This is a genomic window from Psychrobacter sp. NG27 (assembly GCF_016106655.1).
In the GTDB taxonomy this organism is placed as follows: domain Bacteria; phylum Pseudomonadota; class Gammaproteobacteria; order Pseudomonadales; family Moraxellaceae; genus Psychrobacter.
Map to the genome: position 1 here is coordinate 1 of NZ_JADGIN010000012.1, position 45,547 is coordinate 45,547.

35 protein-coding genes and 2 tRNA genes are annotated in these 45,547 nt (G+C 44.5%); 23 read left to right on the plus strand and 14 right to left on the minus strand.

What is annotated here, in order from left to right:
• Window positions 1-758: 758 nt before the first annotated feature.
• Window positions 759-1,784, minus strand: a complete 1,026-nt coding sequence (locus IP485_RS12875) for a purine-nucleoside phosphorylase (RefSeq protein ID WP_198327585.1) — start codon at window positions 1,782-1,784, stop codon at window positions 759-761.
• 434 nt (window positions 1,785-2,218) lie between these two features.
• On the opposite strand from IP485_RS12875, the gene IP485_RS12880 reads away from it, so the two are divergent.
• The 5 genes from IP485_RS12880 (at window position 2,219) to IP485_RS12900 (ending at window position 5,177) form a co-directional block, all read left to right on the plus strand.
• Window positions 2,219-2,623 carry a hypothetical protein gene (locus tag IP485_RS12880; protein WP_198327587.1) on the plus strand — a complete coding sequence of 135 codons (405 nt, stop codon included), beginning with the start codon at window positions 2,219-2,221 and terminating at the stop codon, window positions 2,621-2,623.
• Between the two features lie 252 nt (window positions 2,624-2,875).
• A complete protein-coding gene (locus IP485_RS12885) occupies window positions 2,876-3,412 on the plus strand; it encodes a hypothetical protein (protein WP_198327589.1) in 537 nt (178 codons plus the stop codon).
• A gap of 95 nt (window positions 3,413-3,507) precedes the next feature.
• Window positions 3,508-3,921 (plus strand): OsmC family protein, encoded by a 414-nt coding sequence (locus tag IP485_RS12890; RefSeq protein ID WP_198327591.1) that lies wholly within the window; start codon window positions 3,508-3,510, stop codon window positions 3,919-3,921.
• A gap of 1 nt (window position 3,922) precedes the next feature.
• Complete coding sequence (locus tag IP485_RS12895; RefSeq protein ID WP_198327592.1) at window positions 3,923-4,387, plus strand: flavodoxin family protein; 465 nt, start codon at window positions 3,923-3,925, stop codon at window positions 4,385-4,387.
• Between the two features lie 100 nt (window positions 4,388-4,487).
• Window positions 4,488-5,177, plus strand: coding sequence for a DUF938 domain-containing protein (locus IP485_RS12900; RefSeq protein WP_198327594.1), 690 nt, complete (start codon window positions 4,488-4,490; stop codon window positions 5,175-5,177).
• Between the two features lie 129 nt (window positions 5,178-5,306).
• Here IP485_RS12900 and IP485_RS12905 read toward each other — a convergent pair whose 3' ends face one another.
• Window positions 5,307-6,098 (minus strand): dienelactone hydrolase family protein, encoded by a 792-nt coding sequence (locus IP485_RS12905; protein ID WP_198327596.1) that lies wholly within the window; start codon window positions 6,096-6,098, stop codon window positions 5,307-5,309.
• A 560-nt stretch (window positions 6,099-6,658) separates the two neighbouring features.
• Between IP485_RS12905 and IP485_RS12910 the strand changes: the two genes are divergently transcribed.
• Together IP485_RS12910 and IP485_RS12915 are read left to right on the plus strand one after the other, a co-directional pair.
• Window positions 6,659-8,746 carry a catalase gene (locus tag IP485_RS12910; RefSeq protein ID WP_198327598.1) on the plus strand — a complete coding sequence of 696 codons (2,088 nt, stop codon included), beginning with the start codon at window positions 6,659-6,661 and terminating at the stop codon, window positions 8,744-8,746.
• 325 nt (window positions 8,747-9,071) lie between these two features.
• Entirely contained in the window at window positions 9,072-9,863 is a 792-nt protein-coding gene (locus tag IP485_RS12915) for an MBL fold metallo-hydrolase (protein WP_198327600.1), read from the plus strand.
• A gap of 86 nt (window positions 9,864-9,949) precedes the next feature.
• Here IP485_RS12915 and IP485_RS12920 read toward each other — a convergent pair.
• The 7 genes from IP485_RS12920 to leuS all read right to left on the minus strand — a co-directional run bounded on the left by IP485_RS12920 (window position 9,950) and on the right by leuS (window position 18,972).
• Window positions 9,950-10,025: transfer RNA gene (locus IP485_RS12920), tRNA-Lys, on the minus strand.
• 159 nt (window positions 10,026-10,184) lie between these two features.
• A tRNA-Lys gene (locus IP485_RS12925) sits at window positions 10,185-10,260 on the minus strand.
• A gap of 230 nt (window positions 10,261-10,490) precedes the next feature.
• The gene (locus tag IP485_RS12930; protein WP_198327634.1) at window positions 10,491-12,440 is read right to left on the minus strand and encodes a MacB family efflux pump subunit; all 1,950 of its coding nucleotides are present in this window, start codon (window positions 12,438-12,440) and stop codon (window positions 10,491-10,493) included.
• Between the two features lie 314 nt (window positions 12,441-12,754).
• The gene (locus tag IP485_RS12935) at window positions 12,755-14,080 is read right to left on the minus strand and encodes an efflux RND transporter periplasmic adaptor subunit (protein ID WP_198327602.1); all 1,326 of its coding nucleotides are present in this window, start codon (window positions 14,078-14,080) and stop codon (window positions 12,755-12,757) included.
• Window positions 14,081-14,378: 298 nt separating this feature from the next.
• Window positions 14,379-15,446 (minus strand): DNA polymerase III subunit delta, encoded by a 1,068-nt coding sequence (holA, locus tag IP485_RS12940; protein WP_198327604.1) that lies wholly within the window; start codon window positions 15,444-15,446, stop codon window positions 14,379-14,381.
• A 57-nt stretch (window positions 15,447-15,503) separates the two neighbouring features.
• Entirely contained in the window at window positions 15,504-16,223 is a 720-nt protein-coding gene (locus IP485_RS12945) for a hypothetical protein (RefSeq protein ID WP_227686547.1), read from the minus strand.
• Window positions 16,224-16,284: 61 nt separating this feature from the next.
• The gene (gene leuS / locus IP485_RS12950) at window positions 16,285-18,972 is read right to left on the minus strand and encodes a leucine--tRNA ligase (protein WP_198327606.1); all 2,688 of its coding nucleotides are present in this window, start codon (window positions 18,970-18,972) and stop codon (window positions 16,285-16,287) included.
• 207 nt (window positions 18,973-19,179) lie between these two features.
• Here leuS and IP485_RS12955 point away from each other — a divergent pair, with 207 nt between their 5' ends.
• Together IP485_RS12955 and IP485_RS12960 are read left to right on the plus strand one after the other, a co-directional pair.
• Entirely contained in the window at window positions 19,180-19,557 is a 378-nt protein-coding gene (locus IP485_RS12955) for an arsenate reductase (RefSeq protein WP_198327608.1), read from the plus strand.
• Between the two features lie 85 nt (window positions 19,558-19,642).
• Window positions 19,643-20,002 (plus strand): hypothetical protein, encoded by a 360-nt coding sequence (locus tag IP485_RS12960; RefSeq protein ID WP_198327609.1) that lies wholly within the window; start codon window positions 19,643-19,645, stop codon window positions 20,000-20,002.
• A gap of 104 nt (window positions 20,003-20,106) precedes the next feature.
• Here the strand turns inward: IP485_RS12960 and argB are convergent, their stop codons facing one another.
• The 5 genes from argB to IP485_RS12985 form a co-directional block, all read right to left on the minus strand.
• A complete protein-coding gene (gene argB / locus IP485_RS12965; RefSeq protein ID WP_198327612.1) occupies window positions 20,107-21,018 on the minus strand; it encodes an acetylglutamate kinase in 912 nt (303 codons plus the stop codon).
• Between the two features lie 134 nt (window positions 21,019-21,152).
• Window positions 21,153-22,994 (minus strand): phosphomannomutase, encoded by a 1,842-nt coding sequence (locus tag IP485_RS12970; protein WP_198327615.1) that lies wholly within the window; start codon window positions 22,992-22,994, stop codon window positions 21,153-21,155.
• 109 nt (window positions 22,995-23,103) lie between these two features.
• On the minus strand, window positions 23,104-23,568 hold the full coding sequence (gene dut, locus IP485_RS12975; RefSeq protein WP_198327617.1) for a dUTP diphosphatase: 465 nt from the start codon (window positions 23,566-23,568) through the stop codon (window positions 23,104-23,106).
• Window positions 23,569-23,635: 67 nt separating this feature from the next.
• Complete coding sequence (mgtE, locus tag IP485_RS12980; RefSeq protein ID WP_198327619.1) at window positions 23,636-25,039, minus strand: magnesium transporter; 1,404 nt, start codon at window positions 25,037-25,039, stop codon at window positions 23,636-23,638.
• Window positions 25,040-25,143: 104 nt separating this feature from the next.
• On the minus strand, window positions 25,144-27,177 hold the full coding sequence (locus IP485_RS12985; RefSeq protein ID WP_198327621.1) for a UvrD-helicase domain-containing protein: 2,034 nt from the start codon (window positions 27,175-27,177) through the stop codon (window positions 25,144-25,146).
• An 811-nt stretch (window positions 27,178-27,988) separates the two neighbouring features.
• On the opposite strand from IP485_RS12985, the gene ndhC reads away from it, so the two are divergent.
• The 14 genes from ndhC (at window position 27,989) to IP485_RS13055 (ending at window position 45,341) form a co-directional block, all read left to right on the plus strand.
• A complete protein-coding gene (gene ndhC, locus IP485_RS12990; RefSeq protein WP_194362791.1) occupies window positions 27,989-28,612 on the plus strand; it encodes an NADH-quinone oxidoreductase subunit A in 624 nt (207 codons plus the stop codon).
• 173 nt (window positions 28,613-28,785) lie between these two features.
• Window positions 28,786-29,454: a NuoB/complex I 20 kDa subunit family protein gene (locus IP485_RS12995; protein WP_021813431.1), complete on the plus strand. Its 669-nt coding sequence runs from the start codon at window positions 28,786-28,788 to the stop codon at window positions 29,452-29,454.
• Between the two features lie 134 nt (window positions 29,455-29,588).
• The gene (gene nuoC, locus IP485_RS13000) at window positions 29,589-31,364 is read left to right on the plus strand and encodes an NADH-quinone oxidoreductase subunit C/D (protein WP_198327623.1); all 1,776 of its coding nucleotides are present in this window, start codon (window positions 29,589-29,591) and stop codon (window positions 31,362-31,364) included.
• A 174-nt stretch (window positions 31,365-31,538) separates the two neighbouring features.
• Window positions 31,539-32,048 (plus strand): NADH-quinone oxidoreductase subunit NuoE, encoded by a 510-nt coding sequence (gene nuoE / locus IP485_RS13005; protein ID WP_045444735.1) that lies wholly within the window; start codon window positions 31,539-31,541, stop codon window positions 32,046-32,048.
• Window positions 32,045-33,469, plus strand: a complete 1,425-nt coding sequence (nuoF, locus tag IP485_RS13010) for an NADH-quinone oxidoreductase subunit NuoF (RefSeq protein ID WP_227686548.1) — start codon at window positions 32,045-32,047, stop codon at window positions 33,467-33,469. Before nuoE ends, nuoF begins: the two co-directional genes overlap by 4 nt.
• A 10-nt stretch (window positions 33,470-33,479) precedes the next feature.
• On the plus strand, window positions 33,480-36,557 hold the full coding sequence (nuoG, locus tag IP485_RS13015; protein ID WP_198327625.1) for an NADH-quinone oxidoreductase subunit NuoG: 3,078 nt from the start codon (window positions 33,480-33,482) through the stop codon (window positions 36,555-36,557).
• Window position 36,558: 1 nt separating this feature from the next.
• Window positions 36,559-37,602, plus strand: coding sequence for an NADH-quinone oxidoreductase subunit NuoH (gene nuoH / locus IP485_RS13020; protein WP_194362794.1), 1,044 nt, complete (start codon window positions 36,559-36,561; stop codon window positions 37,600-37,602).
• Between the two features lie 55 nt (window positions 37,603-37,657).
• Window positions 37,658-38,206, plus strand: a complete 549-nt coding sequence (gene nuoI / locus IP485_RS13025) for an NADH-quinone oxidoreductase subunit NuoI (RefSeq protein ID WP_010198902.1) — start codon at window positions 37,658-37,660, stop codon at window positions 38,204-38,206.
• On the plus strand, window positions 38,203-38,922 hold the full coding sequence (gene nuoJ, locus IP485_RS13030; protein ID WP_198327626.1) for an NADH-quinone oxidoreductase subunit J: 720 nt from the start codon (window positions 38,203-38,205) through the stop codon (window positions 38,920-38,922). Before nuoI ends, nuoJ begins: the two co-directional genes overlap by 4 nt.
• A 104-nt stretch (window positions 38,923-39,026) precedes the next feature.
• On the plus strand, window positions 39,027-39,329 hold the full coding sequence (nuoK, locus tag IP485_RS13035) for an NADH-quinone oxidoreductase subunit NuoK (RefSeq protein ID WP_198327640.1): 303 nt from the start codon (window positions 39,027-39,029) through the stop codon (window positions 39,327-39,329).
• Window positions 39,330-39,333: 4 nt separating this feature from the next.
• Window positions 39,334-41,208, plus strand: coding sequence for an NADH-quinone oxidoreductase subunit L (gene nuoL, locus IP485_RS13040; protein WP_198327628.1), 1,875 nt, complete (start codon window positions 39,334-39,336; stop codon window positions 41,206-41,208).
• Between the two features lie 3 nt (window positions 41,209-41,211).
• Window positions 41,212-42,837, plus strand: coding sequence for an NADH-quinone oxidoreductase subunit M (gene nuoM, locus IP485_RS13045; RefSeq protein WP_197175112.1), 1,626 nt, complete (start codon window positions 41,212-41,214; stop codon window positions 42,835-42,837).
• A 3-nt stretch (window positions 42,838-42,840) separates the two neighbouring features.
• The gene (locus tag IP485_RS13050) at window positions 42,841-44,319 is read left to right on the plus strand and encodes an NADH-quinone oxidoreductase subunit N (RefSeq protein ID WP_198327630.1); all 1,479 of its coding nucleotides are present in this window, start codon (window positions 42,841-42,843) and stop codon (window positions 44,317-44,319) included.
• Window positions 44,320-44,510: 191 nt separating this feature from the next.
• Window positions 44,511-45,341 (plus strand): ferredoxin--NADP reductase, encoded by an 831-nt coding sequence (locus tag IP485_RS13055; protein WP_413787034.1) that lies wholly within the window; start codon window positions 44,511-44,513, stop codon window positions 45,339-45,341.
• Window positions 45,342-45,547 lie beyond the last annotated feature (206 nt).

The window sequence follows — 45,547 nt, forward strand, 5'->3', positions numbered from 1 at the left end:
AGAAGTGAAACATCGTTGCGCCAATGGTAGTGTGGATTCGTCCATGTGAGAGTAGGTCATCGTCAGCTCTCTATTCTAAAGTAAAAGCCCCCTACGCTAACGCGTAGGGGGCTTTTCTTTGGCTATCATTAAAAATTATTTTGCCAATGCTTCAACGTATATTCGAACTTTACTACTTATAGAATCACAAATTCTTTCGTTGCGTATATACTATTTTAAAGCTAAATCCGTGCCCTAAGACAAAATAAATATCTATCATCAGGCAATACTATTCCGTTGAATCTAACCAAATGTATTAGATTATACCTAGTCAGTAGAGTTTATAAGCGATAAACGACGCCAGAATATCCGCTTCCACCCTTTTAGTATGATAAAGGAGACAGCCGTGAGGTATTAGGCATTGATATTGGAATAGGTATGTTCTTGCTAAGAGTGATAAGATATCTTTATTATTTAGCTGAGTGGCACTGTCATCTTTTGAGTAATTCAAATGGAGTGAGAAAACTCGCTAAAGATTGAATAGAGGTCTATATCAAGGATGAATCTTATAGCTTACTTAATCGTATGCTATCTAATGAACATAGGCGGATAGAGGGCTTAATCATTTTCTAATGAAGCTGTAATGGAAGAGCTATGTTTGTAGTGGAGCTTTTAGCTTTAGCAGTTCCTAGAATGAGCGTAAACCCACTCTAGAAACTATTTACTAATTGCTAACTATTAACTGTCTGTTGTACTACTTAGAATTCATCTTGAATTTTTTATTGTTCTTTGAATTTTGGCACACCTTTTTCCCAGATATCCCAGTTATCAACGATGTGATCGACAGTTTTTGATCCTACTAGTACTATGTTTTCTACTGTTTCTGCAAAGCCACCAGCTGTTTCTCCTGGAGCTGGATCTAGATGTTGAAGCGTGGTCTCATTTGGATTACCTTGGTCAAAATTCACTGCACCACGTAAGCTCATTATGCGTTCAATCCCTACCGTTCTGTTAAGTACTTGTGCTATTGCAGCGGCTTCCATTTCAGTGATAATGTAATCATCTGCATTATATAATTCAGCTATATATTGAGCTTGTTTTGACAACCCTGGACCATGAAAAAAGGTATCTCCTGTCATATGAGTGCCTACGGTTATAGCTGGGCTCCGTCGTGCTGCTGCATCAGGATATTTGATTCGATAGGCACTGGCTTCCTTTGAATCTTTTAAAGCAACTGACTGGCTGAGATGTAGATTCCATTTTAGTAGTTCAGAGTTAAGTCGATAGCGGCGAATATCTTCATAGCCTTTACGGGGTGTAAACGTAGGTGCACCTTTTTCACCTTCTTCAGCTTTCCAGCGGTGACCTAAGTCGTAATCTACGAGCCAAGACGCCCAGCTTACATCACCTATCGTGCCTTTACTCGGTGGTCTTCCTGCGACACCGCTTAGAACGAAGTAGCTTTTGCTAAAGTCAAATTTAGGAGAAAGTGTGATTGCTTGCATGGATGCTGAAGACCCTACTTTACCCATCCCTAATACCGAACCACAGACACCTTCTAAGTTACAATAAACTGGGTTATGGGCACCTTCTACTTTTATAGGCTTACCATCTGTAAAATATTGATTATACCAATGCTGAAATTCGCCTGCTTTATCTCCACTATTCTCACCAATTTCAAACATCGCTGCGATAAATACCTTTACTTGGATTTTATCTTGATGAGTTTCGGCTTGTGCATTACTGCAAAACATGAATAACATGGTAAAAATAGATAAATGAAAAAAATGTTTTTTTATAAACATATGGAACGCCTATTTAAAGTATTTGAGTCTGTATTTATAGTTTAATTAGCAATAACTAAAAAATTTGCTAAAACTAAATAAATGCTTATATATATCCAATATAGAATAGCATAATCTTTAGATAGGCTGGAGCGTTCGGCAAGTATGGAGGGTAGGTCAAAAGGTTTTAGTTGGAACAGAGTTTCCCTTTTTTACTGATTTTATTTAACTATTTACGCTGTGCAGTTAGTTTTTTGATAAAGCAACTCAGGTACAGATTTATTTAAAGTTTCATGAGTTGAAAAGATATGACAATATACATCACACGTTGCAGTCCATGATTCAGTCTAATTGAGGAAATAGTATAAAAAGAGAATAAAATGAACATCGATCAAGAATTTTCAGAGAAAGTTTAAAAACATCTACATAGACTCACTACGAGTATAAAACCAGTTTTGAAAGCGTTAATCGAATATAGCTATCCAAAAGGAGTGGTCAGTCTAGAGTTTGAAATATTTGCCGATGGATTCACACAAGAATTCCCAGTTAAAATTTTTTTTATGGATTCAAATAATTCTGAGCACTTTGTTTATGTCAATGATGAAGCTCAATATCCGTCGCCTGTTAAGCCAGAATTGTTAGAGATAGAGTATGTCTACCCTTACGAGCTTGAAGAGAAGTATATCAATAAGGATGAAGATTTTGACCCATGGAGTATCGCGATTGATGAGCTGATCCAGTGGTTTTCAGAGTGCTGGAAAGAGGTGGGTGGAGAGTCGCTTCAGTTAAATGCAAACATTGCTTCTCATGATAATGATAAGGCGTATAACCTTACAGAAAATAAGTGGGAAGAACGGTAGAAACACACGAGGGTAGCCTATCAGGAAGAAGGTCGCGACTGCTAATGTCGATGCTATAGTAAATGTAGCCAAACCCTAATTGATAGGCGGTGGCAGTGCTAATGAAGCTATACATAAAGCTGCCGGATCGAGTGTGCTCAGAGAATTTTCAGTTTCGACAGATATTTAAGGGCTAGCGAAGATTTATTTAAAAATTATATACTTGAAAATTTGTATATAAATTAATTATATAATTCTACCTTAAGAGTAATAATGTCCATATTAAAAGAATACAAAGAACCTAAGGATCTATTAGAGAAGTTGTTACGTGAAGGTAAAAGAACATGGACTTCCGAAGATATACAGGAAAAAGTAGATCACTTTTTTAATTTTTGTGTAACATCTTTATCCCTTCGAGATTGGTGTCTTGCATACTTGAATTTAGATAATGCTGAAAAGTCAGATTTTTATAATATTCACTTTCAAAATGAATGGCTGAATTATTGTGGTTCAATTGCAAACTTGTCAAAGCACTTTAAATTGCTTGAAGGACGTAAGTCATCTGTTTCCTCGGTCGATTCTAAAATCTCGGGGCACATGTTATTAGGTATAGGTGATGATGGAAAAATGACTGAAATTATGCAAGCTATGAGAGTGTCCTTTGACATTCAAAATTCAGATGGCAATGTAAAGGGACTGATGGAAGTACTGTTCGGATGTGTATCTCAATGGGAACAAGTATTTACCAATTATAATATACCTGCACCTGATTCAGACTTAAAATATCGTATGTTTATTGAGTATTTATAATTTTTGAATCACTGAGTATTTACTATCTAATTTGCAAAATAATTGAAAATTAAATCGTACTTTAACACCCAATATTACTTATAAAAGAGAATTCCATGACAACCTCAAAAGTAACCTACCAAGGCAATTTACGCACCCAAGCCATTCACCTACAGTCAAATAATAAAATCATCACTGATGCGCCAACGGACAATCATGGTAAGGGCGAAGCCTTTTCTCCTACTGATTTGCTAGCGACCAGTTTGGGCAGTTGTATCTTAACAATTATTGGTATCAAAGCCGAAGCGATGGATATCGATATCTCAGGTACGACCGCAGAGGTCACCAAAGTTATGGCTGCCAAACCAAGGCGTGTAAGTGAAATACATATTGTGGTTAATTTTTCAAAGGCATTGGACGAGAGTACCTTAAAGCGATTTTATAAAACCGCGTTGACTTGTCCAGTAGGCAATAGTTTGGATCCTGCCATTACTCAAAATCTAGTATTTAACAATGGCACAGAAGCCTAATATGTCTACTAAGACTTTACTCATTGTCGCTCATACGCCGTCGCCCAATACTCAGAAATTGGCGCAGGCGGCTTTCGAGGGTGCCAATCACCCTGATATAGATATCAACGTCATTTTGAAATCACCGCAGGATACGCAGCCTGAAGATGTGTTGGCTGCTGATACATTACTGCTAGGCACGACTGAGAATCTGGCGTATATGGCAGGGCTGACCAAGGATTTTTTTGATCGTTGCTATTATCCCGTGCTAGAAAAGAAGCAAGGCATGCCATTTGCGGTATATATACGCGCGGGGCATGATGGTACAGGCACCAAGCTTGCGCTCAAAACTATTACGACGGGGTTACGCTGGTCATGGATTCAAGAGGCGCTGATACTACAAGGTGATTGGCAAGATAGCTTTGCTGAGCAAGTAGAAGAGCTTGCTATGACGTTGGCTGCTGGGGTAGAGGCAGGTATTTACTAGTAGTCAGTTGTTTGGCGGGCATTAGGTCAGTCATAGACAGTGCTTGTTAATCTACTGCTATCAATATTGAGAGCATAATAGACGACCTGGGAGGATAGTGATGCATGACGATAATATGGATAGTGATAATCCAAATAATAAAGTAGATATTCCTGCATTGCCGTTTTCTCAAGCGTGTGAAAATAATAAGCAGCCTATTCTAGAAGTACTCCAAACAGAGCTACAAGGCTTTAATCATGTATTAGAGATTGGCTCTGGGACAGGTCAGCATAGTGTTTACTTTACACCCAATCTGCCTGAGCTACAGTGGCAAACCAGCGATGTCATTAGTAATCACCGTCATATAATTGCTTGGCACAATGCTTATCCTGCACCCAATCTATATTCGCCATTAGCGTTTGATTTGGGGCATGACTCAGTACCTGTTAGTAGTCATTTAGATAGTGGTCATTTAAATAGCAGTGATATAGCCAAACCTTATGATGTGATATTTACGGCCAATACCTTGCATATCATTAGTCGGGCTTTGGTGGAGCGGTTATTTACATTAGCTAGCGATGCGCTACCTGTTGACGGTAAGCTGATTGTATATGGCCCTTTTAATGAGCATGGTAACTATACCAGTGAGGGTAACCAGCGATTTGATGCGATGTTGAGGGCAGGTAATCCTGATAGCGGCATTCGCGATAAAGAAGATGTCGTTAGTTTAGCAAATGCTCACCATCTACAACTCTCTAAAACATATGCAATGCCTGCTAATAATCAACTATTGGTATTTCAGAAGCGCTAATTTTTTAAAGCGTCAGCAAAAACTAAATAAATAAAAAGACACCTTAATGGATCACTATTAGATCTTAATTGAGGTGTCTTTTTGTTTGGGTTTGCTTATATTATTACTTATTCAACTTGTGCTGCTAGGTTATTTATATTCTTCTGATAAAAAGTCCAAGTAGCGTTTCCAAGAGCGCTCATCGGCGCGAGCATCATATCTATCGCTGCCAAATACGCTAAAGGCATGTGGCGCGCCGCTATAGGTAACCATTTCGTGAGGTATCTTGGCTGCTTCTAATGTCTTGCCCAAAGTCGAAAAGCTCTCTAGCGAGACAGATTGGTCAGCAGAACCGTGGAATACTAGGATTTCTCCCGTAGTTTTGTCATAGCTTTGACCGGTTGGAATGTCGAATGCACCGTGGAAGGGTACAAAGGCTTTTTGCTCAAAGCCTGAACGTGCTAGCTCTAACGCGACCGTACCGCCGAAACAATATCCCATAGTCGTGCCTTTACGCACATCATTGCCTTGTAGTTGTCCTGCCGTTAATGCCCCTGCTAATATGCGACGCATTTTATTACGATCATCATATAGCTCCCCAGTTAGGCGTTTGTTTTCTTCCATAGAAGTGGGGCGAATGCCTTGTCCAAACATGTCTGCCGCCAATACGTTGTAGCCTTCAGCCGCTAACATGTCAGCACGTTTGCGCTCATAGTCAGTTAGACCATCCCAATCATGGATCAATAAGATAAAAGGTGCGTTTGGTTTATCTGCCTTGGCGTAATAGCCTTCATACGCTTTATCATCGACCGTATAGGTCACGTTTTTGGTCGTGATAGCAGCAGCCGTTTGACTGAACGTTAATGCCATTAGACCCATTGACGCGCCTACTAGCAATGAGTGATAAGGTTTTTTAGTCGGGGAGCTTAGAGTTGGTAACATGGTAGGTAGCCTTATAGTTATATAAAGAATAGTCGCATCGTCAAATCCATATAAATCTGCTACATTGTCATCCTCGCTAACCATACTAATGTATAACTTGCGCTCGGTTTTCTTGTATCAGAACTATTTGAATTCAATAATATAAAAAAGATAAATATAAGGCTAAAACCACGCCAATTTATTTATCAATAGTCTCTAGTACTTCATAAAAAGCATACCTTAAAGAATAACTACATTACAAGATTCTATTGTTAACGTTTATGCTCATTTAAGGCCATCTAAAGCAGCTAATTTATAGCGTCTATAAACCTTAACCAAACATCAACAAGGTTTACTATATACGCAACTATATCTGACTTATTTTTTGGGTAATATAAGTCTTAAGCCTATTATTCCTTTACGAATTTTAGTGCGGTATCAATTTAACGATCGGCAATGCTGAACACGCAGACACATAAATGACAGATGAAGTCACCACTATCTCAAAGGATATCAAACCTGTGTAGGCACTCTTTTAGTGATTTAAAAGAGCACTCTCAATCTATTAGCTAGGACTTTTTATGAATAATAATATCGATCATACGGACCCCGCCAAAAACATGAACACTGAACGTGGCAATGGTGGTGAAACCCATCAGCGCGCAGGCGACGACACCAAAGTATTAACCACGCAGCAAGGTGTGGCTATAGCTGATAACCAAAACTCGTTAAAAGCAGGCTCACGTGGGCCGACGCTGTTAGAGGATTTTGTATTACGTGAAAAAATCAATCATTTTGACCATGAGCGTATCCCTGAGCGTATCGTCCATGCTCGTGGTAGCGCAGCACACGGTTATTTTGAGCTGACAGAGTCACTAGAAAAATATACGACTGCCAAAGTATTGACCCAAACAGGCAAGCAAACGCCATTGTTTACGCGTTTCTCAACGGTAGCGGGTAACAAAGGCTCAAAAGATACGCCACGTGATGTGCGCGGTTTTGCTGTGAAAATATATACAGAAGAAGGCAATTGGGATATCGTTGGTAACAACATGCCAATCTTCTTTATTCAAGACGCGATGAAGTTTCCAGATTTGATTCATGCGGTAAAACCAGAACCAGATCGCGGTTTCCCACAAGCTGCCTCTGCTCATGATACCTTTTGGGATTTTGTGTCATTAAGTCCTGAAACTATGCATAACTTAATTTGGCTGATGAGTGATCGTGGTCTACCACGTAGCCTACGTATGATGGAAGGCTTTGGTATACATAGCTATCGCTTAATCAACAAAGAAGGGAAGAGCACCTTTGTACGTTTCCATTGGAAGCCAGTACTAGGCGTACAGTCAACCACATGGGATGAGGCAGTGAAAATCTCAGGCGCTGATCCTGATTATCATCGCCGCGACTTGTTTGAGTCAATCAACAACGGTGACTATCCTGAGTGGGAGTTTGGTGTACAGTTATTTACCGAAGAAGAAGCCAACGAATTCCCGTTTGACCATCTCGATGCGACCAAACTGATTCCAGAAGAATTGGTACCAGTAAAAGTCGTCGGTAAGATGGTATTGAACCGCTATCCAGATAATTTCTTTGCAGAGACGGAGCAGGTAGCATTCTGCCCATCGCATCTGCCGCCCGGTGTTGATTTTAGTAATGACCCATTATTACAAGGTCGTCTATTCAGTTACTTGGACACTCAGCTATCACGTTTAGGCTCGCCAAACTTTGCCCAGATTCCTATTAATGCACCGAAATGTCCGTTTGCTAACAATCAGCAAGATGGTCATATGCAAATGCAGGTACCTAAGACGCGTGTGCTTTATGAGCCACAAAGCTTAGATCCAACTCGTCCTCGTGAAAGCGCTAAACGTGGTTTCAACTCATTCCATGAGCAACTAGATGATGGCGTAAAAGGCCGCGTGCGTGACGAGAGCTTTGCAGATCATTATAGCCAGCCACGTATGTTCTATCGTAGCCAGACAGCAACCGAGCAAGCACATATTGCAACCGCTTATGCGTTTGAGCTAGGTAAAGTAGATACAGCTCATGTACGTACGCGTATGCTGAGCCATTTGATTCATATCGATGAAGACTTGGCCAACCGCGTAGCAACGGCACTGGGTATGGAGCTACCAGAGCCAGCGGATGCGGCTGCACCTGTCCAAGACTTGGGAACCTCTAAAGCGGTACAAACGATTGGTCTAACGCCTGATACACTAAAAGGCCGTATGATCGGTATATTAGTCGCGGAAGGTTCTAATAGCAGTGAAGTCAAGAAGTTCGAAGATGCTGCCAAAGCGCAGGGTGCTAGCGTCAAGATTGTAGCACCTAATAAAGAAGTGGTATTGGATGATGGTACCCGTATACAAGCCGATGAGCGTCTCGCTGGTGGTCCTTCAGTGATGTTTGATGCTGTCGTTAGTATCATCATGCCTGAGCAGGCCAAGAAGCTAGCAAAAGACAGCTCAGCACTAGATTGGTTTAATGATGCGTACAACCACTGCAAAGCCATCGCATATTGCGGCGCGACTGATGAATTTATCCTAAGTAAACTCCCAGTTGAAAAAGATGAATTTGTGACGCCATTGGCTGAGCTAGATGCCTTTATTAACAATGCTAAGTCTCGTCTATGGGAGCGTGAGCCAAAGGTTCGTGATCTTGCATAGTCGATAAGTAGATAATTTACGAATTATCCAAAATACTAAATAAGATACTAAATGTTTTCTTAAACCCAGCCTAAGCGCTGGGTTTTTGCTTTTTACTAATAAGGTGAGAATTATCATGGATAAAAGTCACGTATAAAGATGCTAATTGTTATTTATTAATCGTTATTAGCTGCATTGTCTCTGTATGCCGGATTACTTTCGTATATAGTCACAAGCGTTCACTCAAAATCATTTTATTTGTGGTGACGGGCGCTATACTAAAGATTGGCTATAAAACTGAACAAAAGCCTCACAATAATAACGACGAATGAGGTAGGGAACACCAATGAGTCTATGTGAAATTGTACGCTTAGAAGGATATATCCAAAGTAGTTATCTGGCAGTATATCCAGATAAAATAATGCTGTTAGATGGTTGCTGCCGTGCTGATGTACCGATGGTGCTTGACTATATTGAGACAACTTTGAAACGACCCATCACCGACCTAAAAGTAGTAGTAGTCACGCATATGCATCCGGATCATGCAGGCGGTGCGAATAAGTTTCGAGAAAAGACTGGCTGTCTGATTGTCTCAGCGGATAAAAAAAAGCAGTGGTATAGCGGTATTGGTGGGCACACGATGCACTTCGTAGATATACATCTAGGATATTATGTGGCCAGACGTCAAGGACGCCCATTCAAAAACCTATATTACTCGGCAAGCCTAAAATCAGATATCACTGTCACAGATGGCGAGCTTGTGCCACATTTTGATGAATGGCAAGTACTAGAGACGCCAGGTCATACGGATCGTGATTTGTCTTTGTTTCATCTGCCCAGTCGCGAAGTATATACCGCTGATTTAATCATTAAATTACGCCATAAATTTGTAGCACCATTTCCTGTCTATTATCCTAAAGACTATGTTCAATCGTTAAAAAAAATAAGAGCATTACAACCTTCAATGGTGATGATGGCACATGGACGAGAGCTGGCGATGAGTGAGGCAGAGTTTGATGGGTTCATTGCTCAAGCGCCTAAACACCCGCGTACCATCAAAGATACGATCAGACATAAACTGCTATGGCGCAAAAAAGATAACTTTCGACTGTTTAAACGTAGGCATAATAAAATATAAGTAAAAGCCAAAGTTAAAAAACACGTTCAAAAAGCCCAGACGAAAAAAAGCCCAGTTACTACCTTAGTAACTGGGCTTTTTAAATATGGTGGGCTGTCCGCGACTCGAACGCGGGACCAATTGATTAAAAGTCAACTGCTCTACCAACTGAGCTAACAGCCCTGAAGAGTATATAAAAAAGCAATGCTTTTTAACTCTGCAAGAAAAAATTCTAACTAAAGAACTTTCTAAAACTAAACATCTTAACGATGTCTTTTAAACTTATCTTTATTAGTCTACTACCGGATAGGGTAGAACGATTAATAAAGATTAAACTAAATATGGTGGGCTGTCCGCGACTCGAACGCGGGACCAATTGATTAAAAGTCAACTGCTCTACCAACTGAGCTAACAGCCCTAATGTTTGCAAACCATACTCAATAATCTAAGCATGACGCTTGCTTTCCCGTTTAGTTAATTTGTATCTCTAAACGTGAGAGCACATTATATATATAAATGAGCCAAATACAACCCCGAAGCGCCAAAAAAATGCAATTAATGCAAAAAAATGCCTTTTTTTATCTGATTTGGCTTATTGGTGGATGTTTGATGGCAATAAATACTGATTTAAAATGCCAGTCACAGCTTTTAGTCCCTAGACAATGCTTCAACAGGGTCTAATTTGGCGGCATTACGGGCAGGCAAGAATCCAAATACCACGCCAATAAGTGTCGAGCACACAAAAGCGGCAATAATGGAAGTCGACGAATAGATAACTTTGAAATTATCACCGCCCACACTATTGATTAATTCACCAATGGCAAAGGCCAGCCCAATGCCAATCAGTCCCCCTAAAATACAGACCAGAACGGCCTCAATGAGGAACTGCTGCATGATATCGCTCTGACGCGCACCCACTGCCATACGTACGCCAATCTCGTTGGTACGTTCGGTGACAGAGACCAGCATAATGTTCATCACCCCAATACCACCGACGATCAATGAAATAACCGCGACTGATGAGATAAGCAGGGTCATCGTGCCTGTCGTCGATTCGATCGTTTGACGGATAGAGTCTGAATTGCGCAGCTCAAAGTCATCTTTACCATGGCGACTCTCTATCAAGTCCGAGATGGCAGTCTCTGCGGCGCTAGAAGAGATACTGTCATCTAACAATGCTACAAAGCGGTCAATATTGGTACTACCAGTGACACGCGACATCACCGTTGTATAAGGCATATAAATGGTAGGCGTCGTCACACTGGGACCAAAGCCACCATCGCTCTCTTCGAGGACGCCAATCACGCGTCCAGGTACACTACCAACCAGTATCACTTCACCGACAGGATTATCAATATCTGAGAAAAAGGTCTGCTTAGCATTGTCATCGATGATGATATCTTGACTACGTAATGTGACGCTTTTTGCATCAAACCCTTGGCCCAATGCCAACGTCTCACCAGTAACGGTTAGATAGTCTTCGCCAACGCCGTTGACGGTAGCATCCTCTTGTATACTACGATAGCGCACGCTAGAGTTGGCATTTACTTGAGGGCTGACGCTGATAATATATGGCTGATTGCCGACCGCTTCTGCGTCTTCTGGCGTCAAGTTGTCATCATTATAGCGGCGTCTAGGGTCGCCTCTAGGGTAGCCATCATTGACGGTAATGGTATTGGTACCTAACGAGCTGATATTGGCAAGGATTTGCTGCTGAGAGCCTTGTCCAAGACCTACGATAGATACAACCGCAGCGATACCGATGATAATGCCGAGCATAGTCAGTAGGGTACGCATCTTATGCGCGCGCATGGCAAGCAAAGACATCTTAAACGCTTCAAGTAGTCGATCTATAAAGCTACCAAAGGCACTTTTACGATGTTCACCCAGGATAGACTCTGGTTTTTTGTCGGTGTGCTTATAATGCTCAGTTTGATAGTCAGCGATAACATAGCCATCTTTTAGCTCGATCACACGCTCTGCTTGTGCCGCCAGCTTTGGATCATGAGTGACCATGATAATGGTATGGCCTTGTGCGCTGAGGTCATGCAAAATTGCCATGACATCTTCGCCAGACTTACTATCTAGGGCACCAGTTGGTTCATCTGCTAAGATAACGTCACCGCCATTCATCAGTGCACGAGCAACAGAAACGCGCTGTTGCTGTCCACCTGAGAGCTGATTAGGGCGGTTATTTACCTTATTGCCAAGGCCCAAATCCGTTAATAGCTTCTCAGCACGATTGGTGCGTGCCTCGGTATCCATGCCCGCATACACGGCAGGGACAGCGACATTGTCTTTGGCACTAATATCCCCAAGCAAATGATAGCGCTGAAAAATAAAACCAAAGTGTTCACGGCGCAGTTCGGCCAGCTGATCGGCATCAAGCTTACGGGCGGATTGACCATAAATCTTATAATCACCAGCCGTGGCTTGATCTAGACAACCTAAGATATTCATCAAGGTGGACTTACCAGAGCCTGACTGACCAATGATGGCGACCATCTCACCTTGATTGATAGTTAGATTGATATCATGCAAAACGCGAATAGTTTGCTCACCAGCAGGGAACTCTCTGATAATGCCAGACAACTCCATAATGGGCTTGCCTGGTGCAGGGTGATTAACGGTATTGGTTTTTGCCGGATTACTTAAGTTATCTGAGCTGTCTAAGTTATTTAAGTTATCCAAATTGTCTAAATTATCTGAGCTGTTTGAAGGGTTAGCAGAAGTGTGTGACCCTAAGGTTTGAGCCGTGCTACTTTCAGAGCTATTTTCAGTCGACGGTTTAGGAGATTGAGATATAGTCATAGCAGTGTCTTTAATAAAGGCTAATAAGCGTTATAGTGTTGTTATGAAAGGGCTGCTATGTTTAACAAGCCCTTTTTTATTCAACATAGTCAAAGAACAAGTTACATTCGAGGTCCACCAGGGATACGGCCGCTACCTGATTTCTTACCGCTTTCTTCACTGATGATGACTTCTTCCCCTTCTTTCAAACCGCTTAAGATTTGCGCATTTACTCGGTTATCGATACCGACTTCTACAGTACGCTCTTCTACGGTTCCGTCCTCTTTTAATACACGTACAAACTTGCCAGTGGCTGCTTTGCCTTTTTCTTTACCTTTAGAGCGTTTTTCTTGTATCACTGTTGACGGTACTAACAGGGCGTTTTTGGCTTCGTTAACGATGATATAAATCTGCGCGGTCATATCAATTCGGAACAAGCGGTCAGGGTTTGGTACTTCTACGTAGCCGACATAATAGATAGCGGCGTCTGTTGAGCTGGTGCTACTGATTTGCTCTGGGGCAGGCTCGATAGCAGTCAACGTCGCATCATACTGCTGATCTGGATTACCAATAATATTGAAATAAGCAGGCATACCAGCATTGACGTTAATGACGTCAGCTTCGGAGATTTGCGCGTTGATACGTACGGTCGATAAATCCGCTAACGTCACTAGTGTTGGCGCTGTTTGGTTGGCGTTGACGGTGGTGCCTTGCTCAGTGGTAATAGAAACGACAGTACCTGATATCGGGGCGCGAATCGTGGTATAGCTCAAATCTTCTTCAGCAGTACTGACGTTGGTTCGTGATTTACGTAACGCCGCTTGTTGGCTGTTGATATTGGCTTCGGTGGTCGCAATCGCGGCTTTTGCTGTATCGATAGCTGCACGTGCATTGGCAACAGCTGCTTTTGCGGTCTCGACACTGGTCGCTTGGGTGTCGTATTCTTGCTGCGAGATAGCGTCGATAGCGACTAAGTCTTGCAAACGCGCAAAATCAGACTGGGCTTGCTTTAGCTCAGACTGACGGCTGGCAAGATCGGCATAGGCACTTTTTAGACTGGCTTGTTTGCTTAACGATTCTGCTTGGGCACTTTGTAGCGCGGCTTCGCTCTGTTCAAGACTGGCTTGTTCATTGCTCAGGCTGTTCTTCTGAGTCACTTGATCAATCTGTGCAATCAAATCGCCTTGTTTGACTTCGTCACCGACTTCAACGTACAGGCGTTTTACTTCACCAGATACCTGTGCCCCTACATCGACGGTATTCAACGCTTTTACTTTACCGGATGCCATGACATTGTTTTCAATATCACCAACTTCAACGGTTGCGGTTAAATAATTAGGTGTGGTTTCTTCTGGTTTTAAAAAAGTATAGGCTAAAGCCTCTAATGCTACGATAATTAAGGTGATGACACCCCATTTAATAGCAGACTTTTTGCTTATTTTGCGCATGACAACAATCCAATTACAATTAAATCAAGTGTAGATATAGTAGAGCCTTCATATACAAAAGGGAATGTTAATTAGTTTACGAAAGGTTAAGGTAGCCAAGAATAGAGATAGGTACAGAAAAGAAATGCTTACTAAAAATCAATAAAACGGAGATTATAGGAGAACAAAATAGGGTGGTAGGATCTGGATTTATAGCGTTTAAATGTATAAACCAGTAAGAAAAACGTATAGATCAACAAGAGAAGAGATGGATAACTTGTTAATAAGAGAAACAATAAAAGTTGGTGACAGGCGAGCCTTAGCGCATGGCAAATAAACGCTTACCTGCGAGCTCCAATGCTGCTTGTAGTAATAGCTCCCATGCTGGCTGGCGAATAAGTCCTTTGATAGCTTGGTCACAGCGGTAAAGCAGGGCAGGCCATTCGCTCGTTTGTTCTTTTGATTGACGGCGGCATGCTTGTTGATATAACCCTTGCTTACTACGCCAAATACCGAGTGCTTGCGGGTCTTGTCCATCCATCAATTGTATAATTTGACGCATGTCTTTGCTGATGGCCCATAGCACTAGAGTGGTGGGTTCGTCGGTCGACTTTAACTGAAACATGATTTTAGCGACTTGTGCACTATTGCCAGCGAGCATCGCATCAGACAAGTCAAACACGCTAAAGTGAGCATCACTGACCAGTGCTGCTTGCAGATCTGCGATATCTAGCGCCACGGTGCTTGTAGGCTGTGTATCATTGCTAGTAGGTTTGGTGTCGTCTGTAAATAACTGCGGTGCAAACAGATAGGACAGACGCCAAAGCGTTTGATAAGCACTTAATAAATGGTGCTCCGTATGTGACATCAGGAGCTGCCACGCTTCTTGAGACAGTCGTAACCCAAACTGCTGTGCCTGTATCTGTAATAACTGCTGTCGCTGCTGCTCATTGTAAAGATTGCAATCAATAACATTACCATATTGCGAAAAAGGGGCAAACCACTTACTGCTTTGGCTGCGTTTATCCTGCTTAGGCGTGAGCCACAATAGACTGTGACTATGCGTACCGGCTTGTGCCTCAATGGCAAAGCGCTCTAACTCCGCGGTAACCGCTTTGTCAGGTTTATGATTGCCCGTCACGATTAAAGCGCTGGCATCATCGAATAAAGACTGACTGCCAAGCTCTGATAATACTTCTTGCCAGCTCTTGACGGAAACCAGCTCTATGCGTTTGATGGCGTAATTTTGCGCGCGCCAGTGCGGTCGTAGCGCATCCATCAGCCATTGACTCAGCAGTGGCTCATCACCATGCGCCAGCCACAGCCCTGCTACGCCAACCGAGGGTTGGAGTAGTTTTGGATAGGCTTTTATAAAGGTATCTTGCATAAGGTGGTGGCGCACAGATTGATGATGATAAATAGTAAATGTCTAGAAGACAAAAGGTTAAGGTGTTGGTAACACCACCGCCGTTGATGCGGATCCTTTGCCTGTTTGCACAGGTATCTTGGCATTTTTTGAGGGGACTTTAGGCAGAGACAGAGCGACATATTGATCAGTGATACGGCGGGCTAGCGTGTCATATAGCCAGTCACGCGTTTGATCGCCTTGCTGATCATCGGTACTGACCGATGCTTCATTGTATTGGTAACTACGATCCACTTGGATGGGATTGGTCAGAGTCACCAGTTTGCCATTTTCCATGACTTGATAGCTGACATCGGCGGACAGTACCAGACGAATCTCTGTCAATACCCCAACCAGCTCATAACGTTTAAAACGCATATTGCTGATATCAATTGCTGCAATGGTGTCAGGGCCGATTTGCTGATTATTGCGGGTCACCTCATCTGAGCTCATATTGTCAATAACATCAACGCCCAAGGTTTCAAGACGCTTCGTCAAAGGCAGTTTCAGAGGAAATGAGGTGCGGTTGTCCTCGATAATTACAGCGGTTCTATTGACATCAAGTAACATAGGCGCGTCATAACCGCGTAGATGAAAGCCGCAACCGCTCAGCGTCGCTGCTGCACCTACTACCGCAAACATTGGCAATCCTGCTAGCAACACGGCCGCGATTTTTTTTGCACCAGACTTTCGCGCAGCCATACTTGGTGCGTTAGGGGTTGCTTGATCTGATGGCCCAGCTCGATGCTTGTACGACATAACGCTATCCTCATATGATAAAAAGGCTTAGTTGCCTAAGCCTAAAAGTCTTAGCTTAACCTTAGCCTGCAACCACGATATTGACGAGCTTGTTGGGCACAACGATTTCTTTTTTGATCTCGCCTGTGATGAATTTTGCCACGCTTTCCATCGTGCGAGCTTGTTCTTTTAACTGCTCAGGATCGCTGTTCGGTGCGACATCCATTTTACCACGCATTTTACCATTGACCTGCACCACCATCGTGATGGTGTCTTGTACGAGCGCACTGTCATCAACGGCTGGATAGTTTAGGGTTAAGGTATCAAGCCCTAGCTGCTCAAGTAGATGCTCGCCGACGTGCGGGGCATAGACCGATAGCATGATTAATAAGTTGGTGAGCGCTTCGTGTTTGATGTGTAGCTCTTGCTCACTACTGGCATTAAAGCCCGTCAGCTCGTTTGCAAGTTCCATCAAACTAGACACAGGCGTATTCAGTGCCAAACGGTCGCCTAAATCGCTGTCAATCTTGGCAATCGTTTCATGAGTCTTACGGCGCAAGTTTTTGGCAGCGGTACTCAATCCTTCTGTGTTTAAGGTTGCACTGTTGAGCGTATCACTGCTGATATTGGCGGCCGTTAATGCTTGCATATGGTCGTTTGCAATACGCCATACTTTTTTCACAAAGTTGTATGGGCCTTTTAGCGCATCATCTGACCACTCAAGCGTTTGATCGGCAGGCGCGGTAAATAGCGTATACAGACGAACGGTGTCCGCACCATACTTATCAATGGTAATTTGTGGATCGACGCCATTGTTTTTTGATTTAGACATTTTTTCGATTTTGCCAATCGTCACAGGCTGCCCATCAGATTTTAGGAGGGCTTTGATTGGTTGGCCACGCTCATCGAAATCAATATCGATATCTTCAGCAAAGTAGTAGGTCGTACTACCATCTGCGTTGACGCGATAAAAAGTACCTGCGAGTACCATGCCTTGGGTCATCAAGTTGGCAAACGGCTCATCCCCTGATACGAGTGATTCGTCACGCATCAGCTTATGGAAGAAGCGTGCATATAATAAGTGCATTACGGCGTGCTCTACACCGCCAACATATTGATCAACCGGCAGCCACTTATTGGCAGCAGACTTATTAACCATGTTTTGCGCATCATTTGGGCTAGCAAAGCGGGCGTAATACCAGCTTGACTCAACGAAAGTATCAAAGGTATCGGTCTCGCGCTCAGCAGGGTTGCCACATTTAGGGCAAGTGGTATTGACAAACTCAGGTATGTTTTTGAGTGGATTGCCACGACCATCTGGTACGACATCCGTTGGCAATATGACTGGCAGGTCTTGCTCCTCGACAGGTACTGTACCGCAATGCTCACAGTTGATCATTGGGATTGGGCAGCCCCAATAGCGCTGGCGAGAAACACCCCAGTCACGTAGGCGATATTGGATTTTTTTCTTGGCCAACTCTTTTGGCTCAAGCTTGGCTAGCATCGCCTCAAACGCTTGCTCAAAGTCTAGACCATCGAATTCACCTGAATTGACCAAGGTATTACGTTCGGTATAGGCAAGGTTGGCGACGGTATTGTTGGCCTTAGCATCTGCTTCTTCATTATCAAAATAACCTTCAGGCACAGTGATGACTTGCTTAATCGGTAGGTTGTATTTATTAGCAAACTCATAATCACGCTCATCATGTGCAGGCACTGCCATGACCGCACCTGAGCCGTAGCTCATGAGCACATAGTTGGCAACCCACACCGGCACTTCTTTGCCAGTCAGTGGATGCGTCACAGTCAGGCCAGTGTCCATACCGATTTTTTCGGCTTTGGCCATATCTGCTTCAGCCACTGAGCCTTTTTTGCAAAGGGCACAAAACTCAGCAATCGCTTCATCATTCTCTGAGGCATACTGTGCGAGTGGATGTTCTGCTGCAACCGCAACATAAGTCACGCCCATCAAGGTATCAGGACGGGTTGTGAACACATCTAATGTGTTGGTCTCGCCAGACAGCTCATAAGGGAAGTGTACTTCCATACCCGCGCTACGACCGATCCAGTTGCGCTGCATGGTCAATACTTCAGACGGCCAATGACCCTCTAACTGGTCCAAGTCATCAAGCAATTCGTCCGCATAATCAGTGATGTTGAAGTAGTACATCGGGATATCGCGCTTCTCAACTGCAGCGCCACTACGCCAGCCTTTGCCGTCGATGACTTGCTCGTTGGCTAGTACGGTGTTGTCAATCGGATCCCAGTTGACGGTAGAGAGTTTTTTGTAGACCAAACCTTTTTTGTACAGCTGTAAAAATAACCACTGCTCCCACTGATAATACTCAGGGCTACAAGTAGCAAACTCACGCGACCAGTCAATGGATAGGCCGAGCAGTTTGAGCTGCGCACGCATGTTGTCAATATTGGCAAACGTCCATGCCGCAGGCGGGGTTTGATTGGCAATCGCCGCGTTTTCTGCTGGCAAACCAAAACCATCCCAGCCCATTGGCTGCATAACCTCAAAACCTTTAAGGCGATAGTAACGGCTCAGTACATCAGAGATTGTATAGTTGCGCACGTGACCCATATGCAGCTTGCCGCTTGGGTACGGAAACATAGACAGCATGTAACGACTTGGTTTATCGCTTGGCTCATTGCCCACTTCAAAGCGCTTATCATCTGCCCATTTGGCTTGCTGCGCGGCTTCTATCGCTTGTGGGTTGTAATAGTTTTTTTCTGTTTGGTCTGCTGTCACGGCGTTGCTCATAGTCGGCTCAAAATTGGTTGATACTAATAAAAATAGGGGGAATTTGACAATGCCATAGCATAGCGTAATTTGGCAAAAATTGCGACGATATGATGTATTTGCTCATGAGGTTTATGGATTAAAAGTGACTTTAGAGGGATGGGTTGTCTACATCTCATCATCCTTGGGTATAATAAACAGATCAATGAACATTCATGAGGAGTTTCTATGACCATCACTATTTACGGTATCAAATCTTGTAGCACCATGAAAAAAGCATTTACTAAGCTTGACGCGCTAAACGTCAGCTACGAGTTTCATGATTATAAAAAACAAGGCATCGACAAAGAGAGTATCCAGCGCTGGGTGAATGAGCTAGGAATTGATAAAGTGCTCAACAAGCGTGGTACCACATGGCGTAAGCTAGACGATGATGAAAAGCAAGCGGCAGATGCCAATGTGGATGCTGCGATCGATTTACTCGTGGAAAATACTAGTATGATCAAACGTCCGATGGTTGAGGGTCAATCCGATGATAAAACCCAAGGTCAGCCAGTGCTACTTTGCGGTTTCAATGAAGCCGAATTTGATACAAATTTTTCATAAAAAAGCTATCACTTTGACACGTTATAAACTATGATTTCATGAATGGAATTAAGTTTGCTTGTTTATAATGGTTAGGGATAAGACTATGAAAAAGTTGTTATTAATGGCCACGCTTGCAACAGCATTTTTGATGGTGACAGGCGTCCAAGCCGCTGACTCATCTACTAAGATTACTTTTGCCAAAGACAGCTATTGCGGCAGTTTTACCGGTAACATCAAAGATGGTAAGTTGTTCCGCTTATGGTTGCTACCTGAGCAAAACTTAGTGATTCGTAATGTGGGCGATGACCAAATAAATGTCGCATACGTTTCAGGGCCTAAAGGGCGCTTAGATGCTGATCGCTATGATAATGAGACCTCTTATTTTACCGAAAATAAAGGCAATCATTACATGCAGGTATATGGCAACAGTAGCCATAGCTCTGTTGAGTTCTGTGCTTATTAAGCGCTTTGCTTACTAACGATTATTAAAGCATTCATGAATCATAAAAAAGCCCGAGCTTGGTATCCAAGTTCGGGCTTTTTTATGTCAGTTACGACCGTGTTCTACTAGCTCACTGACGAATCTATCTCACGACTGATGAGCGTACCAACCCCTTCATTGGTGAAAATTTCCAATAGCGTGGCATGAGGGACGCGACCATCTACAATGACAGCGCTTTTGACGCCGCTACGCACCGCATCGAGCGCGCATTGGATCTTGGGAATCATGCCGCCTGAGATTGTACCATCTTCGATTAGGCTATCGACTTTCTTTGGTGTGAGTCCAGTCACAACTTCGCCATCACGGCCCAATACCCCTTTTATATTGGTGAGCAGCATGAGCTTTTCTGCTTGCAAAAACTCAGCCACTTTACCTGCGACCAAATCGGCATTGATATTATAGGTATTGCCGTCGGCATCAACACCAAGTGGCGCGATGACTGGGATAAAATCAGAGGCAATCAACATGTTAATCACGTCTTTATTGACGCTTACCACATCGCCGACAAACCCTAAATCTATAGGAACAGCGATACCATCTTCACCGATTTTTTCCATCATTAACTTTTTAGCCAAGATCAAGTTGGCGTCTTTACCCGTGAGACCAATCGCACGACCACCATGCTTGTTGATCAAGCTGACAATAGATTTATTGACGCTGCCACCCAAAACCATTTCGACGATATCCATGGTGCTTTTGTCTGTGACACGCATCCCATCGATACGATTTGACTGACGGCCAAGCTCTTTTAAGAGGTTGTCCACTTGTGGACCGCCACCATGTACCACCACTGGGTGTATACCGACGGTTTTTAGCAACACAATATCGCGGGCAAACGAGCTTTCAAGCTCAGGGTCAGTCATCGCATTGCCACCATATTTTACGACGATCAATTTATCAACAAAGCGCTGAATATAGGGCAGTGCCGTGGTGAGTACTTCGGCGGTGTTTTTGGCATCATCTAAATTAAGCGTCATTACAAACTCCTAAAGGGCGGTTTTAAATGGGTTGTTTTTGGTCGGTAGTCAAACATTGATAAATAGGTACAGTGTTGCTAATCGCGCTTGGTATATCTTCATTTTTTTACAAGCATACTATCTATACGTGTCAACTACTCATCAACTATGGCAATAATCTGATCTGCCAGTATTGTGTTAAACGGACGGCATAAAGTGGCAAATATGGCTTGAATATCTTTTAGGTCGTCGATGCTATCGCCAGCGAAGCGAGCGGTTAGGCTATTACTGGTGTTTGATTGACGCAGCACGCCAAAACCATGGGCAAAATCCAAGCGAACCCCGTCGATACAGCTAAGAGTCGTTCCTTTAGGTAGTAGGTGCCGGGCTTGCGCCAGCGTGGTGCTAGATTTTACGGAGGCGCAAGTGCAGACTGACGATGGGCACTGCATGGTTGGCAGTTGAATGACGGTTGATGAGTGACTGGCACTATCAAGCGAATCGTGATGCGCCGGTACGGGTATTAATTGCTGCAAATAACGGCAAAACTTAGTCAATTGCTCCATGATAGCGCAGTCAGTAGTCGCGGATGGCGGCATTGGCAAATAATGGTCAGCGGTACTGACCATGGATGGCAAGCTTTGGATAATGTCTGACAGAGATTTCTTACTGTCAAGATTATCCATGTTACCAATGTTATCACCAGACAAAGCAAACCAATGCAATAATCGTAGTGCAGCATACATCGCATCATCATAAGGAATAAAGCGGTGGTCATTGAAGATAAAATGCCCTGATAACTCGCCAGCAAAGACAATCTGACTATCAGGATGCCGTATCTGTTGGCGCATAAAACTGCTACCCGTCTTACTAATGATAGGAATCGCACCAAGATTGGACAGGAGTCTGGGCAAATGATGGGCACATTTAATATCGAAAAGAACCTCAGACGCTAAAAATGAGTCGGTCAAAGACTCAGGGCGTTCAGTGATAGCGATGCGTGCCAATAGATAAAGCAGATGATCAGGCATGACAACTTTGCCATTATTATCAACAACCATCAAACGGTCACCATCACCATCGAAGGCGAGACCGATATCTGCATGATGAGCTATGACGGCTCGCTGTAACTCTTTTAGGCGATTCGGTTCGGTTGGGTCAGGACTGCCAAGAGGAAAACATCCATCTGGCGTGCTATTTAGCATGATGACATGCTTGCAGAAACGATCAAATAAACGCTGAGCAACACTGCCAGTCGCACCGTTCAGGCAGTCAATAACCACGATCAGATCAAGCTTGCGAGCGTTTTTTGGATGATAAATAGTGGTTGAGCAGTGGTCTTCAGAGAGCTGGTTAAAGACGCGTTCGATAGCGTCGATATAGACACTTTCGACTTGCTCGGTAGATAGTTCATCAAGCAGATAACTTGATGGTTTAGTGTCGTTATTATTCTCTAACATTTCTGAATCAAAAACTCGGTTTTCACCTTGGATTTTTTGATAAAAGTGATAATCATGGTTCACAGTCAATTGTTGATAGAGTGCCTGTATTGCAGCGCTGCTCGGTGATGTATTACTGACCAACCACTTAATACCCAGCGTGTCTTTGGCTGAGTGGCTGGCAGTGACCGTGATGCCATGACCATGATAGCGTGCTGCCCAAAATGCCACCATCGGTGTGGTAACTAACCCTAGCTGTATAACGCGGATATTATGCCCAACCAATATGGCAGACAGTGTCCGTGCAATCGCCTCACTACCACAGCGCGCATCATAACCGATGACGACGGTAACGACGTTTTGCAGGTTCTCTTTACCTATATTTGTATGGGTATTAATGGAAGTATTAAAAACTGACGCTTTTCCGTTGCTTTGGGAGTGATAAAGCCGACCAAAAGCATGGCCCAATGCTTGTACAAACTCGTCTGTAAAATGCTGATAATAGCCGCGAATATCATAAGCACGAAATAAGGATTGCTGCGTAGCAAAAGATGGCATCGTTTACACTCCTTATTATCGTGGTTACTATTATCACAGCTATTATTGTGATGGTTATTATCGTGAGAGTTAACAACCATGAAAACGGTCAATCAATATGGCTTACTTGTTACTGACGACCTGAATGTCCAAACCCGCCCGTACCGCGTACGCTTTCATCACTGAATTCTGTTACCACTGAAAACTCAGGACGGGCAACAGGTACGACGATATACTGTGCCATACGATCACTTGGATTAAGCACAAAGTCGTCCCCACTGCGATTCCAAATACTGACCATCAGCTCACCTTGATAATCTGCATCAATCAGCCCAACCAAGTTCCCTAAGACAATACCGTGCTTATGACCGAGACCTGAGCGCGGCAAAATCATACCTGCATAATTAGGGTCTTGGATATAAACGGCGAGACCTGTACCGATTAAGTGTGTTTCACCTGCCTTGATGGTTAAAGGCTCATCAATGCAAGCGCGCAAGTCGATACCCGCACTGCCATCGGTGGCACGAGTCGGTAAAGAAAACGCTTTATCTTCGATAATTTTTGGGTTGATAACTTTCACTTGTACAGCTTGCATAACACACTCACTTAACGATTTGTTTGATGGTTTTATAAACGAAAATATTCAAAAATTCAGTATTTTATTATAGTATTAATACGCTGGCTAAGCCCAAAAACGACATAAAGCCGACAATGTCCGTCACGGTCGTTAAGATAACCGAAGCAGATAGGGCAGGGTCGATATTCATGCGCTTTAGCATCAGCGGTATGCTGATACCAGAGACATTAGCTGCTGTCATGTTGATGGCAATGGCAAAGCCAATCACGGCGCTGATCTTAATGTCATGAAACCATAACTGAGCAATAAACGCCATAATTATCGCCCAAATGATACCGTTGATTGCGCCTACCCACAGCTCTTTATTCAAAAGCCAGACGCGGTTAGAACCACCAATTTGACCCATCGCCATTCCGCGGATGACGACTGTCAGTGTTTGGGAACCGGCAATACCGCCCATACTAGCGACTACTGGCATCAATATCGCTAGTGCCACGACTTGTGCTAGTACTTCTTCAAACTGCCCAATCACTGCTGCGGCCAACAGCGCGGTACATAAATTGATACCCAACCAAACACTACGGCTTTTGGCACTGGTTAAGATAGGCGCAAACAGTTCTTCATCTTGACTGACACCAGCTAAGTTTTTCATGGTGCTGTCGACATCGTCTTGGATAATTTCCATGATATCCTCGCCATTTAGCTGACCGACCAGCTCGCCATGGCTATTGATAACAGGGGCAAAGCGAATATCTTCTGAACGAAAAATCGCCGCCGCATCTTGGATGTCTAAGCGATCATTGATCGTGATGGCGGTGTCAATCAGCTCTGACACTAAAGTACTTTGCTTATGTTTAATCAAATCTACCAGACTCAATAGACCGAGTAGTTGCTGGCTTTGATCGACGACTAGCAGCTCTTGGCTCTCGTCATCGAGTAAATCATCATTTGCTCGCAGCCAGTTTTGTACCTCAGCCAGATGGATGTCATCCCTTATTTGGATGATATCGGGATCCATATAACTGCCCACTTCCCAATCTTCATAAGTATCGAGCTTATTAACCTGAACGCGGGTCTCTTCGTCTAGTGTTGCCATGACAGAGGTACGGACGCTCTCAGTCACGGTATCCAAAATCTCAGAGATATCTTGAGCATCGAGATCTTGGGTAAATAAAGAAATCTCTTGAGAGGAGATATTCTCCATCAATGGCTGGCGGGTATCGACATCTAGCTCAGCCAGCACCTCACCCTTGAGATTCTCTGGTACTTGCTCCCAAATCAGTAAGCGGTTTTGAGTCGGGAAAGACTCTAATAGGTTGGCAATCTCGTATTCTGACTGCTTTTCTAAAAACTCAGTAATGGCCTCATAGGCTTTATCAGCAACCAAGCCCTGCAAGTACAGCAGTTTATACTCGGCATTATATTCAGCCGGATTATACTCTCCTGGTAGCACAGATGGTCGTTCCTGATTGGGCGTGGAGGTAGACATAAAAATTCCAAGTTTCTTATAAAATATAAATCGTAGCAACGATTGATCGGCTGAGTGGTTGCCCGCTCAGCGGATACTTCTTTGTAGCCATCAGTGCTATATCGTTAGCGCTTACTTAGCAGCGCCCGAATATTGGCCAGATACTCATCAGCGACGGCTTCAGGATCTTTGGTCGCTTTTTTCTTTTTGGCCTTAGCAGGCCAATCGATATGTTCCTCAGGTAACTCATCCAAAAATCTTGACTCTGAGGTGACACGCATTTGACCACCTGCACGGCGCTGGGTTGCGAGGGTCAATGTCAGCTCACGACGCGCACGGGTGATGCCCACGTACATCAGGCGTCGCTCTTCTTCGACTGTCTCGCTCATGATAGAGTTACGATGCGGTAGCATCTCTTCCTCAAGCCCCATAATATAAACAAAATCAAACTCCAAGCCTTTTGCCGCATGCAAGGTCATCAGATTGACTTTATTGGTATTCTCTTCTTCTTGCTGTTGCTCGAGCATATCTAGCAATACCAGCTTACGAATGATGGTATCAATCGTGCGATCTTCGTCTTCTTCAGCGCGATTAATGAGCGATTGAATACTGGTATACAGCATATCGATATTATCAATACGGTTCTTTTCTTGTTGCGGCGTTTTGGCATCGCTACGCACAAAATCAATATACCCTGTCTCATCAATCATTTGGCGTACGATTGGCACAGGATCAGGATGTTGATCCAGCTCACGCGTATAGTGCTCAATGAACTCGCCAAACTCTTTTATCGTACCATAAGCCTTTGACGGTAATACATGAGTCAGGCCAGCATGGGTGCAAGAGGCCAGCAGCGATATGCTGTGCTCTTGTGCAAATAACCCAAGCTTTTCGAGCGTTGCTGGCCCCATACCGCGCTTGGGTGTATTGATAATACGCAAAAACGCGCTGTCATCTTCAGGGTTTAAAATCAGACGCAGATAGCCCATGATGTCTTTGATTTCACTACGCGCAAAAAACGACTGACCGCCAGACAGCTTATAAGGAATTTGCAACTGACGCAGTTGTGCTTCTAACATCCGCGCCTGAAAGTTACTGCGATATAGCACGGCATACTGTTCCCACTCATTGCCAAAGCGCAGCTTGTGCGTGATGATTTCTTTGGCAACGCGCTCGGACTCGTCATCATCATTGCGGCAGTTGATAATGCGGATTTTTTCGCCTTGGCCTTTATCTGACCACAGTTTCTTTTCAAATAAATGCTCGTTATTGGTGATGACGGCATTAGCTGAGGTCAAAATACGAGTGGTTGAGCGGTAGTTTTGCTCAAGCATGACGATTTTCAGCTTAGGAAAATCTTCTTTGAGCAGCGCCATGTTTTCAGGTTTGGCACCGCGCCACGCATAGATAGACTGATCGTCATCGCCTACCACCGTGAATCGTCCTTGCGGCCCGACCAAGTTTTTAATCATTTCGTACTGGGCGGTATTGGTGTCTTGGTACTCATCGACGAGCAGATAACGAATACGGTTTTGCCATTTGTCACGCAGCTCTCTGTTTTCGCGCAATATTTTAGTGGGCAATACAATCAAGTCATCAAAATCGACGGCATTATACGCGCGCAAGTTACGCTCATAAAGCGCATATAATGTGGCAAAAATCATGTCTTCTGGATCGTCTAACGTTTCCATCGCCTTGTCAGGCTCAATCAAATCGTTTTTCCAGTCGGAAATCATCTTGATTGCTTTGCCAACCAGCTCACGGCTTTCCGCGCCGCTTAAGTTGTCACGCATCATCAGCTCCATCAGTAGACGCTTACTGTCATCGCTGTCCATGATGGAGAAGTTTCCCTTGAGAGGCGTATGAATCAGCTCATAGCGCAAAAAATGTAGCCCAAATTGGTGAAAGGTCGATACCGTCAGTCCGCGCATTTTTTCACTGGGTAGCAGTTTGCTAACCCGCGCTTTCATCTCACGTGCCGCTTTATTGGTAAAGGTCACGGCAGTGATACGCTCAGCTGGCATATCACACTCTTCAATCAGGTAAGCAATCTTTCGGGTAATTACGGATGTCTTACCGGAGCCTGCACCTGCGAGCACCAGTAGGGGACCTGATACGTAGAGCATGGCCTCGGTTTGTTTGGGATTAAGTTGACTCATAACGTGACCTGTAAGACAAAAGCAAAAAAAGGGTGGCGCTGATATAACACAAGTAGATGAATGCGGCGCGCACTATCAAAAGGCGCACATTATCAAAACTTGTATCGTCGCGATATGTTAATAATCTTTATTATAAAAATAGTAAGGTTTAATGATGAGATATCATAAAAATCTGGTGGGTCATTATAAAGCAAAAATGGTCACTTTAGGGGAGGACTTGGGCACTGAAAAAGGGATATTTGGGCACTTGGTTTTTGCTAAACGTCGTGGCAGTGTTTGCTCGTAGCCAAAAGCATGGATTTGGGGTTAATATAAGGTAAGGTCTATATCATAATTCATAGTAAAAAAAACACCTCTTTTTTGCACAGAAAGTGACCGTTCAATACAGTTAAAAACTAGCTTTTAGGCACTGATATGCGTATAGTACGTAAATAATTTATGCCAGTTGTCTTGTCTCTATTGGCCACGTGTAATGAGCTATTAAATCAATTAAGTAAGCAGTCAGATATGATATTGATTTAATACGTTGATCTTACGTTGTTAGAAGATGCGTTGGGCGACCAGCCTTTATCCGCGCGCATACCGGAATCTCTACAGTTGGTCACGTCTGACATCGTCGTCAATACACTTGATAATTGGTTGTTACCAGCAAAATACCTAACATGTGACTCAATGACAGTTACTTAAACACAGTGACTGGGGAATAGTTGCTTTGTGTTTTCGTCTGCGTTATGCCAGTTGCAACACGTCCTTAGTAGGTCAGTGCTTGCGCTGCGCTTGACACTCGATTGGGTGAGGAGCACGTATTATCATGTCTGCTTTTAATTGGTCAGCCATTGCTTTTATTTTAGCCGCCATTGGGCTAGTTGTCTTTATGCTGGTCGTACCGCGCTTACTTGGCGGTCGCTCTCAAGGCTCACAAAAAGAAGAGATATTTGAAGCGGGTGTTGTCGGATCTGGCAACGCCCGTATTCGTTTGTCTGCCAAATTTTATTTGGTCGCGATTTTCTTCGTCATCTTCGATTTAGAGGCGCTATATCTATACGCCTATGCCGTCTCTGTGCGTGAGGCTGGCTGGCTTGGTTTTGCCGCTGCTGGCACCTTTATCGTTATTCTGATTATCGGTTTGATTTATGAGCTGAGTTTGGGTGCGATGAACTGGGCACCTGCTGACAAGCTACGCAAAAAAGCACGTTTATATGCGGCGCCTGCTGGTTTTAACTTAGCAGATATCACCAAATTCGATGGTGCTCACGAGCTCATGGTTGACCCTACGGGTAAAGTACCAGCACAGTCATCTGGTCAAATCAATGTCTCAAACAATATCGAGACCAATCGCCGTCATCTACAAAACATCGATCATATCAATACCACAGGTAATGTGACGTCTGTGGATTTTGCGACGTCTGCTAAGCAAGACAAAACTGAGCGTTAATACCAATTGATGCTCAGCTCATAGAGTTTCAAAGACCAGTAGTAAGATATAAAGACGTCAGTCTATTTGTATCAATGATCGCTGATGACTAGCCACTTATTTATCATAAAAGTTATGGCGACAGCGCGAGCAAGATGATTGCCACGCCAAGCCTAATATGAAGGTTGTATGTTATGAAATACACATTAACAAAAGCCAACCCTGATGCAGATACCTATCCTGCACAGACCAGTCAAACGGTCAATGACCCTATCGAAGACGAAGTTAATAAAAACGTCTTTATGGGTCGTCTCGAAGACCTCGTCCATTCGACAGCAAACTGGGGGCGCAAGCACTCACTATGGCCATTTAACTTTGGTACGTCTTGCTGCTACGTCGAATATGCCACTACCTTAACAGCCGTTCATGATTTATCACGATTTGGGGCAGAGGTTATTCGTGCCTCGCCTCGTCAAGCAGATGTCATGATCGTTGCCGGTACTTGTTTTGTCAAAATGGCGCCTGTTATTCAGCGTCTATATGAGCAAATGCTTGAGCCGAAATGGGTCATCTCAATGGGTGCCTGTGCCAACTCTGGTGGTATGTATGATATCTACTCTGTGGTACAAGGCGTAGATAAAATCATTCCAGTCGATGTCTATGTGCCAGGTTGCCCGCCACGTCCAGAAGCCTTGATTCAAGGTTTGATGTTATTGCAAGAATCTATCACCAAAGAGCGTCGTCCGCTGGGTATTCATGTCAATGAACAAGGTATCTATCAGCCACAAATGACGCCTGAGCGTGATCGTAAGCAAGCAGATCGCATCGCGGTTAAAAACTTGCGTAGCCCAGACAGTATTTAGCTTCATACGTTTAGGTTTATGGCGATAGCAACAACCTCAATATTTTATGCGCTCATCATAGTTCGTTTATGGTTGACATAGTTCGGTTATGAATAACATAGCTCAGTTATGATTAATGAAGGAATACATCATTCATGGTCACGGTAGTCGAAAATACAGATCCTAATATTAAACCTGTCCCAGCCGTTATCATAGAGCTGGAGCAGAAGTATGCCGGTAAGTTCGTCGTGCAGCATACTGTGGATGAGATTCCAACAGTGTGGGTCGCGCGTGCGGATTTGCTCGATGTTCTCTTATTCCTGCGTAAATTGCCCCAGCCATACGTCATGCTATTTGACTTGTCAGCGATAGATGAGCGTTTACGCCAACATCGCGCGGGTTTGCCTGACAGTGACTTTACGGTGTTTTATCACCTAATGTCACTTGAGCGTAATAGTGACGTACGTATCAAGGTCGCGCTGAGCGAAGACGACGTCAATGTACCGAGCGCTACGCAGATTTGGCCAAATGCCAACTGGTATGAGCGTGAAGTATGGGATATGTTCGGTATTGTCTTTACAGGTCATCCGCATTTGACCCGTATCTTATTGCCAAAATACTGGGAAGGTCATCCACTGCGTAAAGAGTATCATGCACGTGCGACTGAATTTACCCCGTATTTCTTGAATACCGCCAAGCAACAATACGAGCAAGAGAACCTGCGTTTTGTCCCAGAAGAATGGGGCATGAAGCGTTCAGGTCGCGATGAAGACTTTATGTTCTTGAACATCGGTCCTAACCATCCCTCTGCTCACGGTGCGTTCCGTTTGGTGCTACAGCTTGATGGCGAAGAAGTCGTCGATTGTATACCTGATATCGGCTATCACCATCGCGGTGCAGAAAAGATGGCTGAGCGTCAAACTTGGCACTCATTTATTCCTTATACCGACCGTATTGATTATCTTGGCGGTGTGATGAATGAGCTGCCGTACATCATGTCGGTCGAAAAGCTTGCTGGGATTACCATTCCACCACGCGCTGAGACCATCCGCGTGATGATGAGCGAGTTTTTCCGTATTACCAATAACTTACTATTCGTCGGTACTTTCATTCAGGATGCGGGCGGTATGACCCCTGTATTCTATATGTTTACCGATCGCCAAAAAGCTTATGACGTCATCGAAGCCGTGACTGGCTATCGTATGCATCCTGCTTGGTTCCGTATCGGCGGTACTGCTGCTGATCTACCACGTGGATGGCAGCGACTTGTTCGTGAGTTCCTAGATTGGATGCCAAAACGTTTGGATGAGTATGTCAAAGCGGCATTGCAAAACAGTGTGCTCAAAGGCCGTACTCAAGGGGTTGCTCAGTATAATGCCAAGCAAGCATTGGCTTGGGGCGTTACGGGTGCAGGTCTGCGAGCGACAGGCGTTGACTTTGATCTGCGTAAAGCACGTCCATACATGGGCTATGAGAATTACGACTTTGAAGTGCCAGTCGGTTACAACGGTGATGCTTATGATCGCTGTATGGTAAAAGTCGAAGAGATGCGTCAGTCTTTACGTATTATTCGCCAGTGCATGGATAACATGCCACAAGGCCCTTATAAAGCAGATCATCCACTAGCAGTACCACCGCCGAAAGACCGTACCTTGAACGATATTGAGACATTGATTAATCACTTTATCTCAGTATCTTGGGGTCCTGTGATGCCAGCGGGTGAGTGTACGACGATTGTAGAAGCGACCAAAGGTTTGAACAGCTATTACATCACCTCAGATAAGGCAACGATGAGCTATCGTACCCGTATCCGTACGCCGACATTTGCGCATTTGCAGCAGATGCCATCGGTGATTAATGGTTCGCTCGTCTCTGATGCCATTATGTATTTGGCATCGATTGATATTGTGATGGCCGATTGTGATCGCTAATACTTTGATCGTTGATGCTTTGATCAGAAAATTATCGTTATTAAAGAAATACGTTTATCAATATATCATTGCCAAATGGCACACCAAAATGCTGATATCTTGCCATGTAGCGACACTCGTAAGACTGTCGCTATTAGCTGATAAAGCGTGATGAGTGAGGACAGATAGAAGACTATGAAAATTGTTTCCGACAAAATGCCAAAAGTAGATGTGGCAAGCATCCTCACTAGCGAGGAAATTGCGGCTATTCATGAGTTTATGCACCATTACCCGCAAGCCCGTGCTGCTTCGTTAGACGCGCTAAAAATTGTGCAGAAACGTAACGGTTGGGTCGATGATGCACAAGTGAATGCCATTGCCAATATTCTAGACATTCCGATGTCAGATATGGACGGCGTTGCGACGTTCTTCAACCGTATTTATCGTCAGCCTGTTGGTCGCCATGTCATCCTTATTTGTGATTCAGTAGCTTGTTTTTTGACAGGTTATGAGGCGTTATCGGCTGAAATTAGATCGCAGCTGGGTATTGAGTACGGCCAGACTACTGCTGATGGTCGTTTTACGCTATTGCCAATTTGCTGCTTGGGTAACTGTGACAAGGGTCCTGCTGTGTTGATTGACGAAGACACGTATGGTCCTGTCCAGCCTGAAGAGGTAACGCAATTATTGGAGCTATACGCATGAGATTAACGCTTTCAGAGCAAATTGCTCAACGTAGCCAAGGAAAAGCACCAAGCCAGCTTAACGAGCAACGCATTCCAATTTACGGTGATAAAGCCACCGCGACTAGCGAAACCAAGCCGTTAACGTGGCGTCTAGCGCATCATGATGCAGTGCTTGATTTGGCCACCTACGAATCTCTAAAAGGTTTCACTGGTTTAAAGCAGGCTTTGAGTCAATCGCCTAAAGAAGTCGGCAATATGATCAAAGCTGCCAACGTCAGAGGCCGCGGCGGTGCAGGTTTTAATGCTGGTTTGAAGTGGACATTTATGTCACCGCCAGATGGTTTACCGCGTTATCTCATTTGTAATGCTGATGAGATGGAGCCGGGTACCTTTAAAGACCGTCTATTGATGGAACGCCTACCGTTTCAGCTGATTGAAGGTATGTTGATTACCGCTCATGCGATTGGTGCAACTGACGGTTATATTTTTATCCGCGGTGAGTACATTTTAGCCGCCCAGCGTTTGGTCGCTGCTATCGAAGAATGCTTGGCCAACAATCTAATGGGCAAGAATATTTTAGGCTCAGATTTTAGCTTTAATTTGCATGTACATACTGGCGCTGGACGCTATATATGTGGTGAAGAAACCGCACTGATTAATTGCTTGGAAGGTCGCCGTGCTAACCCACGTACCAAACCGCCTTTCCCGCAAATCTCTGGTGCATGGGGTCGTCCAACGGTTGTCAACAATGTTGAGACTTTATGCAATATGCCAGCCATCTTAAACCATGGCGTTGAATGGTATCAGTCGTTATCTACTATCAAAGGCAAGAGCCAGACTCCAGGCACCAAACTGTTTGGTTGTTCAGGCTTAGTCAATGACCCAGGTCTGTGGGAGTTACCGTTTGGTTATACGGCACGCGAAATCATTGAAGATTTAGCGGGTGGTATGATCGATGGCAAAACCCTCAAAGCTTGGCTACCCGGCGGTGCTTCTACTGACTTTCTAACCACTGAGCATTTAGATGTGGTGGTGGATTTTGATACCATTCAAAAAGCAGGTAGCCGTATGGGTACTGGGCTGATTATGGTGGTGGATGAAGCACAAGATATGGTGCCACTCGTTCGCAATCTCGAAATTTTCTTTCAACGTGAATCATGCGGTTGGTGTACACCATGCCGTGATGGTCTACCGTGGGGCGTCAAGCTGCTTACCGCTATCAACGATGGCGAAGGGCAAGTAGGCGATGTAGAAAAACTAGAAGGCCTCACGCGTGACTTATGGATTGGTAAAACATTCTGTGCGCATGCCCCAGGTGCGATGGAGCCATTAATGAGTGCAATTAAATATTTCCGTCCAGAGTTTGATAAAAAAATCACTCAGGCGGTTGGTGTAGATATCATTGATGCTGCAGCCAATCAACAGCCAGTAGTGAAATAAGGAGAGCGGCATGGCAGTCATACATATTGATGGAACCACTGTCGAAGTAGATAGCGCGGATAACTTGTTACAAGCCTGTTTATCACTCGGCATTGATGTGCCGTATTTTTGTTATCATCCAGCCCTCGGGTCAGTAGGCTCGTGCCGTCAGTGCGCGGTCAAGCAATTTCAAAACAAAGAAGATATGGAAGCAGGTCGCGGTCGTCTCGTGATGTCATGTATGGTCGCCCCTGGCGATGACATGTACATCTCGGTCACTGATGATGAAGCCAAAGCATTTCGCAAGTCGATGGTTGAGTTACTAATGACCAACCATCCACATGACTGTCCAACCTGTGAAGAGGGTGGGCATTGCCATTTGCAAGACATGACCTATATGTCAGGTCATAGCCGTCGTCGTTATCGCTTTACCAAACGCACGCATCATAACCAAGAGCTTGGCCCATTCATCGCCCATGAGATGAACCGCTGTATCGCTTGCTATCGCTGTGTCCGTTTTTATAAAGACTACGCAGGCGGCGAAGATTTGGGTGTTTATGGCTCAAACAACCGCGTCTATTTTGGCCGCGATAAAGATGGTCAGTTTGAAAGCGAATTCTCAGGCAACTTAACCGAAGTCTGCCCAACCGGTGTATTTACTGACAAAACACATTCTGAACGTTATAACCGTAAATGGGACATGCAGTATGCGCCAAGCATCTGTCATGGCTGCTCGGCTGGCTGTAATATCTCACCAGGTGAGCGCTATGGTGAATTACGCCGTATCGAAAACCGCTATAACGGCGAAGTAAACCGCTATTTCTTGTGTGACCGTGGTCGCTTCGGTTATGGCTATGTCAATCGTGAAGATCGTCCAACGCAAGCGCTTGAACGTATCAATGATAAGCATGTCAAAATCAATATCGATTACGCACTCGATGAAACCATCAAACGTATCAAAGATAAAAAAGTCATCGGTATTGGCTCACCACGTGCCAGTCTAGAGACCAACTTTGCGCTAAAAAATCTCGTTGGCTTTGATAAGTTTTCAACAGGTTTGAACCATCAGCAGCAAGCGCTGGTTAATAAATGCATCGAAGTATTGAGTACCGATGGCATTTATAACCCAAGTATGACAGATATTGAAAGCCATGATGCGGTATTGGTATTGGGTGAAGATATCACGCAAACTTCATCACGTGTCGCGCTGTCAGTACGTCAAGCTGCAAAAAATGAAGGCCTGAAAATGGCAGCGGCGTTGCAAACGCAGCCGTGGCTTGCTGAACCGGTTAAGCGTATTGCCCAAGATGCGTTAAGCCCAGTCTATGTCATCGATGTAACGCAAACTAAGCTAGAAGACATCAGTAAAGTGAGTGTGGTGGCGACACCTGAAGATATCACTAAGCTTGGCTTTAAAGTCGCTGATGAGATTGCTAACTTCGCTGATGATTTAGCAGAAATAGCAGATCCACAAGCGGCTGAACAAGATGTTGATGCCAGTACTGAGACTGACGGTATGCAAGCGTTGGCTCAGCAAATCGCTTATGACTTGATTCAAGCAGACAAGCCACTGGTTATCTCGGGTAGCAGTTTATCGTCTACCGCATTGATAGAAGCAGCGGCGCAGATTACTCAAGCATTGACGCAAAAACGCTCGGCTATCAAAGCGACTGAACAGCAGCAAGTTGAAACGCATAACGCCAAAGTGGAAGCTCAATCGCAGTCTGCTAATGATCAACCTGAAGAAGATCAAGACTTATCTGCCAAGCCAAACAAACCTGAAACAGGTGTTGATACAGAAGCGCAAGATGACGTAGAACGCGCCCCTGCCGAACCGCTCGAATTAAAAGAAGTAAACAACAAATATCAGGCACAAGCAGGTATCTACTTAACGGTTACCGATGCTAATAGCATGGGTGTTTGCATGCTTGGCGGACAATCAGTAGAAGAGTTGTTAGCAACTGATTTCGATGTGGTTATCGTCGCTGAAAATCAGCTGACTGATGCCATCGATGCCAATAAATTGACTCAGCTATTATCTGATAAGACGGTCATTGCATTGGATCATCAGCTACTTGATTGGCATAAAGATGTCGATATCGTATTGCCAGCGGCTAGTTTTGCAGAAGCAGACGGCACATTGATATCTGCTGAAGGCCGTGCGCAGCGTTTCTTCCAAGTCTATGACAATGAATATTACCATCCGATGAGTAGTATCAAAGAAGGCTGGCGCTGGTTGCATGCTGTGCATAGCAGCATCGAAGGTCGTGATGTCGATTGGACGCAGCTAGATGATGTTATCAATGCTTTGATTGCCACGCATCCTAAGCTTGCTGGGATTAAAGGCGCTGCACCTGATGCTGCTTACCGTATGACTGGTCTGAAAATTGCTCGTCAACCGCGTCGTTATTCAGGTCGTACCGCTATGCGTGCCCCGATATCCGTCCATGAGCCGATGCAACCAAAAGATTTAGATACCGGTCTAACGTTCTCAATGGAAGGCTATAGTGGTAAAGAAACGCCAAGCTCGATGATTCCTTTTGCCAACGCGGCAGGTTGGAACTCACCGCAAGCGTGGAACAAATACCAAGACAAGGTCGGTGGTCATCTCAAAAATGGTGATCCAGGCGTACGCTTATTTGATCACTTAGAACGTTTAGCTATTCGTCAGTATGTTGCGCCAGAGGCGATGTTTGCGACGACGACTGATATGCAGCAAGGCCAAGCGAAACTAGTACCTATCTATAATATCTACGCCAGCTCAATGATGGCATCTCGTAGTCCAATCGTCGCTGAGCAATTACCTGTTGCCGCATGGCGTATCGGTATGGATGATGCTAAGGACTGGAATATTGCTGCTGGTGATTACTTGGCGATAGCGATTGATAAGCAACAAATCACTTTGCCAGTACAGATTGTTGGTTACTTAGCGGAAGGTTGTATCGGTTACCCAGTTGGGCAGGTGAGTATCATTCACCCATCAATGCCAGCGTCGGTACGTAAAGTCGATGCACCAGTCACGATGATGGGCAGTCTGGCTAACGATATGATGAACAATAATGATACTGCGCAAATGAACACAGCGCCGATCACCACACAGGAGGTGTAATATGCAAGTTACCCGTATTATCCCTGATGTGCCAAGCTTTTTGACTGGGAGTCTGAGCTTTGATGCTTGGTCTATCTTATTTCTGGTTGGGCAGTCACTGGTTATCTTCTTAGTCGTGGTATTGGTTGCGGCGATGATGATTATCTATGAGCGCCGTATGTTGGCCTTATGGCAAGATCGTTATGGTCCAAATCGTGTGGGTCCATTTGGGTCACTGCAGCTGGTCGCTGATATGCTCAAAATCTTCTTTAAAGAAGATTGGACACCGAACTTTACCGATAAGTTTATGTTTACATTGGCACCTGCGGTCGCGATGTTTACCGCATTGGCCTCATTTGCCATCATTCCCATCTCGCCAACGCTTGGTGTGGCTGACTGGGATATTGGTATTCTGTTCTTTTTTGCTATGGCAGGTATTGCTGTCTATGCAGTGATGTTCGGTGGTTGGGCATCTGCCAACAAATTCTCGTTATTGGGCGGCCTACGTTCAGCGGCACAAACCATCAGTTATGAAGTGTTTTTGGGTTTGTCGTTGATGGGTGTGGTCGCACTGACAGGCTCATTTAACTTACGTGCCATTGTTGAATCGCAAGTTGACGGCTGGTATATCATCCCGCAGTTTTTTGGCTTTTTGACTTTTGTAGTAGCTGGTGTTGCCGTTACGCATAGACATCCATTTGATCAACCAGAAGCAGAGCAAGAACTGGCCGAAGGGTATCATGTCGAATATTCTGGTATGAAGTTCGGTATGTTCTTTATCGGAGAATATGTCAACGTTGTCTTGATTTCTGCATTGATGACTTGCTTGTTTTTTGGCGGTTGGCTGGCACCTTTTAATTTAGATATTCCATTTATTCCACCAGCTTTTTGGTTCATGATTAAAACGCTGTTCTTTATGACCATGTTTGTTTTGGCTCGAGGCTCACTCATGCGTCCGCGTTATGATCAGGTGATGAACTTTGGCTGGAAAGTATGTCTGCCCGTAACCTTGATTAACCTGTTGATTACTGCTGCGGTCATTTTGATATTTTCCCCAACGTTATAGTCATCACTAGCCATCACTGATGAACTAGGGTAAAGCTGATAAGGATAATAATCCCATGTTTACTACCATAAAAAAGACCGTCATTGGTATATTTACCATTGTTCGCAGCATGTGGATGGTCAATAGTCATGCGCTTAGACCGCGTGATACCATCCTTTATCCTGAAGAGCCGGTACCTGTACCGCCGCGTTTTCGTGGACGTATTGTCCTAACGCGCGACCCTGATGGAGACGAGCGCTGTGTTGCCTGTAACTTGTGTGCGGTGGCCTGTCCGGTAGGGTGTATCTCATTACAGAAAGCTGAGCGTGAAGACGGTCGCTGGTATCCAGAGTTTTTTAGAATTAACTTTTCGCGCTGTATTTTTTGCGGATTGTGTGAAGAAGCGTGTCCAACGACAGCCATTCAAATGACCCCAGATTTTGAGCTGGGTGAATATAAGCGCCAAGATTTGGTCTATGAAAAAGAGCATTTGCTCATTTCAGGACCAGGTAAATACCCTGATTATAATTATTATCGTGTGACAGGTATGGCGGTAGCGGACAAACCAAAAGGCGCAGCACAAAATGAGTCTGCACCGATTGATCTAAGGAGCTTGCTACCATGATGAATATTTTAAACCATCCTGAACTGGCTGGGTTTTATTCGCTTGCGGCAGTGGCAGTATTTGCCAGTTTGCGCGTGGTGACTCAGGCCAATCCAGTGCATGCTATCTTATCGATGATTGTGTCTTTACTGGCAATCGCAGGGATATTTTTTGTACTAGGTGCGCCATTTGCTGGTGCGCTAGAAATCGTTGTCTATGCCGGTGCCATTATGGTGCTATTTGTCTTCGTTATTATGATGCTGAACTTGGGCATGAGCAATGATGAGCGTGAAGAGCGTTGGCTCGATGCGGGCACTTGGGCTATCCCGACAGGGTTGACGATTATTATCGCAGTTGTACTATACGCGATGATTGGCCTCAATCATGATGAAGCGGTAATGATTGGTGGTACAGCGATATCTGCCAAAACAGTCGGTACGGTGCTATTTACCAAATATGTCATGCTCATAGAAGTGGCGGCATTATTATTGCTAGCTGCTCTGGTTGCTGCTTATCATCTAGGTAAAGAGTCTATAGATGATGAAGTTGAGACTCATGCCAGTCAAGCATTTAAGCCAAGTGTGGGTAGTGTCAAACAGCACGACAATGATGGCACTCATACACAGCATGATGGTGTAGAAATGGCTCAGCCGTATGAATACAAAGATGTTGACCCGCTTGATTATGTCAGTATGAATATCGGTGCGAACAAAGTCACGCGCAAGGAGTCAGACTAATGGTACTAGCAGCGAGCGTGGCACAAGACGTGTCAAACGTGCCGTTTGCCCACGAGGTGGCAGGCTTCGTACAGCCGGCTGTTGAGGCGCAAGGTGTACTTGGTATGATACCCATGAGCCACGGACTGATTTTGGCAGGTATTTTATTTGCTATCGGACTGTGCGGCGTCATGGTACGTCGTAACTTCCTATTTATGCTAATGAGCCTTGAGATCATGATGAACGCGGCAGCACTAGCATTTGTGGTGGCAGGTAGTCGCTGGGTCGATCCAGATGGGCAGATCATGTTTATCTTTATTTTGACGTTAGCAGCAGCAGAGGCCGCCATTGGTTTGGCAATATTATTGCGGTTTTATCATCAGCGTGGGCATCTAGATGTCGATAGCGCCAATGAGATGAAAGGATGATGTCATGAGTTTATTACCATTAACCTTTATATTCCCGCTCGTTGGCTTTTTGATTTTAGCCTTTATGCGCGACAAGCTAACAGAGCAGGTGGCAGCGATTGTGGGTGTTGGTAGCATGCTGCTATCAGCATTATGTACGCTATTCGTGAGCTATACCTTTTTGACCACCAATCCAGCAGGAACGATTGTAGAGGTTCCGCTGTGGACATGGTTCCAAGTGGGCGACTTTGCCCCGCATTTTGGCCTGAGCTTTGATGGTCTTGCATTGACCATGACGGGTGTCATCACTGGGATTGGCTTTTTGATTCATCTGTTTGCCTCTTGGTATATGAAATGTGACACTGGCTTTGCCCGTTTCTTTAGCTATATGAATTTGTTCGTGGCCAGTATGTTATTGCTGGTACTAGCAGATGACTTATTTCTGCTATATCTTGGTTGGGAAGGCGTGGGCATCTGCTCATACCTGTTGATTGGTTATTATTACCATGACAGAGCCAATGGACGCGCGGCGATGAAAGCCTTTACGGTTACTCGCGTGGGTGATGTGTTCTTAGCCTTTGGTTTGTTTTTATTATTCCGCGAATTCGGTACGCTTAATATCCAAGAGATTATTACGCGCGCACCAGAAGTATTCGATATTAACAATCCAACGATGATGCTGACCACGATGATGCTCGTTGGTGGCGCGATGGGTAAATCAGCGCAGCTACCACTACATACGTGGCTTGCTGATGCGATGGCAGGTCCAACACCAGTATCGGCATTGATTCACGCCGCAACGATGGTCACGGCAGGCGTTTATTTGATCGCTCGCTTACATCCATTGTTTGAGCTGACGCCTGGTATCTTATTGTATTGGGTCGGCGGCGTGGGTGCATTGACGCTTATCGTTGCAGGTTTCTGTGCGCTTGCGCAAACAGATATCAAACGTATTCTTGCTTATTCGACCATGAGTCAGATCGGCTATATGTTCCTAGCACTTGGTGTTGGCGCATGGCAAGGGGCTATCTTCCATCTGATGACGCATGCTTTCTTTAAAGCATTGCTGTTCTTATCATCAGGTGCGGTCATCCTTTCGGTACACCATGAGCAAGACATCTTTAAGATGGGCGGTCTGCGTAAAAAGATACCATTGGTATTTTGGTGCTATATCGTCGGTGGCGGTGCACTTGCTGCCATACCTTGGGTTACCGTTGGTTTCTATTCTAAAGAAGCGATTCTTTGGGAAACTTATGCTACAGGTCATTTAGTACTATTCTATATGGGTGTGTTCGGGGCTTTCTTAACCGCAATTTATACGTTCCGTATGATTTGGATCATATTCTTTGGTGAAGAAAAAACCCATGCTCATAAGCTATCAGGGGTGTCGTACTGGTTGCCTTTGACTGTGTTGTTAGTACTATCTACCGCTGTTGGTGCGTGGATTACGCCGCCATTAGATGGTGTATTACCAGAGAGCGTCGGACATCTACTAGAAGTCGCGGGTCAAGCGCATGCTAAGCATACAGCAGAGTATATCGCGATGGGTGCAATGGGCGCAGGCTTGGTACTGGCAGTACTGTTGTATGTCGTCAATAAAGGCAGAATGCTTACTAGCTTTAAGCGCTCACGTATTGGTGGGGCGTTATATCACTGGTGCTATCATGGCCTAGGTTTTGATGCGCTATACAATGTGATTTTCGTAAAACCCTTTTTGTTCATCGGCCGCTTACTTAAAGCCGACCCTATCGATAAAACGTGGCTGTTATTACCTAAGCTAGCTTCAGTAGGTAATAAAGTATTGTCTGCGACGCAAACAGGGTCTCTTCGAGGTTATGCCACAAGCTTTGGCTTGGGTATGGCTGTATTGCTGGTGCTGGTAATGATGACGGTGGTATAAAAGATGATTGAGTTACAACAAACGTGGATGCTACCAGCATTAATCGCAATTCCCTTTATTGCAGGATTGCTATGCTGGGTGGTCGAACGGTTTAATAAACGTCTACCGCGCTGGATTGCCTTAATCGGCATGACGCTGACCTTTGTATTGTCACTAGTATTATGGCATTACGGTGACTTTAGCGGAATGAGTAAGCAAGTGATTGCCCCAAGCGCAAATGTGCCTTGGGTTGCTGAATTCAGCGTGCCATGGATACCGAGCTTTGGTATTAGCTTTCATTTGGCACTAGATGGTTTGTCACTGATGATGGTGGCATTAACTGGTTTACTTGGTGTGGCAGCTGTGGCCTGTTCGTGGAATGAGATTCAGCGCCGTGTTGGTTTCTTCCACTTAAACTTGCTATGGAGTTTGGGCGGCGTCATCGGTGTTTTCTTATCGATTGATCTGTTTTTATTCTTCTTCTTTTGGGAGATGATGCTGGTTCCTATTTACTTCTTGATCGCTATCTGGGGTCATGATGTGGTTGGCAAAACCAAAGAGTATGCGGCCACCAAGTTCTTTATTTATACCCAAGCGTCTGGGCTTATCATGCTCATTGGTATCTTGGTATTGGTCATTATCAGCTATGCCCAAAAAGGCGTGGTTAGCTTTAATTATAATGATTTGCTCGGTACGTCACTTGGCGGCTGGGAATATCCCATCATGCTGTGCTTTTTTATTGGCTTTGCGGTTAAGTTGCCAATCATTCCTTTCCATGGCTGGTTGCCAGATGCGCATGCGCAGGCACCAACGGCAGGTTCGGTGGATTTGGCAGGGGTGCTTATCAAGACTGCTGCCTATGGTCTGATTCGTTTTGTGTTGCCATTATTTCCAGCAGCGTCACAAGAGTTTGCACCGATAGCGATCACTCTAGGTACGATTGGTATCTTCTACGGTGCATGGCTTGCCTTTATGCAGACCGATATGAAGCGTTTGCTGGCCTATACCAGTATCTCGCACATGGGCTTTGTGGTACTAGCAATCTATGCTGGTACATTACTCAGCTTACAAGGTCTGATGATTCAGATGCTTGCTCATGGTTTGAGTTCAGCCGCACTATTCATTATGGCAGGACAGCTATATGAGCGTCTGCACACACGCGATTTGACCTTGATGGGTGGTATGTGGGGACAGTTCCGCTATTACGCACCGATATTGATGTTCTTCTGCGCGGCATTGCTGGGTATTCCAGGTACGGGTAACTTCATTGGCGAGTTCATGATTTTATTTGGCTCATTTGCTCAGTATCCAGTGTTTGTGGTATTTGCGACATTCAGTTTGGTACTCGCAGGCCTTTACTCGCTCATTTTGATTCACCGCGCACTCTTTGGTGAAAACAATATCGCCGCATTGGCAGAGCGAGAGACTAAGTCACATGGCTTACCTGCACGCAAATTAAAAGATCTAGGCAAGCGCGAGCTGTCATTACTACTGATGTTGGCCGCCGGTCTAGTATGGCTCGGACTGTATCCACAGCCGTTCCTTGATACCTCAAGTCATGCGATGCAGTGGATCAATAACGCATATATATACAGTCAAGTGACACAGGTAGATGCGTCGCACCTGCTTGATGCAATGGAGGCACGTTAAGTCATGAATGATATTACGATGAATGATTTGATAGGATTGTTGCCTTACGCGCCGATCATCGCTGTAGTGATTACAGTGCTGACGGTCATGATTGCGATTACCCTTAAACGCTCGCACATGGTGACTGGGACGATTACGGTAGCAGGCTTAAATATCGGCCTATTTACTCTAATTGGGCAAATGGTTGGGGTCATTGATAGTGGGGCTATCGCGCCAAATGCCGAGCAGTTATTTGTTATTGATAACTTTGCTCAGTTTAATATGGTAGTGATTTTTATCTGTGCCTTGGCGTGTTGTACGTTGTCTTATGCGTATCTGGCCAACCTCAAAGACAATAAAGAAGAGCTGTATTTGCTCATGCTGCTATCAACCATTGGTGCACTACTAATGGTCAGCGCGCAGCATATGGCATCGTTCTTTATGAGCCTAGAGATGCTGTCAGTACCGCTATATGGTTTGCTCGCTTATACTTACAAGCGCAACCAATCGCTTGAGTCGGGACTGAAGTATTTGGTGCTGTCGGCGACTGCATCTGCGACGTTGCTGATGGGTATGGCCTTCATCTACGCAGAGGTAGGCTCACTAGCATTTAAACCAATCAGCATGGTGCTGGGCAACCTCTTTGAATCGCCACTATTGATATTGGGCGCGGCGATGATGATGTTTGGTATCGCCTTTAAACTCTCGGCTGCCCCATTTCATATGTGGACGCCAGATGTATACGAGGGTGCACCAGCGCCTATCGCTACCTTCTTAGCCTCAGTATCAAAAGTTGCTATGATGGCATTGGCGGTTCGATTCTTAATTGATACCTCTCTACTCGCATTGCCATCTGTACAAATGCTATTGATGGTCATGGCGACATTGTCTATCTTGGTAGGTAACTTATTAGCGGTTCGTCAAACCAGTCTCAAACGTCTACTCGGTTACTCATCCATCGCCCATATGGGTTATGTGATGATCGTTATCGTTAGTATTGGCGCGGCTGCTGATAGCATCTCTAGCATGTATATGGCAGTCTATGCCTTTACCTCTATCGGTGCTTTTGGTGTTGTAACCTTGATGTCGAGCCCATATCGTTCGTCTGGTGAAGCTGATGAGCTGACCCATTATCAAGGTCTGTTCTGGCGTCGTCCAGTATTGACCGGTGTGATGACGATCATGATGTTATCACTGGCTGGTATTCCGTTGACGGCAGGCTTTATTACTAAGCTGTTTGCGATATTGGCAGCGGTACAAGGCACCAACTGGTTCTTGGCTGCGATGATTATCTTGGGTAGTGCGATCGGTCTATTCTACTATCTACGTGTGTTACTTACGCTGTTCAAACGTCCTAAGCAGTTCATTGAGTTTGATGTATCTGGTCAATGGGGTTTGCGCACCGGTGGTATCATGGTCATTGCTGTAACTGCGATTATTCTGTTCTTTGGTATCTTGCCAAACAGTATGATTGAGTGGGCAAGCATGGCGCGTATTTGGTAGTATCGCCCACACATAGCATTTGATAAGCCTTTGCTGCTTATTTGCTGTTACGGTTAAAAAACCAAGATGCGCCAGCTTTATGATAAGCTTGGCGCATCTTTTTTTGTGTCTATCTTTTGATAGTTATTTATTTTTTGCCTATCAAAGGTAGCTTATAAAAACACAGTTCAATAAAGTATAAGTGATGAACAATTATGAGTGACAATATTCAAACGGTGACGGTACTCAGTAAAACCACTTGGACACCCACATTATTTAGCTTTACAGTGAGTCGTCCTGATAGCTTTAAGTTTACAGCAGGGCAGTTTGTCCGCTTGGGCGTCAATCCCAGTCAATTGAAATACTATCAGGAAATCGAAGCCAATGATGATACCTCTGATACCGCATTGAATGAAGACATCTTTCGCGCGTATTCGATTGTGTCTTCGCCCTTTGATGAGGTGATAGAGTTTTTCTCTATCGTGATTCCTGATGGTGCATTTACCTCACAGTTGCAACATCTACAAGTGGGCGATGAGTTGCTACTCAATACCATGCCATTTGGATTTTTGACCTTAGCGCGTTATCAAAAACCACTGCCGAAGGATTTGTGGTTGCTTGCGACAGGTACTGGTCTTGCACCATTTTTATCGATGCTACAAGATTTAAAGACATGGGAAGACTACGAGCATATCGTATTGGCTTATAGCGCACGCTCGACACAAGAGTTGGCTTACGTGGATAAGATTAAAAGCCTGCAAGAAGACTTTGGCACGTTGGTTGATAATCCAGCCAAGCTCATTTTCATACCTATCGTGACTCGCGAGCCTGTTGACGGGGCATTGTCAGAACGTCTACCGAAGCTATTACTAGAGGGCACACTAGAGAAGCAGGCGGGTATTGCGTTTGATATCGATACTACCCATGTCATGCTATGTGGTAACCCAGATATGGTGGATGACACCAAAGAAGCATTAAAGTCGCTAGGGCTGGTGATGAATCGACGCGGTGAAGGTAATATTGCCGTAGAGAACTACTGGTAGTGAGTGATAGCCAAACCCAAATAAATCCGCTACATCGTCAACTTCGCTTGATGTACTACTTGTACTATCTGCGCATGATTTCCTTGCATCGAAATTATTTGAATTCACCTATATCTTTTTTATTTAAGCTAGGGCCTGTCTTCAATTCATTTTACAATGAACGATAGTACACGCCAGATAGAGCATTGACTTAAAATTACGAGCCA

Excerpts from the sequence above, each read along its gene's own strand:
- IP485_RS12875 (WP_198327585.1), bottom strand. The coding sequence starts at position 1,784 with ATGTTTATAAAAAAACATTTTTTTCATTTATCTATTTTTACCATGTTA.
- IP485_RS12885 (WP_198327589.1), top strand. The coding sequence starts at position 2,876 with ATGTCCATATTAAAAGAATACAAAGAACCTAAGGATCTATTAGAGAAG.
- IP485_RS12890 (WP_198327591.1), top strand. The coding sequence starts at position 3,508 with ATGACAACCTCAAAAGTAACCTACCAAGGCAATTTACGCACCCAAGCC.
- IP485_RS12895 (WP_198327592.1), top strand. The coding sequence starts at position 3,923 with ATGTCTACTAAGACTTTACTCATTGTCGCTCATACGCCGTCGCCCAAT.
- IP485_RS12900 (WP_198327594.1), top strand. The coding sequence starts at position 4,488 with ATGCATGACGATAATATGGATAGTGATAATCCAAATAATAAAGTAGAT.
- IP485_RS12905 (WP_198327596.1), bottom strand. The coding sequence starts at position 6,098 with ATGTTACCAACTCTAAGCTCCCCGACTAAAAAACCTTATCACTCATTG.
- IP485_RS12910 (WP_198327598.1), top strand. The coding sequence starts at position 6,659 with ATGAATAATAATATCGATCATACGGACCCCGCCAAAAACATGAACACT.
- IP485_RS12915 (WP_198327600.1), top strand. The coding sequence starts at position 9,072 with ATGAGTCTATGTGAAATTGTACGCTTAGAAGGATATATCCAAAGTAGT.
- IP485_RS12930 (WP_198327634.1), bottom strand. The coding sequence starts at position 12,440 with ATGGAGTTGTCTGGCATTATCAGAGAGTTCCCTGCTGGTGAGCAAACT.
- IP485_RS12935 (WP_198327602.1), bottom strand. The coding sequence starts at position 14,080 with ATGCGCAAAATAAGCAAAAAGTCTGCTATTAAATGGGGTGTCATCACC.
- holA (WP_198327604.1), bottom strand. The coding sequence starts at position 15,446 with ATGCAAGATACCTTTATAAAAGCCTATCCAAAACTACTCCAACCCTCG.
- IP485_RS12945 (WP_227686547.1), bottom strand. The coding sequence starts at position 16,223 with ATGTCGTACAAGCATCGAGCTGGGCCATCAGATCAAGCAACCCCTAAC.
- leuS (WP_198327606.1), bottom strand. The coding sequence starts at position 18,972 with ATGAGCAACGCCGTGACAGCAGACCAAACAGAAAAAAACTATTACAAC.
- IP485_RS12955 (WP_198327608.1), top strand. The coding sequence starts at position 19,180 with ATGACCATCACTATTTACGGTATCAAATCTTGTAGCACCATGAAAAAA.
- IP485_RS12960 (WP_198327609.1), top strand. The coding sequence starts at position 19,643 with ATGAAAAAGTTGTTATTAATGGCCACGCTTGCAACAGCATTTTTGATG.
- argB (WP_198327612.1), bottom strand. The coding sequence starts at position 21,018 with ATGACGCTTAATTTAGATGATGCCAAAAACACCGCCGAAGTACTCACC.
- IP485_RS12970 (WP_198327615.1), bottom strand. The coding sequence starts at position 22,994 with ATGCCATCTTTTGCTACGCAGCAATCCTTATTTCGTGCTTATGATATT.
- dut (WP_198327617.1), bottom strand. The coding sequence starts at position 23,568 with ATGCAAGCTGTACAAGTGAAAGTTATCAACCCAAAAATTATCGAAGAT.
- mgtE (WP_198327619.1), bottom strand. The coding sequence starts at position 25,039 with ATGTCTACCTCCACGCCCAATCAGGAACGACCATCTGTGCTACCAGGA.
- IP485_RS12985 (WP_198327621.1), bottom strand. The coding sequence starts at position 27,177 with ATGAGTCAACTTAATCCCAAACAAACCGAGGCCATGCTCTACGTATCA.
- ndhC (WP_194362791.1), top strand. The coding sequence starts at position 27,989 with ATGTCTGCTTTTAATTGGTCAGCCATTGCTTTTATTTTAGCCGCCATT.
- IP485_RS12995 (WP_021813431.1), top strand. The coding sequence starts at position 28,786 with ATGAAATACACATTAACAAAAGCCAACCCTGATGCAGATACCTATCCT.
- nuoC (WP_198327623.1), top strand. The coding sequence starts at position 29,589 with ATGGTCACGGTAGTCGAAAATACAGATCCTAATATTAAACCTGTCCCA.
- nuoE (WP_045444735.1), top strand. The coding sequence starts at position 31,539 with ATGAAAATTGTTTCCGACAAAATGCCAAAAGTAGATGTGGCAAGCATC.
- nuoF (WP_227686548.1), top strand. The coding sequence starts at position 32,045 with ATGAGATTAACGCTTTCAGAGCAAATTGCTCAACGTAGCCAAGGAAAA.
- nuoG (WP_198327625.1), top strand. The coding sequence starts at position 33,480 with ATGGCAGTCATACATATTGATGGAACCACTGTCGAAGTAGATAGCGCG.
- nuoH (WP_194362794.1), top strand. The coding sequence starts at position 36,559 with ATGCAAGTTACCCGTATTATCCCTGATGTGCCAAGCTTTTTGACTGGG.
- nuoI (WP_010198902.1), top strand. The coding sequence starts at position 37,658 with ATGTTTACTACCATAAAAAAGACCGTCATTGGTATATTTACCATTGTT.
- nuoJ (WP_198327626.1), top strand. The coding sequence starts at position 38,203 with ATGATGAATATTTTAAACCATCCTGAACTGGCTGGGTTTTATTCGCTT.
- nuoK (WP_198327640.1), top strand. The coding sequence starts at position 39,027 with ATGATACCCATGAGCCACGGACTGATTTTGGCAGGTATTTTATTTGCT.
- nuoL (WP_198327628.1), top strand. The coding sequence starts at position 39,334 with ATGAGTTTATTACCATTAACCTTTATATTCCCGCTCGTTGGCTTTTTG.
- nuoM (WP_197175112.1), top strand. The coding sequence starts at position 41,212 with ATGATTGAGTTACAACAAACGTGGATGCTACCAGCATTAATCGCAATT.
- IP485_RS13050 (WP_198327630.1), top strand. The coding sequence starts at position 42,841 with ATGAATGATATTACGATGAATGATTTGATAGGATTGTTGCCTTACGCG.